The organism is Rhizobium sp. Root491, from assembly GCF_001427205.1.
Lineage (GTDB): Bacteria > Pseudomonadota > Alphaproteobacteria > Rhizobiales > Rhizobiaceae > Agrobacterium > Agrobacterium tumefaciens.
This window is the reverse complement of sequence record NZ_LMFF01000017.1, coordinates 286605-344091: the sequence shown is the minus strand read 5'-3', so window position 1 is coordinate 344091 and position 57487 is coordinate 286605. Positions and strand designations below refer to the sequence as shown.

Here is a 57487-nt window from a genome sequence, read left to right as displayed (position 1 = left end):
CACCGTGTTGAAAGCGCCTTATGACGGCGTTATCGGCAATCTGGCGGTGCAGACGGGCGATCTCGTTTCGGTCGGCAAGCGCCTTGCTTCGCTGGTGCCGTTGAACGAGCTTTATATCGACGCCAATTTCAAGGAAACGCAGCTGGCCCGCGTGGTGCCCGGTTCGAAGGTCCGCGTCCATGTGGATGCTTTCGACGACGAGACCATTGAGGGCACGGTCCAGTCGATATCGCCCGGTTCCGGTTCGGTCTTCTCGATGCTGCCGCCGGAAAACGCCACGGGTAACTTCACCAAGGTCATCCAGCGCGTACCGGTGCGTATCGTCTTCTCCAAGGAAGATCTCGCCAAGCACAATCTGCGTGCGGGCCTGAGCGTCGTCGTCGATGTGGATACCCGCACGGCGCCGGAAAACACGAAAACGGCGCACGTTAACCCATAGGCCAACCAGGGCGTCGTTGAGGGCAAGATCATGGCGGCTACGGTTGTCGGCACAGGCGGGGTATCTGTTCCCGTCGATCCACCCATGGACAAGCGCAGGCTCATCGCGTTCTTCGCGATGGTCTTCGGCATGTTCATGTCCATTCTCGATATTCAGATCGTCTCCGCCTCGCTTGCGGAAATCCAGGCAGGTCTCGGGGCGGGCTCCGACGAGATCGCCTGGGTGCAGACATCCTATCTGATCGCAGAAGTCATCATGATCCCTCTGTCGGGCACGCTGGCGCGCATCCTGTCCACGCGCGTACTGTTTGCCACCTGCGCCGCCGGCTTCACCCTGTCGAGCGCGCTCTGCGCCACCGCGACCAATATCGACCAGATGATCGTCTACCGGGCGATCCAGGGCTTTATCGGCGGCGGCATGATCCCGTCGGTCTTTGCGGCCGCCTTCACCATTTTCCCGCCCTCCAAGCGTTCGGTCGTCTCGCCGATCATCGGTCTCGTCGCCACGCTTGCGCCCACCATCGGTCCCACGGTCGGCGGTTATCTTTCCAATGCCTTCTCCTGGCACTGGCTGTTCCTAGTCAACATCATTCCCGGCATCATCGTCACCATCCTGACATGGAGCCTGATCGATTTCGACAAGCCTGAAACCTCGCTCTGGAAGAAGTTCGACTGGTGGGGGCTGATCTCCATGGCCGTCTTCCTCGGCTCTCTGGAATACGTGCTGGAAGAGGGCAACAACAAGGACTGGTTCAACGACGAGCATATCGTCATCGGTTCGGTGGCCATGGTCATCGGTGCGGTGGTGTTCTTCTGGCGTGCCTTCAAGGTGGACTTCCCCGTTGTGGACATCCGCGCCTTTGCGGACCGAAATTTCTCCATCGGCTCGCTGTTTTCCTTCGTGATGGGCATAGGGCTTTACGGGCTGACCTATCTCTACCCGCTCTATCTCGGTCGCGTGCGCGGTTACGATGCGCTGATGATCGGCGAGACCATGTTCGTTTCCGGTCTTGCCATGTTCTTCACCGCGCCGATTGCCGGCAAGGTGTCCACCAAGCTCGATCCGCGCATCATGATGGCCATCGGCTTCATCAGCTTCGGTTGCGGCACGTGGATCATGACGCATGTGACCACCGACTGGGATTTCTACGAGCTGCTGATTCCGCAGGTCCTGCGCGGTTTCGGACTGATGATGTGCATGGTGCCGATCAACAACATCGCGCTCGGCACGCTTCCGCCCGCGCGCATCCGCAATGCCTCGGGCCTGTTCAACCTCACCCGCAACCTCGGCGGCGCGGTTGGCCTTGCCGTCATCAACACCCTGCTGTCGCAACGCACCGACGATCATTATGTGCGGCTGGCGGAACATGTCAGCTATTCCAATCCACAGGCGCTGGAGTGGCTGAACAATGTCGGCGCGAACTATGATTCCTACGGGCTGGACGGTGCTTCCGTCGCGATCAAGAAGCTGGTCGGCATGGTCTCGCAGCAGGCGTGGATACTCGCCTTTGCGGATGTGTTCTTCGCGCTGACGCTGCTGTTCGGCAGCCTGATCTTCATGACCGTGCTGATCCAGAAACCCAAGGCAGCGCCGCCACCAGACGCGGCGCACTGAACAAAATCCCCTCCCATCCACCGCAGAGCTGGGGCCGTCGGAAATGACGGCCCCTTTTTTGTGTGCTTCGCGATACTTTTCCGTCATGCCGGTCTTGAGCCGGTATCCAGTAAGCCCAAGTCCTTGATCCAAGGCTAAAATGACGAAAGTTGTTGGTCAGCCCTGATAATCTGCAGCCTGTTGATTTTATTGACGTGTCTAAATCCTTGGGAAAAGCCCAGGGATGACGCCGGGCAAAGGCGCGCACCCGTAGTTCAAAGGTAGAAATAAAGTGAAATCATCGTCTTGCTGAAAATGTGAGGTACGTACATCATTTTTCGGTTTACGACGGCGGCAAAGCTGGATATTCAAATGGCACGGGAGGAAACATGAAGCCGACAGTTCACGATATCGCCGAGCGGGCGGGTGTCAGCCTTGCCACCATCGACCGGGTGCTGAACATGCGCCCCGGCGTTCACGCCGCTACTCGAGCGCGGGTAGAGGCGGCGATTGCCGAGCTTGGTTATGTGCGCGATATCGCTGCCGCCAATTTGGCCAAGGGTCGCAATTATTCGCTGGTCTTCATCCTTCCCGGCAACGACAATTCCTTCATGGCGACGCTGCGAGCCGAAGTTCGTGCCGCAGCCGCCCGCGCCCATCTGGAGCGCACGGCGATCCGCGTTATCGAGGTGCCGCCTTTCAATGCCGCGGCACTGACGGAGGCGCTGGAAGTCGCGCGGCGGGAAAAGCCGTCGGGCGTCGCCTTCGTCGCCACCGATTCTGAGGATGTTGCCGAAGCCGCGGACCGGCTGGCTGAAGATGGTATCGCCACCGTCACGCTGGTTTCCGATCTCTCCGGTTCGCGCCGCGACCATTATGCCGGCGTCGACAACGTTGCGGCCGGGCGCACGGCGGCTAGCCTCATGGGGCGCTTCCTGTCCGGGCGCGGCGGCGATATTGCGGTCGTTGCCGGCTCCATGCTGGTGCGCGACCATCGCGAACGCCTAGACGGCTTCCGCTCCGTCATCGAAAGCGAATTTCCGGACTTGCGACTATTGCCGGTCCTCGAAGGTCGGGACGATCCCGTCACCGTCGAGGCGCTGGTCGCCAAGGCGCTTGCGAGCGACGCGCTGTCCGGCATCTACAGTCTCGGCGCCGGTAATCGCGGCCTCATCCGGGCGCTCAGGGCGTCATCGGGCGAAAGGTCGCCATCCGTCATCGCCCATGAGCTCACCGAAAACACGGCCAATGCGCTGCGGGAAGGCGTGCTCGATGCCGTGCTCAATCAGGATGCAGGTCATGAGGTGCGCAGCGCCATTCGCGTGTTGAAAGCGCGCGCGGATGGTCTCGCTGTCATCGCCGCGCAGGAGCGTATCCGTATCGACATATTCCTCAGGGACAATCTGCCCTGAGGAGAGCATTTCCAGGAAAAGTGGCCGCCGGTTTTCCGTCCGGAAATGCGGTGACCCTTAAAACCGCTGAAGTGGCGCAAGGAGCGCCGGAATGGAGAATTACATGTATCTCGGTCTCGATCTTGGAACATCCGGTGTCAAAGCCCTGCTGATGGACGGCGATCAGAAGATCGTCGGCTCGGCCAACGGCTCGCTGGAGGTCTCGCGTCCGCATCACGGCTGGTCGGAACAGGACCCGGCGGACTGGATTGCCGCCACGAAAACCGCAGTCGAAGGTCTGAAGCAGAAGTTTGCGAAGGAACTCGCTGCCGTGAAAGGTATTGGCCTTTCCGGCCAGATGCATGGCGCGACGCTGATAGACGCGAGCGGCAATGTGCTGCGGCCGTGCATTCTGTGGAACGACACGCGCTCCTATGCCGAGGCTGCCGAACTCGATGCCGATCCGCGCTTCCGCAAGATCACCGGCAACATCGTATTCCCAGGCTTTACCGCACCGAAACTGGCTTGGGTGGCGAAGAACGAACCTGAAATCTTCGCGAAGGTGGCCAAGGTACTGCTGCCGAAGGATTACCTGCGACTGTGGCTGACCGGTGAATATATCTCGGAAATGTCGGATTCCGCCGGCACATCGTGGCTGGATACCGGTGCGCGCAAATGGTCTGCCGATCTTCTGGCGGCGACCGGCCTTGAAGAAAAACACATGCCGTCGCTGGTTGAAGGCACCGAGGAGGCAGGTGTGCTGCGTGCCGAGCTCGCCTCGCAATGGGGCATTGCGGGCAAGGCCGTTGTGGCCGGCGGTGCGGGTGACAATGCCGCTTCCGCCTGCGGCATGGGCACGGTGAAAGAGGGCCACGCGTTCGTTTCGCTCGGCACTTCTGGCGTGTTGTTTGCCGCCAACGCCTCCTATCTGCCGAAGCCGGAAAGCGCCGTACACGCGTTCTGCCACGCGCTTCCCAACACATGGCACCAGATGGGCGTCATCCTGTCCGCTACCGATGCACTCAACTGGTATTCGCGCCTCACCGGCAAGTCCGCAGCCGAACTGACGGGTGAACTGGGCGACGAGCTTCTGGCGCCGAGCGGCGTCACTTTCGCACCCTATCTTTCCGGCGAGCGCACGCCGCATAACGATGCCGCCATTCGCGGCTCTTTCATTGGCCTTTCGCATGAAAGTGACCGCAGGGCGCTGACGCAGGCCGTGCTGGAAGGCGTGACTTTCGCCATCCGTGACAATCTCGAAGCGCTGAAGTCGGCCGGCACCTCCATTTCCCGCGTCACCGCCATCGGCGGCGGTTCGCGCTCGGCCTATTGGCTGGCCTCGATCGCGACTTCGCTCGGTGTGCCCGTGGATATTCCGGCCGAGGGCGATTTCGGCGCCGCTTTCGGCGCCGCCCGACTCGGTCTCATCGCTGCAACAGGTGCAGATCCGGTTGCAGTCTGCACGCAGCCGGAAACGGCGCGGACGATCGAGCCGGTGGTGGCGCTTGGCGATGCTTATGAGGAGGCTTACCAGCGGTATCACGCGCTTTATCCCGCCATTCGGTCGCTTTCGCATTGAGGTTTTGCGTGCGCCGTTCACCCCTCTCTGCCCTGCCGTGCATCTCCCCCACAATGGGGGAGATCGACAAGCGGCTAGGTCACGTCCTCCTGTGAGGTCGCGATCGAAGCGGTTGAGCGCAACTTGCTGATCTCCCTCCTGTGGGGGAGATGTCCGGCAGGACAGAGGGGGGTAAGCGGCCCGCGCAGACCTCGAATTTTTGAACACTACCTAAACCCACCCCAGAGGAGGAACCATCCAATGAGCACAGGCTTCTTCGGCGATATCGCCAAGATCAAATATGAAGGCCCCGACAGCACCAACCCGCTCGCCTTCCGCCACTACAACCCCGACGAGATCGTTGCCGGAAAGCGTATGGAAGATCACCTGCGCTTTGCCGTGGCTTACTGGCACACCTTCACCTGGCCGGGCGGCGACCCATTCGGTGGGCAGACGTTCCAGCGTCCGTGGTTTGAAGACACCATGCAGGCCGCCAAGCTGAAGGCCGATGTCGCCTTTGAATTCTTCTCGCTGCTCGGTTCGCCGTTCTATTGCTTCCACGACGCCGATGTGCGCCCGGAAGGCAGGAACTTTGCCGAAAACACCAGGAACCTCAACGAGATCGTCGACTACTTCGCGCAGAAGCAGGCTGATACCGGCGTAAAGCTTCTGTGGGGCACGGCGAACCTGTTCTCCAACCGCCGCTTCATGTCGGGTGCCGCGACCAATCCGGACCCGGATGTCTTCGCATTCTCGGCTGCGACGGTGAAGACCTGCATGGATGCCACCAAGAAGCTCGGCGGCGCCAATTACGTGCTATGGGGCGGTCGTGAAGGTTACGAAACGCTGCTCAACACCGATCTTTCGCGCGAGCTGGACCAGCTCGGCCGCTTCCTCAATCTGGTTGTGGAATACAAATACAAGATCGGTTTCGAAGGCACGATCCTGATCGAGCCAAAGCCGCAGGAGCCGACCAAGCACCAGTACGACTACGACGTCGCAACCGTTTATGCGTTCCTGCAGAAGAACGGTCTCGAAAAGGAAGTGAAGGTCAATATCGAGCAGGGTCACGCCATCCTCGCCGGCCATTCCTTCGAACACGAACTGGCCATGGCCAATGCCTTCGGCATTTTCGGCTCGATCGACATGAACCGCAACGATTACCAGTCTGGCTGGGATACCGACCAGTTCCCCAACAACGTACCTGAAATGGCGCTAGCCTATTACCACGTGCTGGCCGGCGGCGGCTTCACCAATGGCGGCACCAACTTCGATTCCAAGCTGCGTCGCCAGTCGCTTGATCCGCAGGACCTGCTGATCGGCCATATCGGTGGCATGGATTGCTGCGCCCGCGGTCTGAAGGCGGCGGCGAAGATGATCGAGGACGGCGCGCTGTCGAAGCCGCTTTCGGAGCGTTACGCGAAGTGGGACGCACCTGAAGCCCAGAAGATGTTGCGCGGCGAGCTGAAGCTCGAAGAAATCGCAGCGCTGGTCGAGCGCCAGGATATCAACCCCGAGCCGAAGTCCGGTCGTCAGGAATATCTGGAGAACGTCGTCAATCGTTACGTTTGACGGGCTGGTACGTTCACAAACAAAGGACGGGGGAGCATCCCCCGTCTAGAGGCTGGTTAAAGCCGCAAAACCTCTCCTCCGTCATCCTCGCGACATTCCCGAGGATGACGTCGTATCTGTGGTGTACGGCCCCCGTGCGGTCTCCGGGCCTGATGCTGCAGATAACATTCCATAAAGTGAGACTAAGAAGGTTGCGATAGCCGAATTAGGGGGCATGCTCGCCGTCTGCTGCCAAAGGCGAGAACAATTCCGCGCCACCCCTCCTTTCTTTCCAGTCACTTACCGCAAAACCTTTCCCCGCATGTCCCCACCCGTCCGTTTTGCAGCATCATTCCCCTGCAACCGGAACGGAAGGGCGATACGCGCGGCGCCTTTCGCGGACCGGCTGCCGGCATCGACAGGCGTGGTTCTGGCAAACCGCGTTCCGGAAAGGCGTCCCGCAATTGCCAGCAGCGGGAAGGGCCGATCCGGTAGGTGTCGTGAAAAGTCTGTCACCGATCGACCGGCATTCCGGTCAAACAAGGCGCGGCCCGGCAGATGCAAGACTTTCCACCACACTCAACTCCCATCCGCATTTGCCGGGCTGTCGTTTCTCCCGCCGCCGGGAAACCGTTGCGGCGACTTTCGTGTACCTAAAGCGCTTTGGATATCTTAACCGCGCTGCTGAAACGTTGCAGATTTTGCGTGCCTGCGGCTGTACCTCATTGCTGACTTGGTCTAAACCGCTCTCCATCTTTTGACGCTCGATGGATGACGAAAGGGCCTATCCGATGACCGATCACAAAGCGCTTGCAGCCCGTTTCCCCGGCGATTTCCTGTTCGGCGTGGCGACCGCCTCCTTCCAGATCGAGGGTGCCACCAAGGTTGACGGCCGCAAGCCATCCATCTGGGATGCCTTCTGCAACATGCCGGGACATGTCTTCGGGCGCCACAATGGCGACGTTGCCTGCGATCACTATAATCGCTGGGAGGATGATCTCGATCTCATAAAGGAAATGGGTGTCGAGGCCTATCGTTTCTCCATTGCCTGGCCGCGCATCATTCCCGATGGATTCGGCCCGATCAACGAGAAGGGGCTGGATTTCTACGACCGCCTCGTCGATGGCTGCAAGGCGCGCGGCATCAAGACCTATGCGACGCTTTACCATTGGGACCTGCCGCTGACACTGATGGGCGACGGCGGCTGGGCCTCGCGTTCCACCGCCCATGCCTTCCAGCGTTACGCCAAGACCGTCATGGCACGGCTGGGCGACCGGCTGGATGCGGTGGCGACCTTCAATGAGCCCTGGTGTGCGGTCTGGCTCAGCCATCTCTATGGCATTCATGCGCCGGGCGAGCGCAACATGGAAGCAGCCCTTGCGGCCATGCACCACATCAACCTTGCCCATGGTTTCGGCGTCGAGGCGTCCCGCCATGTTGCGCCCAAGGTGCCGGTCGGACTGGTGCTGAACGCCCATTCCGTCATCCCGGCCTCCAACAGCGACGCCGACCTGAAGGCAGCTGAACGGGCATTCCAGTTCCACAACGGCGCGTTTTTCGATCCGGTCTTCAAGGGCGAATATCCGGCCGAAATGATGGAGGCCCTGGGCAGCCGCATGCCGGTGGTGGAGGCGGAAGACCTGTCCATCATCAGCCAGAAGCTCGACTGGTGGGGCCTGAATTATTATACACCGATGCGCGTTGCCGACGACGCCACCGAAGGTGCGGAATTCCCTGCCACCAAACCAGCCCCGGCCGTCAGCGATGTCAAAACCGATATCGGCTGGGAAGTCTATGCGCCGGCGCTGCATTCCCTGGTGGAGACGCTCTACGAGCGCTACGAGCTGCCCGATTGCTACATCACCGAAAATGGCGCCTGCTACAATATGGGCGTCGAAAACGGCGAGGTGGATGATCAACCCCGTCTTGACTATTACGCCGAACATCTTGGTATCGTTGCTGATCTGGTGAAGGACGGTTACCCCATGCGGGGTTACTTCGCCTGGAGCCTGATGGACAATTTCGAATGGGCGGAAGGGTACCGCATGCGCTTTGGCCTTGTGCACGTGGATTACGAAACGCAGGTTCGTACGTTGAAGAACAGCGGCAAATGGTACAGCGCGCTGGCATCGGGTTTTCCGAAGGGGAACCACGGTGTGATGAAGGGGTGAGGCTTTCTCCCTCATTCCTGTGACAAGCACAGGGATGAGGGTGGAAAGGCTGGCTCGTGTGTGAACTTTACCTGCCGTATTCCTCACCAGGAAAGCACACGATCGCTCTCCCCAATAAAGTTCTTCCACCTTACTATCAGTTTTCCAAACTTTTTTGCCAGTTACCCGGCGGTGCCTGCTTGCGCCTGCCATCCTGTCTCCTATGTCAGGCAGGCTACGCAGACGTAGCGCCTGCTGCTGCCTCATCCGGAGCGGTGCGGGCTGGTCCTCCCAGGGAAAACGAACATGCTTATCGAAAAACTCAACTGGCGTTATGCCACCAAGAAAATGGATCCTTCCAAGACTGTTGCGGAAGACAAGGTCGAGCGCATCGTCGAAGCCGCCCGGCTGGCGCCGACTTCCAGCGGGTTGCAGCCGTTCGAAGTCATCGTCGTTTCCGATCCGGAAGTTCGCGCAAAGATCCGCGAGATCGCCTGGAACCAGGCGCAGGTGACTGAAGGCTCGCATCTTCTGGTGTTTGCGGCGTGGGATAACTACACGCAAGAGCGGATCAACCATATGTTCGATCTGGTCAACGAAGAGCGTGGCGTCAAGAACGAGGGCTGGGAAGCGTATCGTCAGAAGCTTCTCTCCTCCTATCCGCAGCGTGATGAGCAGGTGAATTTCGAACACGCAGCCCGTCAGGCCTATATTGGTTTCGGCATGGCGGTGGCGCAGGCTGCTTTCGAGGGTGTGGATTCCACACCGATGGAAGGTTTCGATCCGGCCAAGCTGGATGAAATCCTCGGCCTGCGTGAAAAGGGCCTGCGCTCCGTCACCATCCTGCCGCTCGGATACCGCGAGCCGGAAGGCGACTGGCTGGTGAACCTGAAGAAGGTCCGCCGCCCGCTTGAGGAATTCGTCAGCCGCGTCTGATTTCCACGCACTCGCGAAGTCTTGACTGCCGCAGGGCCGCACAGACGGCTTTGCGGTAGATTTTTTCTCTGATTTCAGATAATTGAAAAATCATCCCTGTTAAAAGATGGCGCCTGCGGGCAAGTATGCGCCATCGAATTGCCGATCCCCGGCATTTCTGAGTGAAAGCCTGACGAAATGACCCGGAAAATCAGCTGTCATCGAATGTGCCGGAAGGCTGCATGAAGAGAGCGGTTCAGCACCGCAACAGGATTTTTTGAGACCCGATCCGTCAAGAGTTTTCGCAGAGTTCCCAATGAGTTTTTCATCCAACGCGACATCGCTCGCGCGCGCACCGCAGACTGCCAAGGACGCGATGGTAACGTTTGAAGGCGTGACCAAGACCTTTGGCGGCAGCGATGGCAAGCCGGGCTTCGCAGCCCTCGCCGGCATTGACTATGTCGTGCCGAAGGGTTCCATCACTGGCATAATCGGCCGCTCTGGTGCCGGCAAATCCACCCTCATCCGCCTCGCCAACGGCCTTGAAAAACCGTCGTCCGGCCGGGTGGTCGTCGACAGCGTCGATGTTGCCGCCCTTGATGAGAAGAGTCTGAGGACCCTTCGCCGTTCCGTCGGCATGATCTTCCAGCACTTCAATCTTCTGTCGTCGCGCACCGCTTTCGACAATGTGGCGCTGCCGCTAGAAATTGCCGGTCTCGGTAAAAAAGAGATCGAAACGCGGGTAACGCCGCTGCTCGAACTCGTCGGCCTTTCCGACAAGGCGAAGCGTTATCCGGCGGAACTGTCGGGTGGGCAGAAGCAGCGTGTCGGCATCGCCCGAGCGCTTGCGACGCAACCCAAGCTGCTGTTGTCGGACGAGGCGACGTCCGCGCTCGATCCGGAGACGACCCAGTCCATCCTTGAACTCCTGAAGCGCATCAATGCCGAACTTGGGCTGACAGTGCTGCTCATCACCCACGAGATGGAGGTGGTGAAGACCATCGCCTCGCAGGTCGCCGTCATCGACAGGGGCCTGATCGTGGAGGAGGGGCGCACCTTCGATATTTTCACCGCGCCGAAACACGAGACGACCCGCAGCCTGCTGTCGTCCTCGGTCGGGGTTAAGCTGCCGCACTGGGTTACATCAGGGTTGAAGCCGGAAGCCGAGGAGGGTGACCGCGTTCTCGTGCGGCTGGTGTTCTTCGGCGAAACGGCATTCCAGCCGCTGACCGCGCGTCTTGTTGCGGAAATCGGTCCTGACGTGAACATCCTTGCCGGCACCATCGAGGAAATTTCCGGCGAACCATTCGGCTCGCTGGTTGTGTCCTATCCGGCCACGGCGGAAACCACCGCCCGCGCCGGCCGCTTTTATACTGAGACCGGTCTTCACACGGAGGTGCTCGGTTATGTCGCCTGATATGCTTTTCAACCTTCTGTCGAAGGGTCTTCTGCAGACGCTGCACATGGTCGCGGTCGCCGGCATCGTCGGCTCCATCATCGGCGTGCCTATGGGCGTTTTCCTTGCCACCAGCGGCAAAGGCGAACTCTTCCCCGCGCCGATGACGAACCGCATCCTCGGCCTTGTCGTCAATGCGGCGCGCTCCACGCCCTTCATCATTCTGGTGGTGGCGATCATTCCCTTCACGCGGCTGGTCGCTGGCACTTCCATCGGCACCAGTGCGGCCATCGTGCCGCTGACGGTTGCCACCGTGCCTTTCATCGCGCGGCTGGTGGAAGCGGCGATCCGCGAAGTCGACAAGGGCCTGATCGAAGCGGCCCGCGCCATGGGCGCAACACCGTTGCAGATCGTCACCAAGGTCCTGCTTGCGGAAGCAAAGCCGGGCATCACGCTGGCGCTTACCCTCACGCTCGTCAGCCTCATCGGTTATTCGGCCATGGTCGGTGCTGTCGGCGGCGGCGGGCTGGGTGATCTCGGCATTCGCTACGGCTACCAGCGCTTCATGCCTGACGTGATGCTGGTCGTGGTGCTGGTGCTGATCGTGCTCGTGCAACTCGTGCAGAGCGCCGGCGACCGGCTTGCCCGCAGCTTCGACAAGCGCACCCGCAAGAACTGATAAAACCGTTCAAGAACAACAAACCCAAGAACAACAAACCCAAGGAGACATCCATGAAGAAAATCATCCTCGCGGCTTCGCTCGCCGCTCTCTTTACCGCCGGTCAGGCGCTGGCCGAAACCATCAAGATTGGTGTTACACCTGCCGAGCACGCGCAGATCATGGAACAGGTCAAGAAGATCGCCGCCGCCAAGGGACTGGACATCGATATCGTCGAGTTCTCCGACTACGTCGTGCCGAACCAGGCACTGGCAGACGGTGAGCTTCAGGCCAACTCCTTCCAGCACCAGCCTTACCTCGACAACCAGATCGCTGACCGCAAGTTCGATCTCGTCAGCGTCGGCACCACCATCACCACCCCGATGGGCGTTTATTCGAAGAAGGTGAAGAGCCTTGACGAGCTGAAGGACGGCGCGACGGTCGGTATTCCGAACGACCCGACCAATGGCGGCCGTGCGCTTCTCGTTCTCGCTTCCAAGGGTGTGCTCAAGGTCAAGGAAGAAGCCGGTCTGAAGGTAACGCCTGCCGACATCACCGAAAACCCGAAGAACATCCAGATCGTCGAACTTGACGCTGCGCAGTTGCCGCGCTCGCTGGATGACACCGACGCGTCGGTCATCAACACCAATTATGCCACGGCAGCAGGCCTGAACCCCAAGAAGGACGCCATCGCCATCGAAAGCGAAAAGTCCCCTTACGCAAACGTCATCGCCGTTCGTGCGCAGGACAAGGACAAGCCGTGGGTGAAGACGCTGGTGGAATCCTACCACAGCCCGGAAGTGAAGGCCTTCATTCTGGAGAAGTTCAACGGCACGGTCATTCCATCCTGGTAATCAGGCCTGACACGATTGAAGTTGCAGCCTCTCCCGTTCGCGGGGGAGGTTTTTTGTTTGCGGGGCGAACGCATCCGCGGTTTTTATGAAAATCCCCCACCATTGTGGGGAGAATTTTTCTCTTTTTCACCCCTACTGTCGTTTTATACCCGTTGTTTTTTGTGGCGTCGCCACAATCCAACTTAACGGCTTTTGAATGTTTCCTTCGCAAGATGATGCTTTCGAAGGGGATTTTATGCGGATTGCGCCGCGAAACATTGGGGAATATTTGCCGGTCGGGCGTAGAACCGCCGTCGGCGTCGTATTGTCCACATTTGCGCTGGTGCTTCTCATTGTCACCGCGCTGGTCTTGTCTGCTCTGAGCCAGGTCAGGGAAAGGGCGAACTCGCTCGACAATGCCCGCTCGCGCGAGACAACGGCGGGCGCCCTTGTCACCTTCCGCGACCAGCTTGGCGCGACGCTGAACGACTACGCCGCCTGGGACGATGCCGCCGACTATGTCTACGCCCCCGACAGGTTCGACTGGGTGGCGAGCAATTATGGCGAGATGACGGTCAACAGCGATCTTTTCGATACCGCCGTCGTCCTCGACGAAGACGGCAAGGTCCGCATGGCCTACCAGAACGGCAAGCCGGTTGCCTGGAAGCCCCATGACTATTTCGCAGAAGGCCTCAAGGAGATGATCGAACGGGTGCGCTCCATGCGTCCCGGCATCGCGTCGCAGGTCACCGGTTTCGTGAAAACCCGCGACGGCGTCGCGGCTACGGGGGTCGCGCTGGTGCGGCTCAAATCCGGGGTCTTGCCTCCGGTTGGATCCGAGCGGCGATATCTGATTTTCGCCCGTCATCTCAAACAGGCGACGGTAGACAAGCTGGCCCGCAATTACGTCATCGATGGTCTGCAACTGCAATATGGCGACGGACCGGCGACCAACCATGTGGATGTCGTCAATCCGCTTGGTGATGTGCTGGCGCGGCTCGTCTGGCGCTCCCAGCTGCCGGGGGACGTGAGCTTCCATGAGGCCCGGCCGGTCGTCTTCACGGCACTCGGCATTGCCGGAACGTTCTTTCTCGTACTTCTCATCATCGGTTCGGCGACGCTCGACCGGCTGAAGGCCGACGAGGCGGCGGCGAGGGAAGAGGCGCTGCGCGATCGTCTGAGCGGGCTCAGCAACCGCGCCGGGCTGTTTTCCAAGCTGAACCGCATGGTGGGCAAGGCCCGCCACGACAAGACCGATATCAAGCTGCTTTACCTCGATCTTGATGGTTTCAAGGAGATCAACGATTCCTACGGTCACGCTGCCGGCGATCGGCTGATCAAGGGCGTTGCGGCGGCGCTCAGGGTGCTTGTGCCGGAAGATGCCGTGCTCGCGCGGCTCGGCGGCGACGAATTCGCCATCGCCATTCAGGGCAACGACGTGTGGTCGGAAGGCCGCAAGCTCTGCCAGGCGCTGCTCGAACTGTTCACCGAGCCGTTCAGCATCGGCGAGCGGGTGGCGAGCATCGGTTGCAGCATCGGCACTTCCGTCTCCAGAGCCGGTGATATCAACGGTGAGGAACTGCTGCGCCGCGCCGACATGGCCATGTATCAGGCCAAGGAAAACGGGCGTGGGCGTTATGTCGCCTACGAGCTGAAAATGGATGCGCTGCGCGAGGAAAAGCTGCAGCTTGAGGCCGATCTGCGTTATGCCATCCTGAATGACGAGATATCGGTGGTCTACCAGCCGGTCGTCAATGCCGCCACGCGCAGTATCACCGGGGTGGAGGCGCTTGCCCGCTGGCAAAGGCCGGGATACGGCTTCGTGCCCCCGGATATCTTCATCGCCGCTGCCGAAACCAGTGGCCTTATCGAGCGGCTCGGCCTGCTGGTGCTGCGCAAGGCCTGCGAGACGGCAGGTCAATGGCCCTCCATCAAGCTCTCGGTGAATATTTCACCCGTTCAGTTCCGCAATCCGGCCTTTTCCGGCAACGTGGCGGAGATTCTCGCTGCCACGCAGACGCCAACCGCAAGGCTGCGGCTGGAAATGACCGAGGGCTATTTCATCCAGAATCCGGAGCGGGCAAGTGCGGCAATCGACAAGCTGAAACAGCTTGGCCTGCATATAGCGCTCGACGATTTCGGAGCCGGTTTCGCCAGCGTCGGATATCTGCGCCGCTTCGGTTTCGACCGCATGAAGATCGACCGGTCGCTGGTCATGGCCCTGGAACAGGGCGGGCGGTCGCTGGAAATGTTGCAGGCAACCGTGGCGCTTGCGAAATCTCTCGATATTCCGGTCACGGCGGAGGGCGTCGAGACAGAAGAACAGGCGGCTATCCTGCATCTGTGTGGCTGTGACGAATTGCAGGGCTACCTGTTCTCAAAACCCGTCGCCGCTGAAGAGATTACCGCCATGCTGGAGGAGCAGACGGCGCCGCTGTTTGCGCTTCGGGCAGGGGCAAAAGGGTGATCCACACTCCGTCACTCCGGACCTCATCCGGGGCCCAGAGCGATCAAGTCGTTAATCGCGTAAGAGCCTTTTCACCGTGAAGACGTGCCGTGGCTGGCCGCCGATCCGCTTTAGCGCCCCAGATGGCGCTCGCCGCGCTTCTTTGCCAGTTCGATCTGCAGCTGCCGGTCGCGGAACCGCTGGCGGTCCTCTTCTGTCCGGTCGTCGTAACAGCTAGGGCAGGACACACCTTCCTCGAACAACGGGGATTGGCGCACCTGCGATGTGATCGGGTTGCGGCAGGCGTGGCAAAGCTTGTGATCGCCTTCGGCAAGACCGTGGACGACGGAGACGCGCTCGTCAAACACGAAGCAGGCGCCTTCCCACAGGCTCTCTTCTTCCGGCACCTCTTCCAGATATTTCAGGATGCCGCCCTTGAGGTGATAGACCTCATCGAACCCCTGTTCCTTCATGAAGGCGGTCGCCTTTTCGCAGCGGATGCCGCCGGTACAATACATGGCGATCTTCGGCTTGTTGTGCAGGCCGGGATTGTTCTTTACCCAGTCGGGAAACTCGCGGAAGGTCTTGGTCTTCGGGTCCACCGCGCCCTTGAAGAGACCGATCGCGGTCTCGTAGTCGTTGCGGGTGTCGATGACGATGGTGTCCGGGTCGGAGATCAGCGAGTTCCAGTCGCGCGGATCGACATAGGTGCCGACAATGCGGTTGGGATCGATATCCGGCACGCCCATGGTGACGATCTCTTTCTTGAGCTTCACCTTCATGCGCACGAAGGGCATGTTCGATGCCCGGCTTTCCTTATGTTCCAGCGCCGTAAATTCCGGCTGCGCACGCAGGAAGGCAAGTATGGCGCGCACACCCGCATCGGGCCCGGCAATGGTGCCATTGATGCCTTCCGCCGCCAGAAGCAGCGTGCCCTTGACGCCGTTTTCCCGGCAAAGCTGAAACAGCTCGTCGCGCAGGCTTTCAAACCGCGGCAGGCGGGCGAAATGATAAAGCGCAGCCACAAGAAAATCGCCAGTGGGGTGAGGGGCGGCTTCCGGGCGGGGGAGAATGGTGGTGTCGGTCATGGGCGCTGAAATACAGCGGCGGCGGCCGCAAATCAATATTTATCCGCCGCTGCCGGTATTTTGAAAATCGTCAAATTCTCAGTCTCTTCGGGCTTTCCGGTCTACTTCGCCGCCCGCCGCCATAAAAGGCCGACGATGCGGCTCTCGGTTCTGGCGGATTCGGAGAAGACTTCGTTTGCCAGCTCAAGACCATCTCCGCGCAGCGCCTGCTGCCTCTGAATGATTGCATCGAGAAGCAGAGCCAGTCGCTCGCCATTGCCGAAACGCTCCGGTTCCTGGTCCGCAAAGGCTGCAAGGACCGAAAGATCGTGCTCGTGGCCAAGGATGTCGACCAGCCGCTTGGTGTCGGCCCGCTTGGCGCGCATGGCCGATGGCCAGAGGCGGCGCAGGAGGCCGAGATGCATCCAGTAGGCCTGGCCCGCCTTGCGTAATTCGTGGAAATGTTCGACGTCGGCCTGCTCATGGCAGTCGGCAAGTGCTTTACGCGCCCTCTTCCTCTGCTTCGCCCACCCGGTCTTCACCAGCCTTGTCACATCCTTAAGCTCGTCCGGCAGCGACACTGCCTTCAGCTTCTTGCGTGCTTCCTCGCAGCCGGCGATGGCGGCCGCAATGGCCTCGTCGAGACCTGCCTCATGTTCGATGGCGTGGTCACGGCGCTTGCGCAGGACTGTCGCGATCGATCGCAGCGCCTTTCCTTGCGTCGTGGAGGCCGCGAAGGTCTCGAGATACTCCACCGTCTCCACGAGCGCCGTCGCTTCCCGCGCAAAAGCGAGCGAGCGGGCGATGTCGCGAAAGCGGGCGTTTTCCTCTTTGCTGAAATCGGGTGCTGCCCTGGCGACGAGGCGGTAGAGGGCGCGCAGCCGCTTGAACCGCTTGCGGGCATCGTGCACCGCCTCATGGCGCCCGGAAGGCTGGTCGCGAAGGCTGATTATCGCCTCTTCGATGAGTTCCAGTCCCGCGCGGCGGATTTCATCGTCGAACGGTTTGTTCGGGTCAATCCTGAAGGGCATCCGCCAAGTCTCCGTGGGGACAGTCCATGGCGAGCGACTGGTTGGAGAAGCGACGGTCGCCCGTTACCTCCTTGCCAAGCCAGGAGGGCAGATCGGGGTTGGCGTTCTCGTCGTCCATCTCTACCTCCGCCACGATCAGCCCCTTGTATTTACCCTCGAAAACATCGACTTCCCAAGTGAATCCACCGTGATCAACCGTGTGGCGCATCTTCTCGATCACCACGCCGGGGGCGCTGGCCATCAATTCTTCCGCGTCATTCAGTGGAATGGAATATTCATATTCATCACGGACGAGCGAACTCGCGCCGATCTTGATGGTCAGTGTCGCGTCAAGCCCGTTGACGATCCTGACCCGGACCGAACGATTTTCCAGCGAGGCGACATATGCCTGCCGGAAAGCCATGCTACGCGTCACTTCATTACGCCATTCATCGCCTGCAACCAGAAACTTCCGCTCGATTTCCTTGGCCATGCTGTCTCCGTAAACCGGTGCGCCAGATTATCGCATGAAGACGTCATAAAGAAGCGAATAGATTGAAGTATCTGGATAAAAATGGTCTTGCCATGCCTCGACATCAAGGCCGGGGCAGGCTAATCGATAAACCGGATTTCAATCGTTTCAATCGCGCAAGGGAGGCTTATCTTGGCCCAGGACTCCGAAAAACTGCTCTCCATCCTCAAGCTGCAGCCGGTCGTGCCGGTGCTGATCGTGGATGATGCTGCCTCCGCCGTGCCGCTCGCGCGCGCTCTGGTCGCAGGTGGCCTGAAGGCAATCGAGATCACCATGCGCACGCCGGCGGCACTCGATGCCATCCGTGCGGTTGCGGCGGAAGTGGAGGGCGCCCATGTCGGCGCCGGCACCATCCTCAACGCCAAAGATTTCGAGGCGGCCGCCGAAGCCGGTTCCACCTTCATCGTCAGCCCAGGCATCAATAAAAGCGTGCTGGAAGCTGCGCGCGCCTCCAACGTGCCGCTTCTTCCTGGGGCCGCCACGGCAAGCGAAGTCATGGCGCTGCGCGACGAAGGCTACAAGGTGCTGAAGTTCTTCCCGGCGGAACAGGCCGGTGGCGCGCCATACCTTAAGGCACTGTCCTCGCCGCTCGCCGGCACGGTGTTCTGCCCGACCGGCAGCGTCTCGCTGAAGAATGCCAATGACTATCTTTCCCTGCCGAACGTCGTCTGTGTCGGCGGTTCCTGGGTTGCTCCGCGCGAACTGGTGGCAACGGCTGACTGGGCCGGCATCACCAGGCTCGCCGCCGAAGCCGCAGCACTGCGCGGCTGATCTACTACTTCTTCAAGCCCGTTCACGAAGGCGTGAGCGGGTTTGTCATTTGTATTCGTGCCATGGCTCCCTATCTTCCCGTGTAGACTTTACCCTCACAGGAGATTTTGATGTTCGACGCCAAGAAGCTTCTTGAACAATTCCTCGGCTCACAGGTGCCGGGCCTTTCGGGAAGCGTCCGTGACAGAGCCGGGCAGGCCGCCGATATCGCCAAGAACAATCCGATGAAGGCCGGTGCGCTTGCCGCCGCCATTCTAGGCACCAAGACCGGCCGCAAGCTCGCCGGCAATGTCGCCACCATCGGCGGCGTAGCGGCCATCGCCGGTCTCGGTTATCTCGCCTACAAGAATTACAAATCCGGGCAGGCGCCTGAAGTAGCTCCAAAACCAGAGCCGGAGCTTCTCGCCCCGCCCGCCGATTCCGCCTTCCATCCGCAGTCCCCCGCCCTTTCCAACGATTTTGCGCTGAAACTCATCCAGGCGATGATTGCCGCTGCCAAGGCAGACGGCCATATCGACGAAAAAGAGCGCGCCAACATCATGGATAAGGTGCAGGTGTCCGGCCTCGACACTGAAGCCGAGCGGTTCCTCGAAAAGGAACTGGCCGATCCGCTGGATATCGACGCACTGGTGGCTGCTGCCCGCACAGAGGAGCAGAAGGTGGAAATCTACACCGCCTCGCGTCTTGCCATAGAGGCCGATACGCGGGCTGAGCGCGGTTATCTCGATCTGCTTGCCGGGCGGTTGGGATTGCCCGATGCGCTGGTCGATCATATCGAGTCGACGGTGGTGGCGGCGAAGGTTTGAGGTTAGAACAGGGGGGTGAACCACGCCCCCCTGCCGTATATGCACTGTTGTCATCCAGCCCCGCTTGGCCTAATCCTTCTCCCAGACAACGGGGAAGAGAATGCGCGATCTGAGTGATTTTAAGGGATGTCCGGCGCCGCAGCCGGTGACGCTGAAGGGCCGTTATGTGACGGCGGAAACGTTTGATCGCGACAGGCATCTTGCAAGGCTCTGGACTGCGCTTGGTGGTGAGGGGGTCAATGCGCTTCTCAAATATTTCCCGCAAAGCGGCTTTGCCGATGCTGCAGCCTTTGGTGACTGGCTCGTCAACGCGGGTGATAAACTCAACTGGGTGACATTGGTTTTCGTTGAAAATGCCACCGGTGACGTCGTGGGAATGGCAAGCTACATGCGGCCCGATCCCGCCAATGGCGTGGTCGAGGTCGGTTCGGTTGCCCATGGCGCCAGGATGAAGCGCTCGCCGCTTTCGACCGAAGCGCATTATCTGATGGCGAAACACGTTTTCGAGGATCTGGGTTACCGCCGCTACGAGTGGAAATGCCACAATCAAAACGAACCCTCCAAGATCACGGCGAAGCGTTACGGCTTCACCTTCGAGGGTGTGTTCCGCCAGCACATGATCTCCAAGGGTGCCAACCGCGATACGGCGTGGTTTTCCATGATCGACGGCGAATGGCCGTTGATTGGCAAGGCGTTTGAAATCTGGCTTTCGCCGGAGAATTTCACGGCCGATGGCGCGCAGAAGCGCAAGCTTGAGGATATCCGCGCGGAGCTCGCCCATGACCACGCCTGAAAAGAAGGCTGGCTCTGGCCGTAAAGACTGGTCGCCGGGCCTTGCCGCCGCTGGCATCATCCTTGGTTTTGGGCTGGTGTTTTACGTGATGCCGAAAATCATGCTGTGGCTGGGGGATTATTCGCCCTTTCTTGCCGCGGCTTTTGGCTCGGTGGTGGTGCTGTGCTTTTTCCTGCTGTTCTGGCTGCGCGCCCGCTACCAGCGCCGCCGCGACAGTCAGAACTGAAGCGACGCACCAAGCAGCATAAGGCCCATCAAAAGCACGAACAGCGCACCGGCAATCTCGATCGCGTGGCTGATGCCCGCTGCCCTGCGGCTTCCGGGGCCGGCGAAGCGCACGGCAAGCCCCTTGGCCGAGACGGCCATGATGGCAAGCAGCGATACGGTGATGGCGGTACCCAGCGACATGGCAAGCACGGAAAGCACGCCGCCGAGAAAAATCCCGTTCAAGAGCGCAAAGCTCATGACGATGATGGCACCGGAGCATGGCCGCAGGCCAACTGCGATGATCGCCGACCACGCTTCGTGCAGGCTGAAATTCTTGCCTTTGAGAAGCAGCGGATCGGGCGCGTGCGATTTTCCGCAGGAGACGCAAAGATCACCTGTGCCGCTATGGGCGTGGTCCGCGAAAACCGGCTTGCCCTGAAACCTGAGGCCCGTGCCCATGCCCGTGGTTCTGACTGCTGTTGCTTCCCCCGCAACCGCGAAGGCTGCAACCGGTACGCGCCGGATGCGCAGCGACCAGAGCTTGCGTAGCAGAAGCCAGGCGCCGAACAGCGCCACCATGGCAAAGCTGGCGATCTCCATTGCCTGCGTGGCTTTCGTCATGGTGATGGAGGTGCCGCGCAGCACGAGCCAGGCTGCGACAACGAGGCCGATGGCCATTGCGCCCTGAATGAGTGCTGAAATGAAGGAAATGAGAATGCCGCGTTTCAGCTGCGTTTCATTGGCGATCATATAGGAAGAGATGACAGCCTTGCCGTGGCCAGGACCGGCGGCATGAAAGACCCCGTATGCAAAGGAGAGGCCAACCAGCGATGCCATCGCCCAATTGTCTTCGCGCATGGCTTTCAGGGCACCGGTCAGCGCCCGGTAGAACATCTGCTGGTGCACGTTGATCCATTGCATCAGCGGCGCGAACGGCCCGCCAGGGGCAAAGGACGGCTCGGCCGAGCCTATGCCGAGCGGCGATTGCGCATGGGCAGCACCTGCCACAGCCAGCACGCAGATCGCGACGATGGTCAGGTGTCCGCAAAGGCGCCCGTTTCGGCTCAGCATGTCACCTCCAGCCGGGTGGCGAAGAGTTTGGTCATGTCGGTGCCGGTCGGGTCGTTGAAGAAGGCGTCGGTGAGCGAACTCTGGTTTTGTGAGATCACCTCGTCCGGGTCGGGACGCACGACATGGTGCTTGCAGGCGGCGAGATCCTTGCCGACGGTCGCCAGATCGCCGTCTTTCGCAAAATCGATCGCCGTATACATGGTCGGGTCCCACGCGCCGAAGCTGAGCTTGCCCTTGATGGAAAGCGGCGTGTTTGGCTTGACGGAAAAGAACATCAGGATCTGCTTGTCCTTGTAGTCCACATGAATGGTGTCGGGCTTTGCGAAATCCACCTGTTTTCCGTTGGCGGTAATGAAGGTGTAATAGGAATATTCGCCGAGCGATTCACGCACGGTGTTGCCGATTTCGGCCAGCTCATTCTTGTCCAGCTTCAGGTCGCCGTTCTTGTCGTAATCCATCACCACGCTTGCCGAGAACATCTCGTCGAAACGCCAGATGTTGCGCACCTCCTGGATGGTACCGTTCGGCCCCTCGACGATTTCCATGCGCGCTTCGGCGAAAATATGCGGATGTGCCGCGGCGGCAACGGGAATGGAGGTCAGGCCAGCCGCAAGGAGCAAAAGTCGTCTGTTCATTATCCGGTCTGTCCTGCCTTCGAATCTCGGAGCTGGATTCTAGCAGAAATTGGGACCGAATTTCGACCTGATATGCGCTTTGGTGATGTGGCTGCCCTATGTTTCAGAAGGTGCCGGTGAAACGCGAGGTGACGCTCGATCCGCTATAGGACAGGTCGGTGTCGCGCTCGCCATGCAGAAGGGGGTTGAATTCCACCTCCAGCTTGCTGTTCTTGCCGGTGTCGAAGGACAGTGTGGCCACCAGCCTTCGTTCGCTGGTGTCGTAATTGTAATAGATCCAGTCCTTGTGGACACGCTGCAGCGCCAGGTCCAGCCCCACCTTGTCGGTGAGCTTGCTTTTAACCACGAACTGCCAACGGCGGTGGAACTCGGCAATGGGATCATCAGGGTCGAAAAGCGCGTAATCCTGGGAGAAGCCAGCACCGAAGGCGATGCGGTCGGTAGCCTTCACCTCGGCTTCGGCCCTGAGATAGGGCCGGGTGCGCTTCACCTTGTCGCTGATATCGTCGCCGGAAATGGTCGTCAGGCCCCCTTCGGCCAGAACGGCGAAGCGTTCGGAGAACTTGTAACCGTAGGCAAGTGATCCCCGCAACGTGCTGGCCGGAAAACGCTCGTATTTCTCCTGCTGGCTTTCCGGCACGACAATGCGGTCATAAGCAATTGTCAGTCCGGCCTCGCCGCCGGCCAGCGGGCGCACATGTTCGGCCTTGAGCGACAAGAGCGCTTCATTGGCCTCCAGGCGGGTGGGCTCGAAATAGGCCGGACGAAAACGCGCCCTGCCTTTCATCAGGCTGGCAAAACCCGCCGTCAGCGTGTTCTTTCCGCCAAGAGCAAGGATGCCGAGCTGTGTCGATGCCTCCAGCTTGTGGTCCAGTCGCCGGTAACCGATGTCTTCTTCCGGCAGATGCAGGAAGATATCGCCGGCATCGCTGCGTGTGCCACGCAGTTCCACGGCCCATTCCAGCCGCTCCGACAGACGCCTGGTCAGCCCCAGGCTGGCAATGGTGTTGTGTTCATTGGCAAAACGGTAACGGGGGAGGCGAACCTCCTCATGCTCGAGCGAATAACGCAGTTCCGTGCCATCAAGCACGAACTTTCCGTTAAGCCCGAAGCCCGCGCGCAGCGAAATCGCCTTCAGCCGGTTGGTATCGCCGAAGTAATTGGTGTCGTAGCCGATGCCGGTTTTATAGGTGATATTGTGATCATCGGCGTTTTCCCCCGCCTGCGCACCGCAGGTGCAGGCAAGCCCAAGAACAAGCGCGATGTATCCTCCCAGCCGCATTTGCATCTCCGGTCTCTAATTAAGCAATATCTTATATTTGGATGGTTAATAAAGTTTCAGGGGCGATATATTGTCGAGGCCGGAATTCATGGTGTATTCCACGAAAATTCCAGGAGAATAGACCGGCGCCAATCGCGTAAAACTTGATTAAAATCATCAGTATTAAAGTTAATTGTTTATTGTAATATTAGGCTTTGCTTGAATTAGAATCCTCTAAATATACAGTTCGACTACGCCATGGGGCGTGATCAAACATAAGAGGAGAGAGAAATGATTGCCAAATTTGCTTGCATAGCCGCTGTTCTTACTGTCGCTTCCGTTGGTCAAGCCAATGCCGGTGGTCTGCTGGGCGGTATCCTGTCCGGAAACAGTAACAAGGGCGGCGCACTCGTCGTCGTGTCGCCAAGCATCGATCTGGGTGTCAGCGGTATCCTGTCCAATAACGGGATTCTGAACGGCAACAAGACCGGTATCCTGAATGGCCTTCTCAACGGCAACAAGACTTCCGTCGATGTCATCGACAACAAGAACGATGGCGGCAAAAAGCGTCGCCACTAATGGTGCAGATCGAAAATCGACAGGGATTTTCGGCGTGAACGATGCGCGCAGGATATAAGCCGGAAGCTGTCCTCCAGCTACGTGTGTATGACACACGGTGCTTCCGGAAATAACAAACGGCGCATCGCATGACTGCAAGGGGGCCTTCGGGCTCCCTTTTTTTTGTGTGGCCGCCAATGACTGCACACACAAAACTGCGGGATGGCCACTACTCATGAGGGTTTTGTGACGCGATCGCTGTCGTCATATGTCGGGACTCACGGTTCGGGATCATCCGCGTGAGTTCTGATTTATATTTGATAAATATTGGCAATATTAACGGGAATACGTTCTGCAAGGGCCTTTTTGTCCGTGCCGTTTACTCGATTTTAACCACGATGTTCTTCAATCTAGGGGTGCGTCAACCCCGTCATTACGCTGCGTTTCTGGTCGCGAAAACTCGCATCACGCAGGTGCCGGGATGGTATTTTCAAGGAGCTATCGCATGTTGAAACAATCTCTTCTCGCCCTCGGCCTGCTCGGCATTCTTTCTGACGCATCCGTTGCCGCCGACGCCGTCGGCGATATTCCAGCGGCACCGGTCGTCAACGATGTTGCGCCTGCCTTTTCCTGGGACGGTGTTTATGTCGGTGCCTCCGCCGGTTATGGCTGGAACCGCGTGAAGTCGACCACTTTCGGTGTCACCACGAAGCATGAATTTGACGGCGGCCGTTTTTCCGGTTTCGCTGGTTATAACGCTGAAGTGGCCCCCTCCATCATTCTGGGTGTCGAGGGCGATCTCGGTTATGCCTGGGGCGACAAGACCATCGTCACCAGCGAGGTTTCCGCAGGCCTGAACGGCTCCGCGCGTCTGCGCGCCGGTTATGCGATCGACCGGGCGCTGATCTACACCGCTGCCGGCTACACCGCGACGGACAGCGAAGTGAAGGCGCCCTTCGGTGAGGACAGCAAGGTGCTGCACGGCTGGACGGTCGGCGCGGGTGTAGACTATGCCTTTACCAACAACCTGTTTGGACGCGTCGAATATCGTTACAACGACTTCGGCAAGGCAACCTACCATACCGGTCCGATCACTTCGACCGGCGATGTCAGCGAACATGTCGTCAAGGTTGGCCTTGGCGTGAAGTTCTGACGGTTTTTCCGTCTTCGACAAGGGGCGGCGCAAGCGCTGCGACGCCCCGGTGCTTAAGGAAACAGGGGTGGTGTGCTTCGTGAGGAACGAAAACACACATCGCCTTCCGCTCGGGCTTGAACAGCATACCCTTTTGGTGTGATGGTGGCATCAATCCACTTCCCGCTGCCGATCTCCAGTCGATTCTCCCATGCTACAGAAAAACACCTCGCCGGGCGTTTTTGATCGTCAGGCCTATATGATTGCCGTGCTGGTCTTCATCGCCGGCGGCACCAATGCGGCTGTTGTGCCATTTATCGGTTTTTACATCATACAGGTCCTTGGTCACCCGCCGGCCACGCTTGGTCTCTACAGCGTGACGGCAATGGTTGCTTCGATCATCGCCAGCCGCACTTATGGCGAACGTGTCGATGCCGGTGTGCGGGTGCGGCCATTGCTGCTGCTCTCTGTGTTTGGTGCTTTTATCGCAGCGGCGGCGGCGACCTCCGGGCATCTGGCATTGCTCGTGGCGGTGACGGCAACGGGAATGGGGCTTTCCAACGCCGCCAGTACCCTGATTTTCAGTTATGGTCGCTATTATGGCCGGGTAAAAGCACTGGATGCACCTGCCTATAACGCCTTTCTGCGGACAATGGTGTCGCTGGCATGGATGCTGCTTCCGGCCGCCGCCTATCTGATCCTCGATCTTGCCGGTGCGCAGGCCGTGTTCATGAATGCCATGCTGATGGCGGCCATCTGGGGCGGTCTTGCCCTTGCCTTCGTGCCGCGCGGCCAGACGTGCCCGATGGAACGACGGAAAGAGGGCGACAACGATACGCGGCGCAACCTGCCATTGTTGATGGCGGCAGCGGCCAGCTTCTGCATGTCTTTCGCCCACGCCCTGTGCGCCTCGGCCCTGCCGGTATTTCTGGTGCGCGAGGTGGGCCTGCCGGATTACGTGCCGGGCCTGTCGCTCAGCGTCAAATGCGCGATGGAGGTTCTGCTGATCCTGCTTGCGCCAAGGATCATGCGCCGGGTCAGCGCCCGCATCCTTCTTTGCATCTCTGCGGTGATGGCAATCGTCGCCTTCAACGTCATAGCCTCGGTCCAGACCCTTCCGGCCATGTTGTTCGGAGCAGCACTTGAAGGGGCCTATTACGGGCTTTGCGCCGGCACGTGCCTCACCTTCGTGCAGGGCTTTGCGCGCGGACGCACCGCGCGGGCGACCGCGCTCTACATGAATTCCATTTTCCTTGCCGGGTTGTTTGCGGTGCCGCTTATGGGGTTTGTGTCGCAATATGCAAGCTTCGGTACGTCGATCAGACTTGCTTCGGTTGGTGCAGGGGCAGCCCTGCTGCTGCTGTTCCTGACGCGGCGTCAGGTCAGCGAATAGCGAGACAACGCCGAGGTTTCTGGCGCTGACACCTATCAGCCCTCATCCCTGTGCTTGTCACAGGAATCCAGTCGATGCGCGTCTGCGTCCGAAAAGAGCCCCTTTCAGCCCAAGGACTTGGGCTGGCTAGATTCCCGTGACGAGCAGAGGAATGAGGGCGGATATTGAGCCGTATCGAGCCATCCGTCGAAACCGGACGTGCGCCTGTTGCTGTCCTTACGCCGAAATATCGACAATGCCGCAGTCGCCTGCCTCGGAGGCAAATGCGAGCAGTTTGCCGGTGGCGCTCCAGTCCATGCCGGTAATGGCGCCCTTGCCGGGGCGGCGAAGCAGGGCTTCCTTGCCATCCGCAAGCCGCACGCCAAGGATCATGCCGTCAATGAAGCCAATGGCCAGCACATCTTCCAGCGGGTGAAAAGCGACATTGGTAGCCATGATGTTGGCGCGGTTGCCGAGTTCTTCGGGTGCCTTGCCCATCGGGCCGTCCTTGCCAGAAAACGGCCAGACGATCGCGGCCGGGGCACCTGATGAGGCGAGCCACTTGCCCTTTGCCGACCACGAAACGGATTTCACCTTGGCGGGATAACCCGTCATGCGCATATGGCGGGCTTCCATGCCGCCCTTGGTGGCCTCCATCTTCCAGCCATGCAGGGCGTTTTCCTGCATGGTGGTGACGAGGAACTTACCGTCAGGCGAGAAGGTGACGCCGGTATGGGCACCTTTCCATTCCAGATCGACCGGATCGCCTGCACTCGCCACCCAATGCAGCGTCACGCCGTTATAGCGTGCAACGGCAATGCGCAGGCCCTTGGGCGCGAAGGCTATTGCCTCCACCGTGCGTTCTTCCTTGAATTCCTTGACCGTGCCGTCCGAGAGGCGCACGAAGCTGGACTTGCCGACACCATAAGCGACCGCCTTCTGCGGTCCGCCCGCAACGACGCCCACCCATTTGCGCGGCACATTGGCGATCTCGCTGAGGCTGCCATCATGGCCAATGCGCAGCACGCGCCCGTCCTCGCCGCCGGAAAGCAGCGTGGCGCTATAGGGATCGCGGATGCAGGTCAGCAGACCCTCATGCGCCTCAGTGACCTTCTCGCCGCCATCCAGCCGGTGAATGGTGCCGGCGGCGGTGGCAAACAGCGGAATGTCGCCGAGAAAATGGGTCGAGACCACGTGGCCTTCGATATCAAGCGGGGCAACAGTCGGCATGGGGCATCGGTCTTTCGTCTATGTGTTTGTCATTGATGGATTTCGGTCGCAGACCAGGTCGGGAAGACCCGTTGGTGCGGTTTCAACCCGTGGCGTCAAGGTCGGTCCTCGGGTCATACCCGGGGATCACTCGACCATCCATATGCTGGCCGCAATGGCTCCTCGGGTCAAGCCCGAGGATGACGTCGAAAGTGAGGAAGGGCACCGAAAACACCAAGGGTGACACGGTGCCCCGTCAAGGATGTCAAGCCGTGGCAAGGCAGGCGTTGAAGCTCTTTTCCAGCTTTTCGCGGTCGAGTTCGCGGCCGATGAAGACAAGGCGGCTTTCGCGCTTTTCGCCTTCCTTCCACGGGCGCTGGTGATCGCCCTCGATGATCATGTGCACGCCCTGCACCACGTAACGTTCCGCATCGCCCTTGAATGCGATGATGCCCTTGAGGCGCAGGATGTTCGGGCCGTCCGTCTGGGTGACCTTCTGGATCCACGGGAAGAAGCGCTCAGGGTTCATTTCGCCGCCGCGCAGCGACACCGACTGCACCGTTACGTCATGAATCGGGGAGGCGGCGCCATGGTGGTGGTGATCGTGGCCGTGGTCATGATCGTGGTGCGCGTGATCATGGTCGTGATGATGGTGGTCATGGCCGTGATCGTGCCCATGATCATGGTGGTGGTGGTCGCAATCAGGACCGCATGCGTGATCCTCGTGGCCGTGCTCGAGGAAATGCGGATCGTTTTCGAGCGCACGTTCCAGATTGAAGGCGCCCTGGTCGAGAACGCGGGCGAGATCGACGCCGGAACGGGTGGTCTTGTAGATGCGCGCAGAGGGATTGATGGCGCGCACGATATCCTCGATGCGGGCGACTTCTTCCGGCGAAACGAGATCGGTCTTGTTGACGATAACGACATCGGCAAAAGCGATCTGGTCTTCGGCTTCGCGGCTGTCCTTCAGGCGCAGCGGCAGGTGCTTGGCATCGACAAGTGCGACCACCGCGTCAAGCTCGGTCTTGGCGCGCACGTCGTCATCCATGAAGAAGGTCTGGGCGACCGGAACGGGATCGGCAAGGCCAGTGGTCTCGACAATGATGCCGTCGAATCGGCCGGGCCGGCGCATCAGGCCTTCGACCACGCGGATGAGGTCGCCGCGCACCGTGCAGCAGACGCAGCCATTGTTCATTTCGTAGATTTCTTCGTCGGATTCGACGATCAGATCGTTGTCGATGCCGATCTCGCCGAATTCGTTGACGATGACAGCGTATTTCTTACCGTGGTTCTCGGACAGGATACGGTTGAGAAGCGTCGTCTTGCCGGCGCCTAGATATCCCGTCAGGACGGTGACTGGAATGGGCTTGGCTGGTGCTGTTTCGGTCATGGAAACCTCGCGTGGAGAAAGGCCGGTTGAGGCCTCAAGGAATAAGTGTCGACGTCCATATAGGCGCGACGTTCGGGCAGTTCAAAGGGATTCTGGCTGGTTTCGGCGCAGTTTTTCAAATTTTGTTATGAAATAACGTTATGTCAAAAGCGTGGACGTCTTCAAGCAGTTCGACAAGGCCCGAAACGGCATGGGAAATGATCCTTTCGCCTTTCTCGGCTGAGGCGGCGGCGGCGTTTCCGGCAACGCCATCCGGGTTCAGGTCGCCCATAAGCCAACCGAAAGCGTGTGGACCATAGGCACGCAGATGCCTGAAACGGCTGGCGAAATCGCTCTGGCGGGAGGGGAAGTTGGCGGCTTTTTCCATCGCCACCCGCTCCGGGCAAAGCGCCAGCATGACCGACGTCTCGATATCGCCACCATGGATATCGATCGCCTTGTCTTCAGGCTTCACGATATCCACCGGCACGCCGAAACGAGTCCAGCTGGTGGCGACCGCCAGCATACCGAAGCGGGCGCGCGCCTCGGTGGCGACGATGGTCATCAATGGCGAATTGCCGCCATGGGCGTTCAACATCACGAATTTGCGCACGCCTTTTTCATATTCGGCCTTAGCAATGCCGAGCCAGCGCTCAACGGCCTCATCGTAACGCAACGACTTCGTGCCCGGCACATTCATGTGCTCGATGGAATATCCAACGGGCTCCACCGGCAGGAAGGAGACCGGCAGACTGGCGGGCAAAACAGCAGCCAAACGGGAGACAATGCCCGCCGCAATCAGCGTGTCTGTCTCGAAGGGCAGGTGCGGCCCGTGCTGTTCGTGCGCACCGAGCGGCAGCACTGAAATTGCACCTGTTGCGCGAAGATGAGGGTCTGTTACGTTTTCGTCGTGATAATGCGTGTATGAGTTTGGCATCTGGCAGTCCGCGCGTGCATTCGGTAAGGATTTCCAGCAACATATATCGGTTCCGCCACAGGGTAAAAGGCACTCGCATATGAGCAAGGACAAAACTGGGCATAAGGACAAGGGCGCCAAAAAGGACAAGGGCACCAAGAAAGTAAAGGACGCCAAAAAGAGGGATGAGAATTTCAACCCTGAGGAACTGGCGCAATCCATCACCCAGGCCGCCCGTTCCATGCGCACGGCGCTGAGCCACAGCCTTGCCGAAAGCGGCCTTTATGCCGGGCAGGACGGCGTTATTCTGGCGTTGGCGCAGGAAGGCAGCCTCACGCCTGGGCAGATCGCCCAGAAACTTGGTGTCAAGGCGCCGACCATGACGCGAACCATCGGCCGCATGGAAGCCCAGGGCTTCGTGGAGCGCAGTGGCGATGACGAGGATGGCCGCGTAACACTGGTGAAACTGACGGAGACGGGCCTGAAAAGCGTCGAACATATCAACGTATCCATCGCAAATTGCGGTGCGCGGGCGATTGAGGGGCTTTCGGCCAAGGACATCAGGACGGTGGTTAAACTTCTCAAGGTGATCGATACCAACCTTCAATAATTTGTTGAGTTTTTAAAAAACCACTGTCTTTTTGTTGATATTCCTTAAACCGGTTGCGGATTTTGTTTAAATTGTTTAATTGCGATTTAAACAGAAACGTCTGTCAATGACATGGGTTTGGGGAGAAATGCCGTGGCACAAAAGATCAAACTGTCGACGATCGCCGAAAGCCTCGGTCTATCGACTGCCACCATCTCCCTTGCATTGCGCGACAGTCCGCTGGTCGCCTCTGACACTCGCGACAAGATCAAGGAACAGGCCCGGGCGCTCGGTTACATCTACAACCGCCGGGCTGCCAGCCTGCGCACTTCGCGCTCCGGCATTATCGGCGTGGTGTTCCACGATGTGATGAACCCGTTTTATGGGGAAATTCTCAAGGCCATCGAAACCGAGCTGGATCGCAGCCGCCAGACCTTCATTCTGTCCAACCATTATGATTCGGTTGAAAAACAGCGCACCTTCATCGAAACGCTGCTGCAACTTGGTTCTGATGGTATCATCATGTCGCCCGCCATCGGCACGCCGATCGAGGACATGACGCTGGCTGAGGAAAACGGCATGCCCGCCATTCTGGTGGCCCGCTCGCTCGAGGGCGTCGACATGCCGACCTATCGCGGCGATGACAGCTATGGCATTTCGCTTGCGACCAATCATCTGATCAGTCTTGGCCATCGCACCATCGCCATGGTTGGTGGTACCGACCAGACCTCGACCGGCCGCGATCGTTATCAGGGTTATGTCAACGCGCTGCGCAAGGCGGGAATCGAGGTCGATCCGAACCTGCGTATTCCCGGCCCACGCTCCAAGCAGGGCGGTTTCGAGGCCGCAGTGCATTTCCTGTCGCTGCCGCAGAAGCCCACCGCTGCCGTCTGCTGGAACGATCTGGTCGCCATCGGCCTGATGAACGGCATTTCGCGCGCCGGACTGGTGGCGGGCGTGGATATTTCCGTGACGGGTTACGACGATCTGGAGGAGGCGGCCATCGCCACGCCGGCGCTGACCACGGTGTCCAATGGACAGGCCGAGGTGGGGCGCCTTGCGGCGCGCGCGCTTCTGGACAGGCTGGCGGGCAGCCACGAGCCGGATGGCGTGCACCTCATCAAGCCGGAAATGCGCATCCGCCAGTCGACAGGGCCGGTGCGTCCGAGGGTTTGAGCAGCGTTTCCCTCTCTTTCGTCATTCCGGCCTTCAGCCTAAAGCCAGCCAGCTCAAGCCCTTGAGCTGGAAAGACTCTTTGCGCCCCGCCGACGCGCGCCTCAAGTGCGGCATGACGGAGGCGGGCGCGTAAAAAAACGGCATGAAACTTCCGTCTGCCCCCATAGCTTCCCCTTATTGCCCTTTTCACGGCCGCCGTTGTTTGAAAAGATCGCGGCCCAGAAGAGCGGGATGGCGAGTGGTTCGCCCATGAATCCGCTCTGACGATATCGGAATGCAATCAGGAGGAATATCCACCCATGTCTGACAGACAAGCCGTCGTTCTCGTTCCCGGCAAGATCAACCCGCGCGTGCTCGAACGCCTCGAAGGCAAAGTCGAGATCGTGACAGTGCCCGCCGGTGCTGAGCCGGTTCTGCCTGATGGTGCGGCTGAGCGCATTAATGCCATCGCCGTTTCAGGCGTCGTCAACGCCAAATGGATCGATGCGCTGCCGAAACTCGAGATCATCGCCAATTTCGGCGTCGGTTATGATGGCGTTGATGCCAAACATGCCGCCACGCGCGGTATCGTGGTGACCAATACGCCCGATGTGCTGAACGACGAAGTTGCGGACACGACGATTGCGCTGCTGATCAACACGGTTCGCCGTCTCTATCAGGCCGAAACCTGGCTGCGTGAGGGAAAATGGGTTGGCGAAGGCCCCTTCGCGCTTTCGCCGTTTTCCCTGCGCGGCCGCAAGGTCGGCCTGTTCGGCATGGGCCGCATTGGCCAGGAAATCGCCAAGCGGCTGGAGCCATTCAAGGTGGAGATCGGCTATCATACCCGCAGCAAGCGCGACGGCCTGCCCTATACCTATTACGGTTCGCTAAAGGAGATGGCGCAGGCTGTCGACACGCTGATCTGCATCGTGCCCGGCACCCCTGAAACGCACAAGGCGATCAACGCGGAAATCCTCTCGGCACTTGGTCCGCAGGGCGTGTTCATCAATGTCGGACGCGGCTCCAGCGTCGATGAGGATGCGCTTTTGCAGGCCCTCAAGAGCGGTGCGGTGGGTGCTGCCGGTCTCGATGTGTTCTACGCTGAACCGAAGGTGCCGGAAGCGTTCCTGTCACTGCCGAACGTTTCCCTGCTGCCGCACGTCGCCTCTGCGTCCATCCCGACGCGCAATGCGATGGCCGATCTGGTGGCCGACAATATTCTCGGCTGGTTTAGGGATGGCAAGGTGCTGACGCCGGTGCCGGAAACGCCGGTTAAGGGATAACACCTCTCCGCCGTCATCCTCGGGCTTGTCCCGAGGATCCAACTACGTAGCGTTAAATCAATCGGTTGCAGATGCTTGGGACAGGCCCGAGCATGACGAAAGAGGCAAAGTTCCGCGCTAACCCCGCCTCTGCCTATTCCGCAATCTCACTCGTCGCGACCCATCGTCCCTCGGCGAAGGACCGGGCCATGGCATGAATGCTGCGCTCGATCTTCAGGCCTTCCTCGAAGTCGATGATATGCGCCGTCTTGCCCTCGATGGCCGCGATCAGTTCCCGGCACTCGATGACCTTCAGATCGTTGAAGCCGAGCCCGTGGCCGGGTGCGGGGATGAAGCGGTCATACGGCTTGTGGTGAGGGGCGGCGAGAATGGTTCTGAAACCCTGCTCCTCCGGGCGCCCGTCCGTGGTGTAGAGCTGGAATTCGTTCATCCGCTCCTGGTCGAAAAGGATCGAGCCGGTGGAGCCGTAAATCTGGATGGCGATACGGCCCTTGCGACCCCAGGCCGAGCGGTTGGCGATCAGCACCGCCGAAATGCCGCCTTCGAGCTTCAGAAGCACGCTGGCAAGATCATGCGTTTCCACAGCGCGCTCGCCGCCGCCACTTAGCGGCCGCGTCTCGTAAGGCTTCACCATATCGGTGATCGCGCTTTCGGCATGGCCGAAAAGGGAAAACAGAAGTGACAGCGGATGAACAGCGAAATCATCCAGCGCGCCATAGCCGGAGGAGGCTTCGCTCTTCCAGTAGAAGGGCTGGGTGGCATCCGCCATGAAGTCCTCATCCATTTCCGCACGGACATGGTAGACATTGCCGATCGCGCCTTCGTCGATAAGGCGGCGCATATGGCGGATGACAGGGTTCTGGATGTAGTTGTAGCCCATGGCCGCCGCCTTGCCCGAACGGCGGGCCGCATCGCGCATCTTCACGGCATCCGTGAAGGCAGGCGCCATCGGCTTTTCGCACCAGACGTGTTTGCCGGCATCAAGGGCGGCAATCGCCATTTCGGGGTGAAAGGCATTGGGTGTGGTGACCGAGATCACATCGATTTCAGGGTCGGCAAGCAGATCGTGCCAGTCGCCGGTCGAGCGGGCGAAACCGAACTCGGCGGCCTTCTTCGCCGCAAGCTCGGGATTGACCTCTGCCAGTGTGACCAGTCGTGGACGCTCCACATCGCCGAAAACGCTGGTGACGTTGTTCCACGCCAAAGCGTGGCACTTGCCCATGTAACCCGTGCCAATAAGGCCAACGCCAAGAGCGGCCATGGTCTCTTCTCCCCTAAATCATTACGATGAAATCAATACGTTCGATTGCTTTTTTCTCTACGGCAATCGCGACGCGGACTTTCCTCGCCCCTCATTCCTGTGACAGGCACAGGGATGAGGAGGGTGCCGTGGACGCTGGCATGCCTCAGGGATTGTCGCGCTTGAAAATCCAGTCGTGATCGGGGTGGTTCTTGAAGCGCCATTTGCGCATCGGCCCGGCCATCACGTTCAGATAATACATTTCGTAGCCATAAGGCGCGCCGCAGGGGTGGTGTCCCTTGGGAACCAGCACGACATCGCCGTCCGCTACAGCCATGGTCTCGTCCAGCGACCCATCCTCGGTGAAAACGCGTTGGAAACCGAAACCCTGTGCCGGGTTGAGACGGTGATAATAGGTCTCTTCCAGATAGGTCATATCGGGGTAATTGTCTTCGTCATGCCGGTGCGGCGGATAGGACGACCAGTTGCCCGACGGGGTGAACACTTCCGTCACCAGGAGACTATCGGCGACATCGCGTTCTTCCATGGCGATGGGGAAAATGTAGCGCGTATTGGCGCCTTTGCCGCGCTCGGTCAGTTGCACGCCATCGGGACCGATCTGTTGCGCTTCGCGGCTACCTTTTTCACCCGGTGCGGTGCAGACACCGACGGTGCAATCCGTCGTGGCCGTCAGCGACCATTCGGAGCCGGCGGGGACATAAACGCAGTGCGGCGGCTTGCGCTCGAACACGTTCATGCGGTCGCCGAGTTCACCGAACTCCTTGCCCCCGGCGGAAATCTTCGCCTTGCCTTCGACAAGCACCAGAATGACTTCCGTATCGCCAGTCTTCTCGGCTGCGGTTTCACCGGGCTTCAGACGATAAAGGCCGAAACCGACATAACCCCAATCCGCGCTTTGGGGCGTGATGTCGTGCACCTTGCCGCTTGTCGCGACCGGCTTGCGCAGAAGTGAGGTCATGTTGGTGTTCCTTTTTGGTCAGTCGTTCAATTTTTCGGGCGGCTATTCCCGCGTTTCCCTCATCCCTGTGCTTGTCACAGGGATGAGGGAGTAAAGGGCCTCAAGCCGCCTGAGCCTTGTCCAGTCCGGCCTCACGCGCAAAAGCCTTCAGCGATTTCAGGCCGAGGCTCTGATATTCGAAGGGGTTGCGCACATCCGGGTCCTGTTCGGCCTCGATGACCAGCCAGCCGCTGTAATTGTGCTCGGCGGCAATTTTCAGAACCGGCGGGAAGTTTACGCCGCCCTCGCTGTCACCCGGCACGGTGAACACACCGCGGCGAACGCCTTCGAGGAAGGAAAGCCGCTCGTTCCGAACCTGATCGGCAATCACCGGCCGCACGTTCTTGGCGTGGATATGGCCGACGCGGTGCATGTATTTCTGCGCGACGCGCACGGGATCTCCGCCGCCGAACAGGCAATGGCCGGTATCGAGGAGCAGATGGGTCTTCGGCCCGGTATGCTTCATCAGAAGGTCGATTTCGTCTTCGCTCTCGACCACGGTTCCCATGTGGTGATGGTAGACGAGGGTGATGCCCTGTTCGGCAGCATAGGCCGCCAGCGCCTCCACACCCGCGCCGAACTTCGCCCAGTCCTCGGCCGCAAGGCGCGGACGGTCAACCAGCGCCGTGTCGTCGGCACCGTGAACGGCGTTCGAGGTCTCGCAGACGATGATGACTTTCGAGCCCATGGCTTTCAGCAGATCGAGCGCCGGCTGCATGGCCTTCTTTTCGGATTCGATGCTGTCGGTCAGAAGGTTCAGCGAATGCCAGCCGGAGACGAAGGAAAGGCTACGCGGCGCAAGCACACCCTTCAGGCCTTCCGGGTCAGTCGGGAACTTGTGGCCCTTCTCGATGCCGTCGAAGCCGATCTTGGCGGTTTCGTCGAGGCATTGTTCAAGGCTGATATGGGCGCCCAGCGTGCGGTCGTCGTCGTTGGACCAGGCAATCGGGTTGGTTCCGTAACGGATCATCTTACTGTCTTTCCTTGATATGGTTTTCGTAGCGCGCGCGCGCCGGTCCGATTTCGGCCCGGTCGGAAACTTCGGGTACCGCCACATCCCACCAGTGGCCACCGGCCTGCGGGGTCGGATAGGGGTCGGTATCGATGACGATGACAGTCGTGCGGCTGGATTCGCGAGCAGCCGCAAGCGCCGCTTCCAACTCGGCGATGGTGGAAACCTTGCGCGCATCCGCGCCCATAGAGCCGGCATGGGCGACGAAGTCGATGGCGATGGGGTTGACGTTGGTGTGGGCGTAAAGGTTGTTGAACTCCGCGCCGCCGGTTTCCATTTGCAGCCGGTTGATGCAGCCGTAACCCCTGTTATCGGTGATGACGAGCGTGATCTTGACGCCCATGGCAACCGATGTCGCAAGCTCGGAATTCATCATCATATAGGAGCCGTCGCCGACCATGACGATCACGTCCCGGTCCGGTTCCGCCATCTTGATGCCGAGGCCGCCGGCAACCTCATAGCCCATGCAGGAGAAGCCGTATTCCATGTGATAGGAAAGCGGCAGCTTGGATTTCCACAACTGGTGCAGCTCACCCGGCATGGTGCCCGCCGCGCACATGACGACGGTATTGTCGCGCGACTGGCGCTGCACGGCGCCGATCACCTGCATGTCGGTGGGCAGGCTGTTGGCGTTTTCCTCACCCGGTGCCGCCGTATCGGCATCGGCCTTCTCGAACCATGCCGCCTTGAGCTTGGCATCCGGTGCCGTGAAGCGGTGGCTGCCAAGGGCGGCCGACAGTTTTTCGAGACCGATCTTCGCATCCGCCGTCAGGCTGATCGCATCGTGTTTGGCGCTGTCATAGGGCTGCACGTTGAGGGCGAGGATCTTGCGGTCCGGGTTCTTGAACAGCGCCCAGGAACCGGTGGTAAAGTCCTGAAAGCGGGTGCCGACGCCGAACACCAGATCGGCTTTCTCGCTTATGATATTGGCGCTTTCGGCACCCGTGACGCCGACCGGGCCGAAATTGAGATCGTGATCCCACGCCAGTGCCGATTTGCCGGCCTGCGTTTCGACGACCGGAATGGAATGGGTTTCCGCAAAACGCTTCAGCGTTTCGGTGGCGCCGGAAAAATGCACACCCCCGCCGGCAACGATGACGGGGTTCTTCGCAGCCTTCAGCGCGGCGACGGCCTCTTCGAATTCCACCACATCCGGTTCCGGGCGGCGTTGCCGCCAGACGCGCTTTTCAAAGAAGCTGACGGGATAATCATAAGCTTCCGCCTGCACGTCCTGGCAGAAGGCAAGCGTTACCGGGCCGCAATCGGCAGGGTCGGTCATGGTGCGCATGGCGCGGGGAAGGGCGGTCAGCAATTGTTCCGGGCGCATGATGCGATCGAAATAACGGCTAACCGGGCGGAAGCAGTCATTCACCGTCATCGTGCCGTCGCCGAAATCCTCCAGCTGCTGGAGCACGGGGTCGGGACCGCGATTGGCGAAGACATCGCCGGGGATGAGAAGAACCGGCAGGCGGTTGACATGGGCGAGCGCTGCCGCCGTTACCATGTTGGCAGCACCGGGGCCGATGGAGGAGGTGACCGCCATTGCCCGCCGGCGACGCAGCTGCTTGGAATAGGCAATCGCCGCATGCGCCATGGATTGCTCGTTCTGGCCGCGATAGGTCGGCAGTTCCTCGCGAATGCCATAAAGCGCCTCGCCGATGCCGGCGACATTGCCATGGCCGAAGATGGCCCAGACACCGGCAATATAGGTCTCGCCATGCTCATTCATCTGCGCGGCGAGGTAACGAACCATAGCCTGCGCAGCCGTCAATCTGATTGTCTTCACGCTGCCTCTCCCTTTTTGGCGCGCGCCTCATCCCATATGCGGCACAGGCTGGTATAGCGCTGCGCCATGTCCTTCACCGCTTCCTCATCGGTGATCTTGCCACCGAGCCAACCCCGCGCGGCGTCGGCGAAAATCGTGCGGCCAACCGCGAAACCTTTGACCAGATCGAAACCGGCGGCAAGGCGGAAGCTCTCCTCCAGCTCGCTTTGCGGTGCGTCGAGACCAAGAACGACGATGCCGCGCACGTAAGGATCGTTGCGATGCACGGCGTCGCAGGCATTTTTCCAGGCGGCTTTGGTTTTCATCGGCTCCAGTTTCCACCAGTCGGGATAAACGCCGATCTCGTAGAAGCGTTCGATGATGCGCGCGGCGGTCAGATCGTCGGTCGGGCCGACCTTGGAGGGAATGACCTCGAGCAGCATTTCCAACCGGTTGCGGCGTGTCGCCTGGAACAGACGCATCACCGTCTCCTCCTGCGCGGCGCGCATTTCGTCGGTATCATCCGGGTGATAGAAGCACAGAACCTTGACGACATTTTCCAGCGGCCATTCGGAAAGCCCGCCGAAATCCTTGCCGAGTTCCGGTTCCAGCGTCAGCGGGCGCGAACCCGGCCATTCCACCGGCCTGCCGATCCACAGACCGGAGCCGCTGGCTGCGAAAAGCGCATCGCGTCCGAGGCGGCCATCGCAGAGAATGCCGTAACCCGCCTTGCCACCGGCGACCGTTTGCGCGGCCTCGAGGCAGAGCTTCTTGAAGGCGCCGATGCGCTCATGTTTAATGCCGAGTTCGTCGGCGATCGCTTCCAGTTGCATGCGATGGTCGAAGGCGAAGACGCGCATTGTGTCCCATTCGCCCTTGCGATTGGTTGACCAATGCACCTGTTCCAGCGCCTCGTCCTTGCGCAGCGCCTTGTTGCGGATGCCGGCCTTGAAGAAATATTGCAGCTCTTCCCAACTCGGATAGGCGGGCGTGCAGCCGTGGCGGGAAACGGCAAAGGCGCCACAGGCATTGGCGTATTTCAGCGTTGTCGGCCAGTCCTCGCCGCGCAGCCAGCCACGGAAAAGCCCGGCCATGAAACCATCGCCCGCGCCGAGAACATTGAAGACCTCGATCGGGAAACCTTCGCCCGTCTCGCCATCGTCCAGGCTTGCCGGAATTTCGCCGGCGAAAACCGAAGCACCCATCGGGCCACGCTTGCACACCAGCGTCGCGTTCGACACCTTGCGTACGGCGTTCAGTGCGGCCAGCGTATCGGTCGAGCCGCCGGCAATGTGGAATTCTTCTTCCGTGCCTACAATCAGATCGAAGAGATGCAGGGTGGATTGCAGCTTGGCGGTGACCTTCTGCGATTCCACGAAGCGGCTTTCGCCATCGCCATGGCCGGCAACACCCCAGAGATTGGGTCGATAGTCGATGTCGAGCGCTGTTTTCGCACCGTTTTCGCGGGCAAGTTTCAGCGCCTTCAGTACGGCCGCTTCCGTCTTCGGATGCGACAGATGCGTGCCGGTGGCGCAGACACAGCCTGCTTCGGCAATAAAGGCGGGATCGATGTCGTCTTCGCTGAGCGCCATGTCGGCACAGTTCTCGCGATAGAAAATCAGCGGAAACTGGTTCTGGTCGCGAATGCCGAGAAGCACCAGCGCCGTCAACCGCTCCGGGTCGGTTTTCACGCCGCGTACGTCCACGCCTTCGCGCACCAGCTGTTCACGGATGAAGCGGCCCATATGCTCGTCACCAACGCGGGTGATGACGGCACTGGCAAGGCCGAGCCGCGCAGCGCCGGCCGCAATATTGGTGGGGGAGCCGCCAATATATTTGGCAAAGGAGGCCATGTCCTCCAGCCGGCCGCCGACCTGTGAACCATAAAGGTCGACCGACGAGCGCCCGATCGTGATAAGGTCAAGTTTTTTCAAAAGCTTCCTCCTTCGGACCCCGCATTGAGGGAGCCTGATGTCAGTGGGCCTCCTCCGCCCACTTTCTGTCTCACCACCTTCGGGTGCATTCACGAGACGGACAATTATGGAATGCCCGTTTCATGAATTTGGATCATAAATTCTATTTTTTATGTTTTCAATAAAAATATTCAGGCTGTTTTGCGCGTTCCCACAGCGACAGCGAGTGTAATGGCGAGACAGAGCGTGGCGGAAAGCGAGCGGAATGCGCCAAAATCGATTTCCGTTACCGTGAGTAGCGTCGCGCCGGACTTGCGCAGCGGATTGACGGCCGAATCGGACATGGCGACGACCGGAATACCATTGGCGCGGGCCATTTCCGCCAGTTCCAGCGTTTCAGCCGAATAGGGGGAGAAGGTGATCGCAATCAGCGCGTCATCGCGGGAGATGGCGCTGAGGTTGCCGAGGCCACCGACGGCGCTGTGCAAAACCGCAGGTACCTTCATTTTCTCGAAGGCGTAAGCGAGGTAACTGGCAATGGGGAAGGAGCGCCGCAAACCGATGATATGCACGGTGCGCGCCTGTGCCAGCGCCGAGACCGCCTCGTCAAGCTGCCGTGTATCGACCGATTTCAGCAGCATTTCCAATGAAGAACGGCCAGCCTCCACGAACTCCGCCAACAGGCCCGACGCGCTCTCGTCGCCCTTTTCGCGCAGGTGGTCCAGCCGGGTCGCATAATCCGGCCAGCCGCCGACATAGGAATCGCGAAACAGGCGCTGCATCTCCGAAAAGCCGGAAAAACCCATGATCTGGCAAAAGCGCATGAATGCAGACGGCTGCACGCCGGCACCTTCTGCCATTTCGGCGACGGTGGAAACGGCAATGCGATCCTGATTGGACGCGACATAATCCGCACATTGACGTAATCGTTTCGGCAGGCCTTCCGCGACCTGAAGCAACCGCTCCTCAAAAGCCTTCACGGAGTCTGGCGCATCGATTGCCGTCATTGTCGTTCCTTTGTGCAGATTGAAATCGTGTGCACTTTAACTGCAATGGAATTTTTATTCCATTGTGTTTTTTACGAACGGATCATGAAGCGGGATCGGGGTTTGTTGCGGTGTGTGATCGGGTTAACTTTCATCATTCCGGCTCGAGGCCGGAACGATGAAGAGGGGGTGATTGACGCTTTTGGGTCAGTGCAATCCACCCACACCAAGATGCGTATCAACAATATCCGGGTTCGCCGCAAGATCGTCGGACGGTCCTGACCAGACGATGCGGCCGCGTTCCATGATGATGGCGTGGTCGGCGAAGTCGATGGCCATCTGGATGCGCTGTTCGATGAGAAGAATGGTCATTTCGCCCGATTGCGCGAGTTTCGAGAAGGCCGCCATCAGTTCCTCGCAGATAACAGGGGCGAGACCTTCGAGCGGTTCATCGAGAAGCAGCACCTGCGGCTGGCCGAGGATGGTGCGAGCGGTGGAAAGCATCTGCTGCTCGCCACCGGAGAGTTGCGAGCCGAGATTGCGGCGTCTTTCCTTCAGGCGCGGAAACAGCGTGTAGGCTTCCTCGATGGCTGATTTCGGCCGGCCCTTGAGGCCGACGAAGAGGTTTTCTTCGACTGTGAGTGTCGGAAAGACATCGCGGGTCTGCGGCACGTAACCGAGACCGGCGAGGGCGCGGGCAGCACTCGGCAGGGCGGTGATGTCCTGCTCGCCGAGATGGATATCACCGGCAAATCGTTTCGTCTGCCCGGCAAGCGTGGCAAACAGGCTCGTCTTGCCAACGCCGTTACGCCCGAGCACCGCGAAACGCGAACCGGCGGGAACGGAGAGCGACAGACCCTCGATGACACGGGTGGGGCCGTAACCGGCGGTCAGGTTGGCGATTTCAAGCGGCGCTGCGGGCATTGGCGTAACTTCCGAGATAGGCTTGGCGGACTTCTGCGTTGCTGGTGACTTCGCCAGGCGAACCGTCGAATATGACGGCGCCTGCGGCGAGCACGACCACACGTCTGGCGAAACGGAAGACCAGATCCATGTCGTGTTCGATCATCAATATGGCGAGGTCGGCGGGCAGGCGATCGAGCGCCTGTTCGATACGCGCCGTCTCCGTCGAGGGAACGCCGGCGGCAGGTTCATCAAGCAGCAGGATTTTGGGCCTGAGCGCCATGGCAAGCGCGATCTCGATCAGCCGCTGCTGGCCATAGGCGATTTCACGAACGCGGGTTTCGGCGATGGCAAGCAGGCCAAGCGTTCCGAGAATGTCGCGCGCCTCGCTCATCACCGTTGGCATGGCGCGGTAACGGCCGAAAATCCGGCCCGTTCTGCCTTCCCTTTGCAGAATGGCGAGTGCGACATGTTCCTCCGGCGTCATGTCCTGGAACAGCCGCGTCACCTGAAACGAGCGGACAAGTCCGCGCTTCACACGCTGACTGGCGCTGAGCCCCGTCACGTCTTCTCCGGCAATCCGCACGGTTCCGGCGGATGGCTTGATGTTTCCGGTAACGAGGTTGACGAATGTGGTCTTGCCGGCGCCGTTGGGGCCGATCAGCACGGTGCGATCGCCGGGCGAAAGCGACAGCGAGACATTGTTGGTAACGACGAGACCGCCGAAATTTTTCTGCAGGCCGGAAACTTCGAAAATAGCGCTCATTTGCGATCTCCCCGCAGGCGCGCGATGATCTGTTCGCCCGCGCCATAAAGGCCGCGTGGCGCAAACAGCACGACGGCGATCAGAAGCAGGCCGACGATTGTGAGCCAGTGGAACGGGTTAGCGGCGGAAACGACGTCCTCGAACCACATGAAGGTGACGGTGCCGATCAGCGCGCCATAAAGCGAGCCCGCGCCACCGAGAACCAGCATGACTAGCGCTTCGGCAGACAGCGTGAAGCTGAGGCTGTCGAGGCCGACCACCTGCGTGGAGATGGCGTTCAGCGCGCCGCCGATTCCGGCGACGATGCCTGATATCACGAACATCTTCAAAATCGTGCCATTGACCGAACCGCCCATGGCCTGAATGCGGATGCTGTCCTGCTTGACGCCGCGACACAGCATGCCGAAGGGCGAATTGACGACGACGCGAAGTGCCAGAAAAACAAGAAGCAGCAGGCAGACGCCGTAGATATAGGCGGTGCGGCCGTAAAGATCGAATTCGAAGGTGCCGAACAGCGCATCGGGCGAGACGCCGGCAAGCCCGTCGCTGCCGCCCGTCCAGTCCGACGCCTTGTTGGCCGCCTCATGGAAAAGATGGACGACGGCGATGGACAGCACCAGTTGCGGCAGGCCGTGCGCGCGCAACAGAATGGTGCCGGACAGCAATCCCGCGATGCCGCCCACTGCTGCGCCGATGAGGGTCATGAGAAGCGGGTCCGTGATACCGTAGTGGGCAGCGGCAATGCCGGCGGCATAGGCGCCAGCACCGAAAAGGGCCGCATGGCCAAGTGTCGCCACGCCGCAATAGCCGGTAACGAGATCGATGGAGAGCACGAGAAGCGCTATCGCGATGATGCGCGTCAACAGCGCCAGATTATCCGGAAACAGGAAGTAACCGGCGATGGCGGCGATGATGATGAGCAGCGGACCGCCAATCGCGCGCAGGGGCGAGCGGGCCTTCGGCGGTTTTGCCGTTTCAGTGAGGTCGTTCATGAGCACCGCCATCTCATTTCGCCCTTCCAAGAAGGCCGCGCGGAAACAGCGTGATGATCACGATGACCGCCAGATAGAAGAAGAATTCGCCATATTCGGGGGCAAGATACCGCCCGGTCGTATCGATGGCGCCAAGCAGCAGACAGGCGATCAGCGCGCCGGGGATCGAGCCTGCGCCGCCGACTGATACGACCACCAGGAAGGTGACCATGTAGCGCAGCGCATAATAGGGTTCGACCGGCAGCAATTCTGCGCCGATGACGCCGCCCATGGCCGCAAGGCCGACGGCGATGGCGAAGCTAACGGCATAGATGATTTCGGTGCGCACGCCGAGGGCTGCTGCCATGGCCGCATTGTCCACCGCTGCCCGCAGCTTGATGCCGAAGGCGGTCTTTTCGAACGTGAACCAAAGTGCCGCCGCCACCACGAGGCCAGCGACGATGGCGAAGATGCGGTGGGTGGCGATGGTGCGAAACCCGAGATCGGTGGGACCGGCCAGTTCCTGCGGCAGCGGAATGGTTTTGAGCGTTGGCCCGAACACGAAATTGGCGATGCCGATGATGCAGAAGGTGATGCCGATGGTCATCAGCACCTGCGTCAGTTCAGGTGCGCCGTAGATGCGCCGGTAGAGAAACCGTTCAAGCGGTATGGCGATCACGATGGTGCCGACAATCGCAACGAGGATTGCCGCCGCGTAACCAAGGCCGAGGCCATGGGCGGCATAGGAGGCGAGATACCCGCCGATCATGGCGAAGGCGCCGTGGGCGAGATTGACCACACGCATCAGCCCCATTGTCACGGATAGGCCGATGGAGATGATGAAAAGCACCATGCCATAGGCAAGCGCATCGACAAGGATGCTGAAGACCGTCTGCATGTTCGAAAGCTCCTCCCGATGCGTTTGCGCCCGTGCCGGAGCCGCCCGCAAAAGGCGGCGCCGGTCATTTCCGTCTCAATACTTACTTGGCGGCGGCAAGGCCCGGATCGCCCTGTTTTTCGAAAGTCTGGACTTCCTTGTTGTAATAATTGCCGTCATCGCCCTTGGAGACTTCGCGCAGATAGATGTTCTGCGTGATGTGGCGGCTCTGCGGATCGATGCTGACAGGGCCGCGCGGGCTTGTCCAGGAAAGGCCCTTCACCGCCTCGACAGCCTTTTCCGCATCCTGTTTGCCGCCGGTCGCCTCGATCATCTTGGTGATGACATACATGCCGTCAAACGCGCCGACCGCGGGGAAGGACAGTTCCTTCTGATTGCCAATGGCCTTGGTTGCGGCCTCCACGAAGGTCTTGTTTTCGGCTGAATCGTGGGAGACGGCATAGTGGAAGGTAGTCTGCATGCCGAGTGCTGCTTCGCCAAGGGCCGGCAGATCCGATTCCTGTGTAAGATCGCCCGGCGCGAAAAGCTTGATGCCTGATGATTTCAGGCCGTTGTCGTTGAAGGCCTTCACGAAGCCGAGCGTCGTCGGGCCGGAGGGCAGGAAGGCGAAGACGCCTTGTGCGCCGGAATCCTTCACGCGCTGCATGATGGGGCTGAAATCATTGGTGGAAAGCGGCATGCGAATGCTCTCCACAACTTCGCCGCCAGCGGCGGTGAAGGCTGCCTTGAAGGCGTTCTCCGCGTCAACGCCCGGGCCGTAATCGCTGACCAGCGAAATGACCTTCTTGACGCCGCCATCAAAAGCCACCTTGGCGATGGGCGTGGATGTCTGCCATGTCGTGAACGAGGTGCGCACCACATAGGGGCTTTTGGTAACGATGGCCGAGGTGGCCGCATTCATGATGACCATGGGCACATTGCCCTGTTTCAGAAGTGGCGTAACCGCCATGGCGTCGGGCGTAAAATAGAAGCCCGCGAGATATTGCACGCCTTCCTTTACAACCAGCTCCTGCGCCAGCGCCTTGGATTGCGCCGGATCGGCCTGCGGCACATCGCGGTAGACGACTTCGACAGTGTCATTGCCCACCTTGTTGCCGTGAAGCGAAAACCAGGCGTCTATGCCGGCCTTGAAGTTCTTGCCCTGCAGCGCGAAGGGGCCGGAGAACGGGCCGACCACGCCGACCTTGATCGTCTCGGCATAGGCAACGGAACTGAAGCAGATGGCCGCGATTGCGGCGGTGATCCGTAATTTCATGATTTCCTCCCAATTGATCCGTGGCTCCCTCCACCGATCCAGCCAGTCAAACTGGTAAGTGCGATGGCCAAAGTAAAATGAAAAAAAAGGGGGCAATAAATAACCTGATGGTTATGGATTGCTACCTTATCCGGTTCTGCCCGATATTGGATCATACAATAGGGATAGTCTGGCGATTCTCAATTGCCGCAGCCGCTGCAGCCATCACGAAAGGTCCCGTTGCAGCATGCTGCTTCCAAATGCCGCCGTTATGAAAAATGCCCTGCTCCACGGGGCCGGAAAATGACGATAATATGCACGTAATCCCGGTGCCTTAACCAGTTCTAAGGGGATTGTCCGTAGTCTCCCGAAGCATATTTTGAATTTCATTTGGTGTCTTGATGGGCGAATATCAGAATAAAGCCGTTGATCTTATGCGGAATCGCGTTGGCGACAGTATACTCAACAACAAGATCGAGCGCCGCGAAGCTTTTCTCCGCAAGGCGCTGGCGCTGTATCACGTCATGGGCGGCGCGGCGGATGGCATGCGCGCCGCGGTGGAAGATGTTGTGCACCTGCCGAAGCCGAGCGTCGATGTCGCTGTTGGCGACGTGATGCATGAACTGGCAGCAATCGGTCACGTCGCCGATCTCGATATTATTCAGGCCGGATATAACAAACTCGATGCCGCCAATCTGCATATTTTGAGCAAGGGCAAGCGGCTTTTGCAGAAGCAGCAGGAAAAGAAGCTTGCCGCCACGGCTGAGAAGTAAGCCGTACAAGGCAACTGAGGGTGATGACAAAGCTCCCTCACACCCGGCGTCATCGCTGGATTGCCCCAAGGATCCAATCACGTCCAACTAGACCAAGACGTTGCAGCTGCTCCGGACAAGTCCAAGCATGACGGACGAGGGCTTCGGGACTTCGTCATCATTCTGAGGCCCCCAATCGGGGGCGCTTCAAAATCAGGCAACGTCCGCGACGAAAATATCCTGCCAGGCGTCGTAAGCGGAAAGAACCGTTTCCATCTGCGCCGTGTGGCCGGTGATGAAGTCATCGCCGTAGATCGTCTCATCAGGATATTCGGTAATCAGCGTCATCGGCACTGTGTGGCGGTCGTCGATGGACGACAGGCACGGGAAACCGTTGATGATGCGGAAACCGGTTTCACCGGCGTGAATCTCATAAAGCGCGATCTGGCGGTTGTTGTAATCCAGCAGGCCCGGAATGGCGCCGAGATGGCGGGTAACCCGGTCGAGCAGGGCTTCCGCCTGCTTTTCCCAATCCGCATGGTGGCGGATGATGAGGAAGAAACCCTTCGGCAGGGTCCACATGGCGAAATTGCGCGGCACATAACCGGAAAGCGGACGGGTCCATTCGTGCGAGGGATAACCGTGCAGGTTCACATGCAGGCTCGCGCCGCTCATCTCCTGCGCGCTGAAACGGATTGCCTTCTCGTTGAGATGGACGCCCGAATTTTCCCGCGTGCGATATTCGAGATCGTCGCCGAGCGCCGTGTACCGCGCCGCATGGTGCATGTGGCGTGGATTGTCGGCGCGCAGCCGCTGGTGCAGGGCATAACCATCGGGGTTTTCCAGCGGCGAAATGGTGAAATGCGCGCCCTGTCTTTCCGCAAGTTTGCAGGCGGCGCGGACGGCGCCAACGATGCCGGTGGTTTCATTGGGATGCTGGCCGCCGCTGATCATCACGGCGGCATCGCTGCCCGCGACATAACGGGCGGCAAGAACGCGGCCCGACCGCGAGCGGGCCTCGAACGCCTCGCCGTCGATCTCGGCAAGCATACGCGCGATCTGACCCGCCGCCACCGGTTCGCGGGCCTCGTCGATCCGCTGTTCGCCGCCATCCAGGAAAGCGGTGGTGAGTGCACGGGTCTCGATACGGACCGAAACGTCGCCGTTGCTTTTGACGACTTCCGGAACGATCTGGCCGGGTTTCAGGCCGCGGTCGCCCAGCGGCCGGCCGGACTTCTTCTGGAAGAATTCGAGGAGGGAGAAATAGAAATCCTCATGCAGCGCTTCACGCAGGCTGACCACCTCTTCCCCGACCGGCAGCGCCATGTCTTCGGACGGGTGCGTGACGCGGATGTTCAATTCCTCGAAATAGGGTTCTTCATCGCCCCAGCCGTGATTGGCAACGGCATTGATTGCCGCTTCGAAAAGCTGCTCGTAATCCGTCTCCAGCCGCTCGCCCGTAGCGTCACCGGCCGGACGGAACCAGCCGGTTGGCGAGACATTGGTTTCGCCGACGATATCGGTATGAACCCGGTTGGGAGCGAGAACCTTCAGGGTTTCCTTCTTGCCGTTGCGGCTCAGCGTAACGTCATAATGAAGGGCGTCGTCGTCGCGGGCGATAAAATCGATCTTCGCGTCGCCGGCTAGTGCCGCCAGCGGATAGGCCTCCAGCCGGAAACGATTGGCGGGTGCATTGGCGTGCACCGGGTAATGCACCTCGATGGCATCGACGCCACCAAGATTGATCTCTTCCAGAAAGGTGAAGAGAAGTGGCTTGTAGGCGCTGCGGATGCGGGCACTGACGCCTTTTTTCTTCAGCCTTTCTTCGGCCTCGCGGCGGCTTTTGGCGTCATCGAACGTCCATGCCTCGAAGGACTGGCCGGGCGCGGCATTGGCGAGAAGCACATCCAGAGTACGCTTGAAGGTCTGGTCGAAAATCTGGCTCATCACGATCACCTTGAGGTTCTGCCGGTGGGGTCGAGGCTGTCGCGCAGCCAGTCACCGAGAAGGTTGAGGCCAAGCACGGTCAGAAGGATGGCAAGACCGGGGAAGACGCTGACCCACCATGCCGTCTGCAGATAGGTGCGGCCATCCGCCAGCATGCCGCCCCAGCTCGGAATGGTCGGATCGACACCGAGGCCGAGGAAGGTGAGGCTGCTTTCCAGCAGGATGTTGTTGGCGACGTTGAGCGTCATCAGCACGATGACCGGGCCGATCAGGTTCGGCAGAAGGTGCTGGAGGATGATGCGCCAGTCCTTCACGCCAATGGCGCGGGCGGACAGGATGAATTCCCGTTCGCGCAGCGTCAGCACCGAGCCGCGCACCAGACGGGCATATTGTACCCATTGCGAGACGATCAGGAGGATGATGGTGTTGGTGAGGCTGCCGCCAACAATTGCGATGAAGGTGATCGCCAAGAGAATGAAGGGCATGGCGAGCTGGATATCGGCAAAGCGCATGACCAGCATGTCCCAGAAGCCGCGATAATAACCGGCGACCAGGCCGACGATCACGCCGAAGACCACGGCCCCGATGACCGAGGTGAAACCGACGAGCAGCGAAATCTTGCCGCCGGCCACGACACGGGCCAGTACGTCACGGCCGAGCGGATCGGTGCCGAGCGGATGGGCGGCGCTAGTGAAGGGCTTGGCAAGGCGCGCCATCAGGTCGATCTTTTCGGCACCGCCCGGAAACAGCACGTCGGAAAGAAGAACGGCAAGGCAGATGACGACGGTAAGCAGGGCGCCGAGGATGAATTCGAGATTGTTGAAGCGCGACAGGCGCGAGGTTTTGGCAGCCATCGTCAATTACTCCGTGCGGATGCGCGGATCGACCAGCCCGTAGGCGATATCGACCAGAAGGTTGATGCCGACGATCATCAGCGACAGCACGGTGATGACGGCCTGAAGCACGGGATAGTCGCGCGCGCCCACCGCATCGAAGGCGAGCGTGCCGAGACCCGGCCAGTTGAAGACGCGCTCGATGACGACGATGCCGCCGAGAAGTCCGCCGAATTGCAGGCCGAAATAGGTAATCAGCGGAATGGCGCAGTTACGCAGCGCATGCTTGTAAAGCACCTTGTTTTCGCTGAGGCCCTTGGCGCGCGCCACCATGACATATTGCGAGCGCAGCGTATCGAGCATCGCCGTGCGCACCAGACGCACATTGGTAGCCGTCAGGATAACGCCCATGGTGACCGATGGCATGATGTAGCTTGCAAAGCCGCCCATGCCGCTTGGCGGCAGCCAGCCGAGCGTGATGGAGAAAAGCAGCACCAGCATGGTGGCCAGCCAGAAATTGGGGAAGGACAGGCCGACGAGCGAGAAGATACGGATCACCTGATCGGCCGTCTTGCCGCGCGAGGTCGCGGCCTTGATGCCGAGCGGAATGGAAAGCGCAATCGACACCGCCATGGAGATGAAGGCGAGAAGCAGCGTGGCGGGCAGGGCATCGGCGATGAGCCGCGATACCGGCGTGCTGCCGGTGAAGCTGCGGCCGAAATCGAGCGTAACCAGGCCTTTCAGGAAGCTGAAATATTGCACGAAGAACGGCCGGTCGGTTCCAAGCGCCGCACGAATGCGCGCCAGATCGTCTTCCGTCATGCTGCCGCCGCCCTGGAACATGGTGACAGCCGGATCGCCCGTCAGGCGGATGGCGAAGGAAACGAGAAGGGTGATGGCGATGACGACGAAAATCGCCTGCAGCAATCGCTTGATGAGGAAACCGGCCACGTTTTTTACCTTGAAGAGAGACCCGACCTTGCCCGCGGGATGGCGGGCAAGGCGCTTTTTGGGAGGATAAGCCTGATTATTCGACGGTGACGTCGGTCAGCTTCAGGCGGTTATCCGGCGGTGCCACGAAACCCTTGACCCGCTTGTTGATGCCGTAAATGGCATTGGTGTTGTAAAGCGGAATTTCCAGCGCGCGCTCGGCGGCATAGGCGCCGACTTGCTTGAGGATCTTTTCGCGCTCGGCTCGGTCAGTCAGCGGGCGTTGCGATTCCAGCAGCTTGTCCAGCTTCTCGTCCTTGTCGTAAGGATTCCACTTTTCACCCGAGTGGTACATGGAATAGGCTGTGTTGTCGTAATCGAAGGTCCAGCCGCCCCACTTCTGCTGGAACATGGCGCCGGTCTTGCCCTGCGGGATGATGTCGTTCAGGAGCACGTTGGTCTCATAGGGCTTGATGGTGGCGGTGATGCCGACCATGGACAGATAGCTGGAGATGACCTGCGCGACTTCGTTCATCGTCGCATCGTTGCCTCTGATATCGATCTGCAGTGCCGCACCCGGCTTGACGCCGGCTTCCGTGAGCAGCTTCTTTGCGCCTTCCGGATCATAAGGCAGCGGCTTCAGATCGGCGTCGTAACCGAAGGACAGCGCGCTCTGGAAGCTGGCGATTTCCGAGGCCTGACCGGCAAGGATCGACTTGACGATCGTGCCGCGATCAACGGCCATGATGATGGCCTTGCGCACCTTGGGATCAGCGGTGATGCCGTCACGAGTGTTGAAACGCAGCGCATCCACCGTCGGGCCTGGAACGCTGACGATCTCCAGCTTGGAATCGCCTTCGATGACCGGGATCATGCCGATCGGGATGGTGGGCGGAATGACGAGATCGACGCGGCCGGCCTGCAATTCGGCAACCGCAGTCGCCGGCTCGGCGATGAAGCGGAATTCCAGTTCGGAGAGCTTTGGTGCGCCGCCCCAGTAATCCGGGTTGGCTTCAAGCTTGATGTTGGTCTTCGGCGCATAGGAGACGAAATTGAACGCGCCGGTGCCGACCGGGTTGAGGTTGAAATTATCCTCACCCTTTTCCTGAATGTATTTCGGCGGCACGATCATGCCGCCATAACCGGCAAGCTTGGTCAGAAGCACCGGATCGGGCGCCTTGAGCTTCATGTCGACGGTGTAGTCGTCAATGACGTCGACGCTTTCGATGGCGACATAGTTGGAGCGCTGCGGGCCCTTGGCACCCTGTTCGCCGAGAAGGCGCTCGAAGGTGAACTTGACGGCGGCGGCGTTGAAGGGCTCGCCATTATGGAACTTGACGTTCTGGCGCAGCTTGAAGCGGATGCGCTTGCCTTCATCCAGCTCTTCCCAGGATTCGGCAAGGCCGGGCACAAGTTTCAGGTCCGGACCGCGATAGGTCAGGCCATCGAAGATGTTGGTGGCGACAGCTGCCCATTGCACCAGGAAGGTGTCGATCGGATCCCAGCTGCCGGGGTCCTGCGGGCTGGAAATGGTCATCTTGCCAGCGGCGAAAGCCGGCGCTGCGGTGAAGGCCGTGCCGGCCAGCGCAAGCGCGACGAACGTTGCCGTCATCCCCTTTTTGATTTTTGTCATCTACCTGTTCCTCTTCAGATGGTTACGGTTTTGGTTATTGTTCAGGCACTCTTCGCGATGAAGTGGCCTGGATTGATTTCCTCATGGGCGAGAATGGCGGGCTCATCGCCGACGCGGCGCACGGGATTGGGAATTTCGCCCTCGATCATGGCGATGCGGCGCTCGATCAGGGGATCGGCAACCGGCACTGCGGAAAGCAGCCGGCGCGTATAATCATGCGTGGGCGTTTCGAAGACCTGCTGGCGGCTGCCCATTTCCATGATCTGGCCGAGATAAAGCACCGCGACGCGGTGGCTCATCTTTTCCACCACCGCCATGTCATGGCTGATGAACAGGTAAGCAAGACCACGTTCCGCTTGCAAATCCATGAACAGATTGATGATCTGCGCCTGGATGGAGACATCGAGCGCCGACAGCGCTTCGTCGGCGATAATGAGCTTAGGATCGGAGGCGAGCGCGCGGGCAATGCAGACACGCTGCCGCTGGCCGCCCGAAAACTCGTGCGGATACCGCGATGCATGTTCCGAACTCAGACCCACCCGTTCCAGCAGCTCATCCACCCGGCGGCGCACCGCCTTGGCATCGTTGATCAGGCTGTGGGTGTTGATTGGTTCGGCGATCGAGAAGCCTACCGTCTTGCGCGGATCGAGCGAGGCGAAGGGGTCCTGGAAGATATATTGCACTTCCTGCCGCATGCGGAAACGTTCCGCCGCCGACATCTCAGAATAGCTGCGGCCGTTGAAGGATATTTCGCCTGATACCGCCGATTGCAGCTGCTGGATTGTGCGGCCGATGGTGGATTTGCCCGAACCGGATTCACCGACCAGCGCCAGTGTCTCCCCGGCGTGGATGTCGAAGCTGACCTTCTGCACGGCGCTGCAACGGTGCGTCGCCTTGCCGAACAGGTTCTTGCGAATATCGAAGCGAACGAACAGGTCGCGAACCGAAAGCAGCGGCTTCTCATCGTATTTTGCGGTGTTCTGCACCCGTTCCTCGCCCACCACGACCGGCTGGCCATCCTGCAGGACGGTGAGCGGAAGGCGCTTGGGAAACTCTTCGCCGGTCATGCTGCCGAGGCGCGGAACGGCGGAAAGCAGCGCCCGCGTATAGGGATGCTGCGGATTGGCGAAGATGTCCTTGACCGGGCCTTCCTCAACCTTCCTGCCTTTCCACATCACGACGACGTCATCGGCCATTTCCGCCACCACGCCCATGTCATGGGTGATGAAGACCATGCCCATGCCGAGCTTCTTTTGCAGGTCGCGCATGATGTTGAGGATCTGCGCCTGAATGGTGACATCAAGTGCCGTCGTCGGTTCGTCGGCGATCAGCAGCTTCGGCCGACAGGCAAGCGCCATGGCAATCATCACGCGCTGGCGCATGCCGCCGGAAAGCTGATGCGGATAACGGTGCAGAAGCTCGGCCGCATCCGGCAATCGCACCATGTCGAGCAACTTTTTTGCCTCGGCCATGGCCGCCGCCTTGCCCATTTTCTCGTGCAGGACAAGCACTTCGCAGATCTGGTCACCGATGGTGAAGACCGGGTTCAGCGACGTCATCGGCTCCTGGAAGATCATGGCGATCTCCTTGCCGCGGATCGACCGCATTTCCTTCTGCGATGCCTTCAGCAGATCCTTGCCTTCGAACATGATGCGACCGGCGGGGTAAGTCGCGCCCATCATATCCGCAAGACGCATGGTCGAGAGCGACGTGACCGATTTGCCCGATCCGGATTCGCCGACGATCGCCACCGTCCTGCCGGCTTCCACGGCAAAGGAAATATCGTCCACGACGCGGCTGTCGCCGAACTCAACGCTCAGGTTTTCAACCGAGAGGAGGGCGTTGCGGTTTGCGGCAGTCATGTCAGCGTCTCCGGCTTGGCATGCGCGGCAATGCCGGCGCGGCCATCTGAAATAGTGAGGGGGCAAGGGCGTGGGGCAGGCGCGCGGGATGAAACGCTGTGCCGGAGGATGGGAGTGTCAAAAAGAAAGCGCATGGCGTTTCAGGCGCGATGTAGATTGGCTGCTGCCGGTCGATACGGAAATTGCGACCTGGTCGAAGTGCTACGGGCGACCTCACCGGTGCCGGTAAAATGCCTGTTGCCAGTCTCAGAATCGATGATGCGCATGAACTTGTATTCCCCACCCCTTGTTTTACAAAAAAGCTAACAAAACAGGACAATCATGTCCAGAGTGTTGAACAATTTTTGTATACTGCTCTACAAATACGCAAGTGCATTTATTTTGGGCGCGGGCGTGCCGAAGGGCCGGACCCCGATTAAGGGATGTTTTTAGTCTGTATTGAGGATGTATCGATTTCAGTGGTTGTGGGTGCCGCTGCCCGTGATACAGGCCGGACGAAGACCATTGAAAAAGGATACCGGGTATGACGAATAGAACGGGTGCGGTCAGGCTATCCGGCTTCCTCCGTTGCGCATCGGTGCAGGATGTCCAACTTGTGGAAAGCCATCTACCCGATCACATTCGCCTGACCAGAGCGGAGCCGGGCTGTATTTCTTTTGAGGTATCGCAGACCGAAGACCCCCTGATCTGGAGGGTGGAAGAGCTTTTTGTGGACCGCGCTGCTTTCGATTTTCATCAGCAGCGCACGCGCGCATCTAAGTGGTTTGTGGCCACCTCCGCCATTCCACGGGACTATGAGATAGTGACGCTGGCGTAAATAAAGACAGGCCGCAGCGGCATTCCTGCCGGCTGCGGCCTGTTTGGATTTTTGAAGCACCAGTGGACTGGTGTCTGCGCCTATTCCTTCGGCATGCCGATCGGTGGCGCAAGACGCCGCTGCGCAGCGATGCGGAAGGGGGCGTTCATCGCGCCATATCCGCCGTAGGCACCGCGCCTTTCGACGATTTCGAAGAAGAACCCTTCGCCGAAGGTGCGGCTGTAGATCTGGAAATATTCGCCGTTGTCGTCCCTGTCGTAGAGGATGCTTGCTTCCCGGAGTGCGTCGGAGAATTCCGGTTCCAGCCCGAAGCGGGCCTCCAGATCGTCATAATAATTGCGCGAGATCGGCAGGGCGTGAAAGCCGCGCGCATGCAGAGCCTTGGCGGTGGCGAAGATATCGTCCGTGGCGAACGCGATGTGCTGGATGCTGGTGCCGAAACCTTCCGCCAGAAATTTGCCGGCGAAGGTCTTTCGGTTGTCGGCGCCGTTCATGGTCAGGCGGAAACGCGGGGAGGGCACGCTTTCTATGGCCTGGCTGCGCACCAGACCGCCGGGATCGACCACATCCACCATCGGAGTGCGGCGCGTTGAAAACAGCGATGTGTAAAACAGAAGCCAGGTCAGCATTTCATCGTAATGCGTGGTTTGCGCAAGATGGTCGATGCGGGTCAGTCCGGTATTGCCTGCCGGTGCCGTCGCATCTACCGGTGCGAATTCATTGTCCCAGATGGAGGCGAGCGCCGTGGACCCGTCGAGGAAATAGATGACGCCATTGCCCACGCCCTGAATGGCTGGAACCGCGACTTCGCCGGATTTGCGCGGTTCGGCGAATGTCGGCGCGCCCAGAGCTGCCGCACGCGCAAGCGCTGCCTGCGCATCATCGACCTTCAGGCCGAATGCATAGGCATTGGTGCCGTGGATGGAGTAGGATGCACCGGCGAAACTCTCACCGGTACCGCCGGTATTGATGACGATGCGAATGTCGCCCTGCGTGTAGAGATCGACATCGCGATTGCGGTGCCTCGCGGTTTTATCAAAACCAAGTGTGGCGAGCAGCGCTTCCAGATTGGCCTTTTCCTCCGGTGCCGTTGTGAACTCGACAAACTCCACGCCTTCCGTCTGCACCCGCTCAGGCATGGCGGGCGCCTCGATGCGGATGTCGGGCTCCAGACGGCGCACCTGATCCATGAGGTTGATGAGCGAACGATGGCCGTCCTCAGCCAAAAGGCGCGCCGAGCCACCGCGGAACTGGTCGTTGAAGATTTCGAGCGACAGCGGGCCGCTATAACCGGTTGCGGCGACAGCGCGCATGAAATCCACCACCGGCAGATCACCTTCGCCGGGCATGTTGCGGAAATGCCGGCTCCAGTACAACAGGTCCATGTCGATCAGCGGTGCGTCGGCCAATTGCACGATGAAGATCTTGTCGCCGGGAATGGAGCGGATGGAGTTGGGATCGATCTTGCGCGACAGCGTGTGGAAGCTGTCGAGGATGATACCGACATTGGGGTGATCGGCGCGGCGCACCACTTCCCACGCATCGCGATGATCGCTGATGTGCCGGCCCCAGGCCAGCGCCTCGTAACCCACGCGAACACCATGCCTGGCCGCAAGCTCGCCAAGCTCGTGGAAATCGGCGGCGGCGCGGTCTATTCCACCCAGCGACACCGGCGAGACATTCGAGCAGATCAGCATCAGATCGGTCCCGAGTTCGCCCATGATGTCGAATTTACGCCCTGCGCGCTCGAAGGCGCGGGCGCGGTGCGGTTCCGGCATGCCTTCGAAATCGCGGAACGGCTGGAAAAGCGTGATATCCAGCCCATGATCCGCCGCAAGGGCCCTAACCTCGCGCGGCGAGGCGTCGTAGGTCAGGAAATCGTTCTCGAAAATCTCCACGCCGGTGAAACCGGCTTTCGCAATGGCCGCCAGTTTCTCCGGGAATTCGCCGCTGATGGAGACGGTGGCGATGGAAGTACGCATTGGCACGCCCTGTTTGCCTGTGTCATAGCTCGCCATATTGCGTTCCTTTTCAGCGTTATGTACTAATTGGTTAATAATAGGGGTGCGGCGGCAAGCCGTATACCCTGCTGATGGATGGATCATGACAAAAAGCGCAACTTCGAACGGCACCAGCGAAACCCGGCAGGCGAAGCGCGATCCGGAAGGCGTGCGCCGAGACATTCTTTCCGTTGCGATGGAGGAGTTTTCGCAAAACGGCCTGTCGGGAGCGCGCATCGACGAGATCGCCGCCCGCACGCGCACGTCCAAGCGGATGATCTATTATTATTTTACCGACAAGGAAGGGCTTTACCAGCGCGTTCTTGAAGAAGCCTATGCCAAGGTGCGTGGCGGCGAGAGCGATCTGGAGCTGGATGGTCTGGAGCCGGTTGCGGCGCTCGAAAAGCTCTGTCGGTTCACTTTCGATCACCATCGCCGCAACCCGGCTTTCATCCGCATGGTGATGATCGAGAACATTCATCACGGCCGGCACATGCAATCGTCCGGAACGATCCGCCAGCTCAACCGGCCGGCCATCGATGCCCTGGAAAGCGTGCTGCTGCGCGGCCAGAAGAGCGGCATTTTCCGCAACGGCATCAATGCGCTGGAACTGCACTGGCAGATCAGCGCGCTGTCCTTTTTCAACGTCTCGAACGTCGCAACCTTCTCTTTCATCTTCGGCGACGGGCTGTTTACCGAGAAGGGTCAGCAAACATTGTCGCATCACGTCAGCGACATGGTGTTGCGATATGTGCTGAGCCCGGACCATATCACGAAGATCGGGAAAGACGGCCGATGAGGTGGCTGAGCGCCACCCCGTAACCTTCGATGCCGAGACCGGCGATCACGCCTTCGGCGCGCGTCGAGATATAGGAATGGTGGCGGAAGATCTCCCGTTTGTGGATGTTGGAAATGTGAACCTCGATCACCGGTGCCTCGAAGGTATTGAGTGCATCGAGGATCGCCACCGAGGTATGGGTAAAGGCACCGGGATTGATGACGATGCCTGCCGATGTGCCGCGCGCCGCATGGATCCAGTCTATCAGCTCGTATTCCCGGTTGCTCTGGGCAAAGAATATCTCGTGCCCCGCCGCCTCGGCAATCGCGCGGCAATTGGCCTCCACATCGGCCATCGTCTCGTAGCCGTAGATTTCCGGCTGGCGTTGGCCGAGCAGGTTGAGGTTCGGTCCGTTAAGTATGGTGAAAAGGCTCACGCCACACCCTCTTTCGTGCAAATTTCGGTAAAATGTGCCGTCATGCGCTCTGCATCAGGTTCACGGCCGCAGAACAGCCGAAACGCGCCAACAGCCTGAAACACCGTCATGCCGCCGCCGGGCAGGG

General features: G+C 59.8%; 52 protein-coding genes (2 of these 52 only partly in view). 24 read left to right on the top strand and 28 right to left on the bottom strand.

The genetic code is table 11. The features are described 5' to 3' along the window. The 11 genes from ASD46_RS21670 to ASD46_RS21620 all read left to right on the top strand — a co-directional run. Window positions 1–439 carry the 3' portion of an HlyD family secretion protein gene (locus ASD46_RS21670; RefSeq protein ID WP_019566960.1) on the top strand. It extends 767 nt beyond the left edge of the window, so 439 of the gene's 1206 nt are visible here — the last part of the coding sequence; the start codon falls outside the window, past its left edge; its stop codon occupies window positions 437–439. 30 nt (window positions 440–469) lie between these two features. After that, window positions 470–2053, top strand: a complete 1584-nt coding sequence (locus tag ASD46_RS21665) for a DHA2 family efflux MFS transporter permease subunit (RefSeq protein ID WP_013762324.1) — start codon at window positions 470–472, stop codon at window positions 2051–2053. A gap of 368 nt (window positions 2054–2421) precedes the next feature. After that, a complete protein-coding gene (locus ASD46_RS21660; protein WP_025595052.1) occupies window positions 2422–3444 on the top strand; it encodes a LacI family DNA-binding transcriptional regulator in 1023 nt (340 codons plus the stop codon). Between the two features lie 103 nt (window positions 3445–3547). Next, on the top strand, window positions 3548–5002 hold the full coding sequence (xylB, locus tag ASD46_RS21655) for a xylulokinase (RefSeq protein WP_025595051.1): 1455 nt from the start codon (window positions 3548–3550) through the stop codon (window positions 5000–5002). Window positions 5003–5242: 240 nt separating this feature from the next. Further along, entirely contained in the window at window positions 5243–6553 is a 1311-nt protein-coding gene (xylA, locus tag ASD46_RS21650) for a xylose isomerase (protein WP_003516221.1), read from the top strand. 770 nt (window positions 6554–7323) lie between these two features. Further along, window positions 7324–8703 (top strand): GH1 family beta-glucosidase, encoded by a 1380-nt coding sequence (locus ASD46_RS21645; RefSeq protein ID WP_025595048.1) that lies wholly within the window; start codon window positions 7324–7326, stop codon window positions 8701–8703. Window positions 8704–8988: 285 nt separating this feature from the next. Further along, entirely contained in the window at window positions 8989–9618 is a 630-nt protein-coding gene (locus ASD46_RS21640; protein WP_025595047.1) for an NAD(P)H-dependent oxidoreductase, read from the top strand. Window positions 9619–9913: 295 nt separating this feature from the next. Then, window positions 9914–11014 (top strand): methionine ABC transporter ATP-binding protein, encoded by a 1101-nt coding sequence (locus ASD46_RS21635; protein ID WP_025595046.1) that lies wholly within the window; start codon window positions 9914–9916, stop codon window positions 11012–11014. Next, complete coding sequence (locus ASD46_RS21630; RefSeq protein WP_003516230.1) at window positions 11004–11672, top strand: methionine ABC transporter permease; 669 nt, start codon at window positions 11004–11006, stop codon at window positions 11670–11672. The genes ASD46_RS21635 and ASD46_RS21630 overlap by 11 nt, the downstream gene beginning before the upstream one ends. Before the next feature lie 53 nt (window positions 11673–11725). Beyond that, window positions 11726–12505, top strand: a complete 780-nt coding sequence (locus ASD46_RS21625; protein ID WP_003516232.1) for a MetQ/NlpA family ABC transporter substrate-binding protein — start codon at window positions 11726–11728, stop codon at window positions 12503–12505. Window positions 12506–12701: 196 nt separating this feature from the next. Beyond that, complete coding sequence (locus tag ASD46_RS21620; protein WP_060642668.1) at window positions 12702–14951, top strand: EAL domain-containing protein; 2250 nt, start codon at window positions 12702–12704, stop codon at window positions 14949–14951. A 110-nt stretch (window positions 14952–15061) separates the two neighbouring features. On the opposite strand, the gene ASD46_RS21615 is transcribed toward ASD46_RS21620, so the two are convergent. The 3 genes from ASD46_RS21615 to ASD46_RS21605 form a co-directional block, all read right to left on the bottom strand. Further along, window positions 15062–16018, bottom strand: a complete 957-nt coding sequence (locus tag ASD46_RS21615; RefSeq protein ID WP_060642667.1) for a rhodanese-related sulfurtransferase — start codon at window positions 16016–16018, stop codon at window positions 15062–15064. 101 nt (window positions 16019–16119) lie between these two features. Further along, the gene (locus tag ASD46_RS21610; protein WP_060642666.1) at window positions 16120–17028 is read right to left on the bottom strand and encodes a CHAD domain-containing protein; all 909 of its coding nucleotides are present in this window, start codon (window positions 17026–17028) and stop codon (window positions 16120–16122) included. After that, window positions 17012–17500 (bottom strand): CYTH domain-containing protein, encoded by a 489-nt coding sequence (locus ASD46_RS21605; RefSeq protein ID WP_003516240.1) that lies wholly within the window; start codon window positions 17498–17500, stop codon window positions 17012–17014. The genes ASD46_RS21610 and ASD46_RS21605 overlap by 17 nt, the downstream gene beginning before the upstream one ends. A 171-nt stretch (window positions 17501–17671) precedes the next feature. Here ASD46_RS21605 and ASD46_RS21600 point away from each other — a divergent pair, with 171 nt between their 5' ends. The 4 genes from ASD46_RS21600 to ASD46_RS21585 all read left to right on the top strand — a co-directional run bounded on the left by ASD46_RS21600 (window position 17672) and on the right by ASD46_RS21585 (window position 20135). Beyond that, complete coding sequence (locus tag ASD46_RS21600; protein WP_003516242.1) at window positions 17672–18310, top strand: 2-dehydro-3-deoxy-phosphogluconate aldolase; 639 nt, start codon at window positions 17672–17674, stop codon at window positions 18308–18310. A gap of 110 nt (window positions 18311–18420) precedes the next feature. Next, window positions 18421–19116, top strand: coding sequence for a tellurite resistance TerB family protein (locus tag ASD46_RS21595; protein WP_003516244.1), 696 nt, complete (start codon window positions 18421–18423; stop codon window positions 19114–19116). Window positions 19117–19216: 100 nt separating this feature from the next. Further along, entirely contained in the window at window positions 19217–19909 is a 693-nt protein-coding gene (locus ASD46_RS21590; protein ID WP_019566970.1) for a GNAT family N-acetyltransferase, read from the top strand. Further along, window positions 19896–20135 carry a hypothetical protein gene (locus tag ASD46_RS21585; RefSeq protein ID WP_003516247.1) on the top strand — a complete coding sequence of 80 codons (240 nt, stop codon included), beginning with the start codon at window positions 19896–19898 and terminating at the stop codon, window positions 20133–20135. The genes ASD46_RS21590 and ASD46_RS21585 overlap by 14 nt, the downstream gene beginning before the upstream one ends. Here ASD46_RS21585 and ASD46_RS21580 read toward each other — a convergent pair. The 3 genes from ASD46_RS21580 to ASD46_RS21570 all read right to left on the bottom strand — a co-directional run bounded on the left by ASD46_RS21580 (window position 20126) and on the right by ASD46_RS21570 (window position 23104). After that, entirely contained in the window at window positions 20126–21187 is a 1062-nt protein-coding gene (locus tag ASD46_RS21580; RefSeq protein WP_060642665.1) for a nickel/cobalt transporter, read from the bottom strand. The genes ASD46_RS21585 and ASD46_RS21580 overlap by 10 nt on opposite strands. Beyond that, window positions 21181–21822: a DUF1007 family protein gene (locus ASD46_RS21575; protein WP_004430943.1), complete on the bottom strand. Its 642-nt coding sequence runs from the start codon at window positions 21820–21822 to the stop codon at window positions 21181–21183. The genes ASD46_RS21580 and ASD46_RS21575 overlap by 7 nt, the downstream gene beginning before the upstream one ends. A 103-nt stretch (window positions 21823–21925) precedes the next feature. After that, window positions 21926–23104 (bottom strand): hypothetical protein, encoded by a 1179-nt coding sequence (locus tag ASD46_RS21570; protein ID WP_060642664.1) that lies wholly within the window; start codon window positions 23102–23104, stop codon window positions 21926–21928. Window positions 23105–23374: 270 nt separating this feature from the next. Between ASD46_RS21570 and ASD46_RS21565 the strand changes: the two genes are divergently transcribed. The 3 genes from ASD46_RS21565 (at window position 23375) to ASD46_RS21555 (ending at window position 26166) form a co-directional block, all read left to right on the top strand. Then, window positions 23375–23662 (top strand): hypothetical protein, encoded by a 288-nt coding sequence (locus ASD46_RS21565; protein WP_004430950.1) that lies wholly within the window; start codon window positions 23375–23377, stop codon window positions 23660–23662. 484 nt (window positions 23663–24146) lie between these two features. Then, window positions 24147–24794, top strand: a complete 648-nt coding sequence (locus tag ASD46_RS21560; RefSeq protein WP_004430952.1) for an outer membrane protein — start codon at window positions 24147–24149, stop codon at window positions 24792–24794. Between the two features lie 190 nt (window positions 24795–24984). Continuing rightward, window positions 24985–26166, top strand: coding sequence for an MFS transporter (locus tag ASD46_RS21555; RefSeq protein WP_013762339.1), 1182 nt, complete (start codon window positions 24985–24987; stop codon window positions 26164–26166). 216 nt (window positions 26167–26382) lie between these two features. Here the strand turns inward: ASD46_RS21555 and ASD46_RS21550 are convergent, their stop codons facing one another. The 3 genes from ASD46_RS21550 to ASD46_RS21540 all read right to left on the bottom strand — a co-directional run bounded on the left by ASD46_RS21550 (window position 26383) and on the right by ASD46_RS21540 (window position 29660). Then, on the bottom strand, window positions 26383–27375 hold the full coding sequence (locus tag ASD46_RS21550; RefSeq protein WP_060642663.1) for a WD40 repeat domain-containing protein: 993 nt from the start codon (window positions 27373–27375) through the stop codon (window positions 26383–26385). Window positions 27376–27619: 244 nt separating this feature from the next. Continuing rightward, complete coding sequence (locus ASD46_RS21545) at window positions 27620–28744, bottom strand: CobW family GTP-binding protein (RefSeq protein ID WP_004430957.1); 1125 nt, start codon at window positions 28742–28744, stop codon at window positions 27620–27622. 115 nt (window positions 28745–28859) lie between these two features. Next, window positions 28860–29660, bottom strand: a complete 801-nt coding sequence (locus ASD46_RS21540; protein WP_060642662.1) for a creatininase family protein — start codon at window positions 29658–29660, stop codon at window positions 28860–28862. A gap of 79 nt (window positions 29661–29739) precedes the next feature. Between ASD46_RS21540 and ASD46_RS21535 the strand changes: the two genes are divergently transcribed. From ASD46_RS21535 to ASD46_RS21525, 3 genes are all read left to right on the top strand, one after another. Continuing rightward, the gene (locus ASD46_RS21535) at window positions 29740–30249 is read left to right on the top strand and encodes a MarR family winged helix-turn-helix transcriptional regulator (RefSeq protein WP_004430960.1); all 510 of its coding nucleotides are present in this window, start codon (window positions 29740–29742) and stop codon (window positions 30247–30249) included. Window positions 30250–30381: 132 nt separating this feature from the next. Continuing rightward, a complete protein-coding gene (locus tag ASD46_RS21530) occupies window positions 30382–31404 on the top strand; it encodes a LacI family DNA-binding transcriptional regulator (RefSeq protein WP_004430963.1) in 1023 nt (340 codons plus the stop codon). A 299-nt stretch (window positions 31405–31703) separates the two neighbouring features. Further along, the gene (locus ASD46_RS21525) at window positions 31704–32666 is read left to right on the top strand and encodes a 2-hydroxyacid dehydrogenase (RefSeq protein ID WP_013762344.1); all 963 of its coding nucleotides are present in this window, start codon (window positions 31704–31706) and stop codon (window positions 32664–32666) included. Between the two features lie 133 nt (window positions 32667–32799). On the opposite strand, the gene ASD46_RS21520 is transcribed toward ASD46_RS21525, so the two are convergent. The 11 genes from ASD46_RS21520 to ASD46_RS21470 form a co-directional block, all read right to left on the bottom strand. Then, complete coding sequence (locus ASD46_RS21520; protein ID WP_060642661.1) at window positions 32800–33927, bottom strand: Gfo/Idh/MocA family protein; 1128 nt, start codon at window positions 33925–33927, stop codon at window positions 32800–32802. Between the two features lie 145 nt (window positions 33928–34072). Beyond that, window positions 34073–34885 carry a 5-deoxy-glucuronate isomerase gene (iolB, locus tag ASD46_RS21515; protein ID WP_013762346.1) on the bottom strand — a complete coding sequence of 271 codons (813 nt, stop codon included), beginning with the start codon at window positions 34883–34885 and terminating at the stop codon, window positions 34073–34075. Window positions 34886–34985: 100 nt separating this feature from the next. Continuing rightward, window positions 34986–35894 (bottom strand): myo-inosose-2 dehydratase, encoded by a 909-nt coding sequence (gene iolE / locus ASD46_RS21510; protein ID WP_060642660.1) that lies wholly within the window; start codon window positions 35892–35894, stop codon window positions 34986–34988. Between the two features lies 1 nt (window position 35895). After that, a complete protein-coding gene (gene iolD / locus ASD46_RS21505; RefSeq protein ID WP_035200203.1) occupies window positions 35896–37722 on the bottom strand; it encodes a 3D-(3,5/4)-trihydroxycyclohexane-1,2-dione acylhydrolase (decyclizing) in 1827 nt (608 codons plus the stop codon). Continuing rightward, complete coding sequence (locus ASD46_RS21500) at window positions 37719–39635, bottom strand: bifunctional 5-dehydro-2-deoxygluconokinase/5-dehydro-2-deoxyphosphogluconate aldolase (RefSeq protein WP_035200205.1); 1917 nt, start codon at window positions 39633–39635, stop codon at window positions 37719–37721. Before ASD46_RS21500 ends, iolD begins: the two co-directional genes overlap by 4 nt. A gap of 170 nt (window positions 39636–39805) precedes the next feature. Then, window positions 39806–40621 carry a MurR/RpiR family transcriptional regulator gene (locus ASD46_RS21495; protein WP_004430982.1) on the bottom strand — a complete coding sequence of 272 codons (816 nt, stop codon included), beginning with the start codon at window positions 40619–40621 and terminating at the stop codon, window positions 39806–39808. Window positions 40622–40807: 186 nt separating this feature from the next. Beyond that, complete coding sequence (locus ASD46_RS21490) at window positions 40808–41524, bottom strand: ABC transporter ATP-binding protein (RefSeq protein WP_013762350.1); 717 nt, start codon at window positions 41522–41524, stop codon at window positions 40808–40810. After that, a complete protein-coding gene (locus ASD46_RS21485) occupies window positions 41505–42269 on the bottom strand; it encodes an ABC transporter ATP-binding protein (protein ID WP_013762351.1) in 765 nt (254 codons plus the stop codon). Before ASD46_RS21485 ends, ASD46_RS21490 begins: the two co-directional genes overlap by 20 nt. Continuing rightward, window positions 42266–43273, bottom strand: a complete 1008-nt coding sequence (locus tag ASD46_RS21480; RefSeq protein WP_025595027.1) for a branched-chain amino acid ABC transporter permease — start codon at window positions 43271–43273, stop codon at window positions 42266–42268. The genes ASD46_RS21485 and ASD46_RS21480 overlap by 4 nt, the downstream gene beginning before the upstream one ends. A 1-nt stretch (window position 43274) precedes the next feature. Next, complete coding sequence (locus ASD46_RS21475) at window positions 43275–44138, bottom strand: branched-chain amino acid ABC transporter permease (protein WP_013762353.1); 864 nt, start codon at window positions 44136–44138, stop codon at window positions 43275–43277. Between the two features lie 82 nt (window positions 44139–44220). Continuing rightward, on the bottom strand, window positions 44221–45393 hold the full coding sequence (locus ASD46_RS21470; protein ID WP_025595026.1) for an ABC transporter substrate-binding protein: 1173 nt from the start codon (window positions 45391–45393) through the stop codon (window positions 44221–44223). 380 nt (window positions 45394–45773) lie between these two features. Between ASD46_RS21470 and ASD46_RS21465 the strand changes: the two genes are divergently transcribed. Beyond that, entirely contained in the window at window positions 45774–46145 is a 372-nt protein-coding gene (locus ASD46_RS21465; RefSeq protein WP_013762356.1) for a hypothetical protein, read from the top strand. A 192-nt stretch (window positions 46146–46337) separates the two neighbouring features. On the opposite strand, the gene ASD46_RS21460 is transcribed toward ASD46_RS21465, so the two are convergent. The 5 genes from ASD46_RS21460 to ASD46_RS21440 all read right to left on the bottom strand — a co-directional run bounded on the left by ASD46_RS21460 (window position 46338) and on the right by ASD46_RS21440 (window position 53329). Then, complete coding sequence (locus tag ASD46_RS21460) at window positions 46338–48071, bottom strand: M14 family metallopeptidase (protein WP_060642793.1); 1734 nt, start codon at window positions 48069–48071, stop codon at window positions 46338–46340. A 5-nt stretch (window positions 48072–48076) separates the two neighbouring features. Further along, entirely contained in the window at window positions 48077–48925 is an 849-nt protein-coding gene (locus ASD46_RS21455; protein WP_004430999.1) for an ABC transporter permease, read from the bottom strand. Between the two features lie 6 nt (window positions 48926–48931). Continuing rightward, a complete protein-coding gene (locus ASD46_RS21450; RefSeq protein ID WP_003499197.1) occupies window positions 48932–49855 on the bottom strand; it encodes an ABC transporter permease in 924 nt (307 codons plus the stop codon). A 76-nt stretch (window positions 49856–49931) separates the two neighbouring features. Next, window positions 49932–51467 (bottom strand): ABC transporter substrate-binding protein, encoded by a 1536-nt coding sequence (locus ASD46_RS21445; protein ID WP_060642659.1) that lies wholly within the window; start codon window positions 51465–51467, stop codon window positions 49932–49934. A gap of 41 nt (window positions 51468–51508) precedes the next feature. Next, complete coding sequence (locus ASD46_RS21440; protein WP_060642658.1) at window positions 51509–53329, bottom strand: ABC transporter ATP-binding protein; 1821 nt, start codon at window positions 53327–53329, stop codon at window positions 51509–51511. A 523-nt stretch (window positions 53330–53852) separates the two neighbouring features. On the opposite strand from ASD46_RS21440, the gene ASD46_RS21435 reads away from it, so the two are divergent. Then, window positions 53853–54146: a putative quinol monooxygenase gene (locus ASD46_RS21435; RefSeq protein ID WP_013762362.1), complete on the top strand. Its 294-nt coding sequence runs from the start codon at window positions 53853–53855 to the stop codon at window positions 54144–54146. 80 nt (window positions 54147–54226) lie between these two features. On the opposite strand, the gene ASD46_RS21430 is transcribed toward ASD46_RS21435, so the two are convergent. Further along, complete coding sequence (locus ASD46_RS21430) at window positions 54227–56128, bottom strand: bifunctional sugar phosphate isomerase/epimerase/4-hydroxyphenylpyruvate dioxygenase family protein (protein WP_060642792.1); 1902 nt, start codon at window positions 56126–56128, stop codon at window positions 54227–54229. A 121-nt stretch (window positions 56129–56249) separates the two neighbouring features. On the opposite strand from ASD46_RS21430, the gene ASD46_RS21425 reads away from it, so the two are divergent. After that, window positions 56250–56945: a TetR/AcrR family transcriptional regulator gene (locus ASD46_RS21425; protein ID WP_004431011.1), complete on the top strand. Its 696-nt coding sequence runs from the start codon at window positions 56250–56252 to the stop codon at window positions 56943–56945. Here ASD46_RS21425 and aroQ read toward each other — a convergent pair. Next, a complete protein-coding gene (gene aroQ, locus ASD46_RS21420) occupies window positions 56917–57360 on the bottom strand; it encodes a type II 3-dehydroquinate dehydratase (RefSeq protein ID WP_004431014.1) in 444 nt (147 codons plus the stop codon). The two genes, ASD46_RS21425 and aroQ, sit on opposite strands and share 29 nt — an antisense overlap. After that, a protein-coding gene (locus tag ASD46_RS21415; protein WP_013762364.1) for a shikimate dehydrogenase crosses the window boundary here: on the bottom strand, window positions 57357–57487 show its 3' end. The gene runs 757 nt beyond the window's last position; only the last 131 of its 888 coding nucleotides appear in the window; the start codon falls outside the window, past its right edge — the gene reads right to left on this strand; the stop codon is at window positions 57357–57359. The genes aroQ and ASD46_RS21415 overlap by 4 nt, the downstream gene beginning before the upstream one ends.

Bases quoted from the DNA above. Each gene is read 5' to 3' on its own strand.
- ASD46_RS21570 (WP_060642664.1), bottom strand. From the start codon at position 23,104: ATGCGGCTGGGAGGATACATCGCGCTTGTTCTTGGGCTTGCCTGCACC.
- xylA (WP_003516221.1), top strand. From the start codon at position 5,243: ATGAGCACAGGCTTCTTCGGCGATATCGCCAAGATCAAATATGAAGGC.
- ASD46_RS21435 (WP_013762362.1), top strand. From the start codon at position 53,853: ATGACGAATAGAACGGGTGCGGTCAGGCTATCCGGCTTCCTCCGTTGC.
- ASD46_RS21585 (WP_003516247.1), top strand. From the start codon at position 19,896: ATGACCACGCCTGAAAAGAAGGCTGGCTCTGGCCGTAAAGACTGGTCG.
- ASD46_RS21460 (WP_060642793.1), bottom strand. From the start codon at position 48,071: ATGAGCCAGATTTTCGACCAGACCTTCAAGCGTACTCTGGATGTGCTT.
- ASD46_RS21575 (WP_004430943.1), bottom strand. From the start codon at position 21,822: ATGAACAGACGACTTTTGCTCCTTGCGGCTGGCCTGACCTCCATTCCC.
- ASD46_RS21605 (WP_003516240.1), bottom strand. From the start codon at position 17,500: ATGGCCAAGGAAATCGAGCGGAAGTTTCTGGTTGCAGGCGATGAATGG.
- ASD46_RS21555 (WP_013762339.1), top strand. From the start codon at position 24,985: ATGCTACAGAAAAACACCTCGCCGGGCGTTTTTGATCGTCAGGCCTAT.
- ASD46_RS21495 (WP_004430982.1), bottom strand. From the start codon at position 40,621: ATGACGGCAATCGATGCGCCAGACTCCGTGAAGGCTTTTGAGGAGCGG.
- ASD46_RS21545 (WP_004430957.1), bottom strand. From the start codon at position 28,744: ATGACCGAAACAGCACCAGCCAAGCCCATTCCAGTCACCGTCCTGACG.
- ASD46_RS21425 (WP_004431011.1), top strand. From the start codon at position 56,250: ATGACAAAAAGCGCAACTTCGAACGGCACCAGCGAAACCCGGCAGGCG.
- ASD46_RS21595 (WP_003516244.1), top strand. From the start codon at position 18,421: ATGTTCGACGCCAAGAAGCTTCTTGAACAATTCCTCGGCTCACAGGTG.
- ASD46_RS21610 (WP_060642666.1), bottom strand. From the start codon at position 17,028: ATGCCCTTCAGGATTGACCCGAACAAACCGTTCGACGATGAAATCCGC.
- ASD46_RS21455 (WP_004430999.1), bottom strand. From the start codon at position 48,925: ATGGCTGCCAAAACCTCGCGCCTGTCGCGCTTCAACAATCTCGAATTC.
- ASD46_RS21565 (WP_004430950.1), top strand. From the start codon at position 23,375: ATGATTGCCAAATTTGCTTGCATAGCCGCTGTTCTTACTGTCGCTTCC.
- ASD46_RS21520 (WP_060642661.1), bottom strand. From the start codon at position 33,927: ATGGCCGCTCTTGGCGTTGGCCTTATTGGCACGGGTTACATGGGCAAG.
- ASD46_RS21560 (WP_004430952.1), top strand. From the start codon at position 24,147: ATGTTGAAACAATCTCTTCTCGCCCTCGGCCTGCTCGGCATTCTTTCT.
- iolE (WP_060642660.1), bottom strand. From the start codon at position 35,894: ATGATCCGTTACGGAACCAACCCGATTGCCTGGTCCAACGACGACGAC.
- ASD46_RS21550 (WP_060642663.1), bottom strand. From the start codon at position 27,375: ATGCCGACTGTTGCCCCGCTTGATATCGAAGGCCACGTGGTCTCGACC.
- ASD46_RS21430 (WP_060642792.1), bottom strand. From the start codon at position 56,128: ATGCGTACTTCCATCGCCACCGTCTCCATCAGCGGCGAATTCCCGGAG.
- ASD46_RS21535 (WP_004430960.1), top strand. From the start codon at position 29,740: ATGAGCAAGGACAAAACTGGGCATAAGGACAAGGGCGCCAAAAAGGAC.
- iolB (WP_013762346.1), bottom strand. From the start codon at position 34,885: ATGACCTCACTTCTGCGCAAGCCGGTCGCGACAAGCGGCAAGGTGCAC.
- ASD46_RS21445 (WP_060642659.1), bottom strand. From the start codon at position 51,467: ATGACAAAAATCAAAAAGGGGATGACGGCAACGTTCGTCGCGCTTGCG.
- ASD46_RS21630 (WP_003516230.1), top strand. From the start codon at position 11,004: ATGTCGCCTGATATGCTTTTCAACCTTCTGTCGAAGGGTCTTCTGCAG.
- ASD46_RS21625 (WP_003516232.1), top strand. From the start codon at position 11,726: ATGAAGAAAATCATCCTCGCGGCTTCGCTCGCCGCTCTCTTTACCGCC.
- ASD46_RS21540 (WP_060642662.1), bottom strand. From the start codon at position 29,660: ATGCCAAACTCATACACGCATTATCACGACGAAAACGTAACAGACCCT.
- ASD46_RS21525 (WP_013762344.1), top strand. From the start codon at position 31,704: ATGTCTGACAGACAAGCCGTCGTTCTCGTTCCCGGCAAGATCAACCCG.
- ASD46_RS21620 (WP_060642668.1), top strand. From the start codon at position 12,702: ATGTTTCCTTCGCAAGATGATGCTTTCGAAGGGGATTTTATGCGGATT.
- ASD46_RS21665 (WP_013762324.1), top strand. From the start codon at position 470: ATGGCGGCTACGGTTGTCGGCACAGGCGGGGTATCTGTTCCCGTCGAT.
- ASD46_RS21485 (WP_013762351.1), bottom strand. From the start codon at position 42,269: ATGAGCGCTATTTTCGAAGTTTCCGGCCTGCAGAAAAATTTCGGCGGT.
- ASD46_RS21580 (WP_060642665.1), bottom strand. From the start codon at position 21,187: ATGCTGAGCCGAAACGGGCGCCTTTGCGGACACCTGACCATCGTCGCG.
- ASD46_RS21440 (WP_060642658.1), bottom strand. From the start codon at position 53,329: ATGACTGCCGCAAACCGCAACGCCCTCCTCTCGGTTGAAAACCTGAGC.
- ASD46_RS21660 (WP_025595052.1), top strand. From the start codon at position 2,422: ATGAAGCCGACAGTTCACGATATCGCCGAGCGGGCGGGTGTCAGCCTT.
- ASD46_RS21640 (WP_025595047.1), top strand. From the start codon at position 8,989: ATGCTTATCGAAAAACTCAACTGGCGTTATGCCACCAAGAAAATGGAT.
- ASD46_RS21615 (WP_060642667.1), bottom strand. From the start codon at position 16,018: ATGACCGACACCACCATTCTCCCCCGCCCGGAAGCCGCCCCTCACCCC.
- ASD46_RS21490 (WP_013762350.1), bottom strand. From the start codon at position 41,524: ATGCCCGCAGCGCCGCTTGAAATCGCCAACCTGACCGCCGGTTACGGC.
- ASD46_RS21470 (WP_025595026.1), bottom strand. From the start codon at position 45,393: ATGAAATTACGGATCACCGCCGCAATCGCGGCCATCTGCTTCAGTTCC.
- ASD46_RS21635 (WP_025595046.1), top strand. From the start codon at position 9,914: ATGAGTTTTTCATCCAACGCGACATCGCTCGCGCGCGCACCGCAGACT.
- ASD46_RS21475 (WP_013762353.1), bottom strand. From the start codon at position 44,138: ATGCAGACGGTCTTCAGCATCCTTGTCGATGCGCTTGCCTATGGCATG.
- ASD46_RS21590 (WP_019566970.1), top strand. From the start codon at position 19,217: ATGCGCGATCTGAGTGATTTTAAGGGATGTCCGGCGCCGCAGCCGGTG.
- xylB (WP_025595051.1), top strand. From the start codon at position 3,548: ATGTATCTCGGTCTCGATCTTGGAACATCCGGTGTCAAAGCCCTGCTG.
- ASD46_RS21465 (WP_013762356.1), top strand. From the start codon at position 45,774: ATGGGCGAATATCAGAATAAAGCCGTTGATCTTATGCGGAATCGCGTT.
- ASD46_RS21480 (WP_025595027.1), bottom strand. From the start codon at position 43,273: ATGGCGGTGCTCATGAACGACCTCACTGAAACGGCAAAACCGCCGAAG.
- ASD46_RS21645 (WP_025595048.1), top strand. From the start codon at position 7,324: ATGACCGATCACAAAGCGCTTGCAGCCCGTTTCCCCGGCGATTTCCTG.